The sequence below is a fragment of the Streptomyces sp. NPDC025721 genome, from assembly GCF_055558595.1.
On record NZ_JBVHMF010000003.1, the window covers coordinates 399,041 to 455,203 of the forward strand.

Below are 56,163 nucleotides of genomic sequence, written 5' to 3' on the forward strand. Positions count from 1 at the left end.
GCCCGCGACCACGAGTGGGCGCAGGACGCGGACGACGTGCTGCGGCGGCGGACGACGCTGACCATCCGCGGTCTCGACACGCCGGAGGTACGGGAAGGGGTCGAGCGGGTGCTTCGCCGGGACTAGGGAGTGGGGGCCGCCGTCCCTGCGGGCGGTTCCGCCGCGGCGGCCTCGGCCGTCCCGGCGGGCTGGGTTGTCTCGGCGGGGTTGGCCGTCCCGGCGGGCTGGGCCGCCTCGGCGGTCAGGCGGTCGAGTTCGGCGAACAGGGCGGTCGGGGCGGGGCGGCCGGTCCTGGGCAGCAGGGTCAGCCAGCGGTCGCGGCCCTCGTGCCAGAGGCTCACGGGGTTGGCCTCTGCCACGGCCGCGATCGTACGGGCGGGCAGCTCGGCCTCCGCGGCGCGCGACGGCGTCAGCCAGTGCGCGGTGCTGTCCTCGGCGAGCCGGGCCATCCACAGCACATGGCGGGCCGCGTGCCAGAGCGCGTCCCGCGCGCGCAGGTGCTCGCCGCGCGCGGTGACGTGCAGCGCGAGCACCAGCCAGTTGGCGAACCGGCCGCAAAGGTCGGCGATCTCGTCGGGCGCCGCGGGGAGCACGGGGTGCTCGGGCACCGCTTCGAGCACGGGCGTCAGCAGCCCTTCGCGGTCGACGACCACCATCCGCTCGACGGCGGCGCCGCGCGCGGGCCAGGTGGCGACCGTCGGGATGTCGTCGGTGGTCGCGAAGTGGAATTCGCCGCGCACCGGGCCCGGGAAGAGCACGACATGGCTGCCGAATTCGTTGAGCAGCACCAGATTGGCCGGGGCGATCTCCCGGCACCACTGCTCGGGGTCCACTTCCGCGCGCCGCTCCGGGTCGAAGAAGAGCCAGAATTCGACGTCGCTGTGGGCGTCGCCCTCCCCCGCGGCGAAGGAGCCGTACATCAGTGCCGCGCCGAGGCGTTCGTCGGCGCGGCACATGTCCCGTACCCGGGCGATGAGGTCGTGCTGGATCATGCCGCCCAGTATGGGTCGCGGCCGGACAGGGCGACAGCGGTTTCGAAGTCGGTGGCCCCGGCGGGCGGTGCGACCGGTTCCGCGAAGCCCTTGTACTGCCGGAACATCTCCGCCTGCTCGCGCACGACGGCCAGCAGCAGGGCGCCGGACTTCTCGTCGGCCCTGAACTCCTGCCCGGTGGCCTTGGCGACGTCCCAGCCGTGCAGCAGCAGCTCCATGAAGAGCATTCCGGCGATGTCCTTCGCGGGCATCGCCATGCCGCCCATGTCCAGCTCGCCCTCCCAGGCGGCCGGGTCGGCCCAGGCGTCCGCGGCCCGGTCGAGCTGCCGCGCGTAGGCGGCGGCCCAGCCGGGCTCCGCGGTGAAGTCGCGCTCGCCGAGGTCGGCGGGGTGCGGCTCCTTGCGGGCGCGCAGCTCCATGCCGAGGCCGGTGTACGCGACCCAGTGGTTGATCAGGGTGCGGGTGTCGTAGTCGGGACAGGGCGTGGGGCCGGTGAGCTGGTCGTCGGTGATCCCGGCGGCGACCCGGGCGGCCTCCGCGGCACTGTCGGCGATCTGTGCGTGGAAGTTCATGCCCTCGACGCTAGGCGCGACCGGGGACGGCGGTCTTGAAGAAACGCGACACCCGGCCCGTGTCGCGTGGCCGCGCCGTTGCCGGTGCCCGCGCGTGCCCGCGCCGTTGTCGGTGGCCGCGTTTACAGTGACGGGCATGAGCGGGCACGGGCTGGGGCGCGGGGTGCTGAGGCCGGAGGCGACGGGCGGGCGCGTCGAAGTACGGCGGCAGCAGCCGCGGCCCGCGCTGGCGGCTCTGGTCGACTTCTACTGGAATCCGCGCTGGGACCTGCGGGGGCGGCCGGACCACGAGCAGAAGGTGCTCGCCCACCCCAATGTCCATCTGGTCTTCGAGGCCCCTGAGCCACTGGTGTACGGGGTGCAGCGGGGGGTGTTCAGCCGTGTGCTGCATGGGCGCGACCAGGTGTACGGGGTGAAATTCCGGCCGGGCGCCTTCCGGCCGTTCATCGACGGGCCGGTGGCGGAGCTGGCCGACCGCGCGGTGCCCGCGGCCGGTCTGCTGGGCGGCCCGGCCGGGGCCGTCGAGGCGCTGAGCCGGGAGATCCTGGCACTGGACGACCTGGCGGCGATGACGGCGCTGGCCGAGGAGTATCTGCTGGAGCTGCTGCCCGGCACCCGGCAGGACCCGGTGGTGGCCGAGGTGGCGGACCTGGTCGAGAGAATCGAGAGGGGTGTCCCCCCGGCCGATGAGCGCGGGAGGATCACCGCCGGCCCGCAGCTCTTCCGGGTGGACGAGCTGGCCCGCGAGCTGGACCTGCCCGTACGGCGGCTCCAGCGGCTCTTCGCGGAGTACGTGGGGGCGAGTCCCAAGTGGGTGCTGCGCCGGGCCCGGCTGCACGAGGCCGCGGCCCGCGCGGACGGCGGCGCCGACATCGACTGGGCCGCGCTCGCCGCCGACCTGGGCTATGCCGACCAGGCGCACCTGACCCGTGACTTCACCGCGGCGGTCGGCGCGCCGCCGAGCCGGTACGCGAGCCGCTGAGCCCGTACGGGGGGGCGGTTCGGCCGGTACGCGGGCGGCTGTGCCCGGTTCCGGCCGTTGTTAGGCGTTCCGGCGCGCCGGGCCCATAATGGGGCCTCATACATCGGAGGTCTGGCGGCGGCGGGACCTGAACAGGGGAGGCGCTGATGGCGGTCACCGACGAGGCCATCGAGAGGATCAAGGAGATGATCGTCTCCGGGGCGCTGCGTCCGGGCGACCGGCTCCCCAAGGAGAGCGAACTCGCGGCCGAGCTGGGGCTGTCCCGCAACTCCCTGCGTGAGGCCGTCCGCGCCCTCTCGCTGATCCGCATCCTCGACGTCCGCCAGGGCGACGGCACCTACGTCACCAGCCTCGACCCGCAGCTCCTGCTCGAAGCCCTCAGCTTCGTCGTGGACTTCCACCGCGACGACACCGTGCTCGAATTCCTCGCGGTCCGCCGCATCCTGGAACCCGCCGCCACCGCGATGGCCGCCGTCCGCATCTCCGTCGAGGAGCTGGACGCCCTCGAAGGCAGGCTGGACGCGCTCGGCCCGCAGCCGTCCGTCGAGGAACTGGTCGCCTCCGACCTGGAGTTCCACCGCGGCATCGTCCAGGGCTCGGGCAACTCCGTGCTCTGCTCGCTGCTCGACGGTCTGTCAGGACCCACCACCCGCGCGCGCGTCTGGCGCGGCATCACCCAGGTCGACGCCGTCAGCCGCACGCTGCACGAGCACCGGGCCATTCTCACCGCCCTGCGCGACCGCGACGCCGAGGCTGCCCGTTCGTGGGCGACGGTGCATGTCGCCAGCGTGGAGCAGTGGCTTCGCTCAACGCTTTAGCCCTCCGGGCGGGGTGGGGAGGGCGCGAACCCTGTGCGTTCGCCCTCCGCGGGTTCTCGCTTTCCGCCCCTAGAACTCGGCCTGCCGCCCCGGCGAACGAACCGTCCGGGGCCGCGCCCCCGGGAGCAGGCGCTGCACTGGCTCAGGGGCCCGACGGGGGCAGGTTCAGGGCGTAGAGGCGAGCGGCGTTGCGGCCGAGGACGGCGTCGCGGGCGGCGGGGGTGAGAGGGGAGAGGGCGGCCTCGGCGAGGGCGACGACGGAGGAGTAATCGGCGGCGAGGGTGCACACGGGCCAGTCGGAGCCGAAGAGGAGCCGGTCGGACCCGAAGGCGGCCAGGAGATGGCGGGTGTAGGGCAGCACGTCGGCGACGCGCCACCGGCGCCAGTCGGCCTCCGTGACGAGCCCGGAAAGCTTGCACGAGACGTTCGGCAGCGCCGACAGCTCGGTCATGGAGGCGGCCCACGGCTCCCAGCCTCCGCCGCCGACCGGCGGCTTGGCCCCGTGGTCGAGGACGAACCGCACCTCGGGCAGCGCCCGCACCGTGTCGATGGCGACGGGGAGCTGGTCGACGGTGACGAGCAGGTCGTAGACGAGCCCCGCGGCGCCGACGGCGGCGAGGCCGGACCTGACGTCGGCGCGCGCCAGCCATCCGGGGTCGGCCTCGTCCTGGACCTGGTGCCGTATGCCGACCAGCGGTCCGAGGGCGGCCAACGCGCCCAGGGTGCCGGGGAGTTCGGGCGAGGTGAGGTCGGCCCAGCCGACGACCCCGGCGACCCGGCCGCCGGAGTCGCGGGCGAGGGCGAGGAGTTCGCGGGTCTCGTCGAGCGAGGAGCTGGACTGGACGAGCACGGTGGCGTCGATCCCGTGCGCGTCCAGCAGCGGAAGGAGTTCCGCGAGGCGGAACGTCCGGGCGATGGGGTCGAGTTCAGCCCCGGTCAGCCACGGCTGGGGGCGCCGTTCGAGGTCCCACAGATGGTGGTGGGCGTCGATCCGCATCGGGTCAGGCCCCCTCGGCGGGAGCCCTGAGCGGCAGCGGCGCGTCCTTGTCCAGCAGCCCGCGGGCGACCAGAGCGTGCCAGAGCGCGTCCGGGATGTCGTACGAGAACAGCTCCGCGTTGTCGCGCACCTCGGCGGCGTTGGCGGCGCCCACCACGGCCGAGACCACCGAGGGGTGCGCGAAGGGGTAGCGCAGCGCGGCGGCGCGCAGCGGGACGTCGAACTCGGCGCAGACGGCGGCGATGTGCTGGGCGCGGGCCAGGATCTCCGGTGGCGCTTCGACGTAGTTGTAGTGTGCGCCGGGTCGCGGGTCGGCCAGCAGGCCCGAGTTGTAGACGCCCCCCACGACGACCTTCGTACCGCGCCGTTCGCAGGCCGGCAGCAGGTCGTCCAGCGCGGTGCGTTCCAGCAGCGTCCAGCGGCCCGCGCACAGCACGACGTCGACATCGAGGTCCGCGACGAGGCGGGCGAGGATGTCGCTGTAGTTCATGCCGAAGCCGATGGCCTTGACCACGCCCTGATCGCGCAGGTCGGCCAGGGCGGCGAAGCCGGTGTCGTAGATCTCCGGCAGGTGGTCCTCGGGGTCGTGCAGATAGACGATGTCGACGGCGTCCACGCCGAGCCGTTCCAGGGAACCCTCCAGCGTGGCGCGGATGCCGTCGGCGGTGTAGTCCCACTCCCGCGCGCGGGCCGGGGAGTCGGTGAAGCCCTGGCCGTCCGGGGCCTCGCCCGGCCGCAGGTCGCGCAGCCTGCGGCCGACCTTGGTGGAGAGCACGTACGTGGAGCGGTCCCGTCCGGCCAGCGCCCGGCCGAGCCGTTCCTCGGAGCGGCCGAGACCGTAGTGCGGCGCCGTGTCGAGGTACACGGGCCCCGCGGCCCCCGTCTCGAAGGCGGCGGCCACGGTGGCCTCGGCCTCCTCCTCGGTGACGGCGCGGTAGAGGTTGCCCAGCGGCGCGCAGCCGAGGCCGAGCCGGGGCAGTACCGGTACGGGCATGGTGACGTTCTCTCCCTCGGGTATCCGGTCAGTCCTGCTTCTCGCCGCTCGCGAAGCGGGAGATGATCAGCGCGACGATGATGATCGCACCGTAGAGGAACTTGTCCCACAGCGGCGGCACACCGCCCAGCGTCGTGACGTTCACGACGAGTTGGAGCGCGACGACACCGGTCAGGGCGCCGAAGAGGGTGCCCTTGCCGCCGTTGAGGCTGACGCCGCCGATCACGGTGGCGGCGAAGACCTGGAAGATCCAGCCGTTGCCCTGGGTCGAGGAGATCGCGCCGTAGTGGCCGACGTAGAGCACACCGGCGAAGGCGGCGAGCAGGCCCGCGACGGCGAGGACGACCCAGGTGATGAGGTCGACCCGGATACCGGCCGCGCGGGCCGCCTCCTTGTTGCCGCCGATCGCGTAGAGCGCCCGGCCGTGCCGCAGATAGCCGAGCGCCAGGCCGCCGAGGACGAAGAGCACCAGGCAGATCCAGACCGCGGCCGGGGCGCCGAGCCAGGACGCGCCGCCGAGGTAGGAGAAGGACGCGGGCACCTCGACGATGGACTTGCCCTGGGATATGCCGTCCTGGAGGCCGCGGAGCATGGTCAGCATGCCGAGGGTGGCGATGAAGCCGTTGACCCGCAGTTTCAGGATCAGGAATCCGTTGAAGCCGCCGATGAGCACGCCCACCAGCAGGCAGAGCGGGATCGAGGACCAGCCGGGCAGCAGTCCGATGCCGTGGTAGGTGGCGGAGCCGGTGCTCGGCATCACCAGCCACATGGCGATCACGGGGGCCACGCCGATGGTGGACTCCAGCGACAGGTCCATCCGGCCGGAGATCAGGATCATCGCCTCGCCGAGCACCAACAGGCTCAGCTCGCTGCACTGTTGGAGGACGCCGAGGAGGTTGTCGGAGGTCAGGAAGGTGGGCGACACGATGAAGCCGATGACGCCCAGCAGCAGGATCACCGGCAGCAGGGACAGGTCCCGGTAGCGGGTGAGCTGGATACGCGGCGCCGGCCGCCGGGTCTTGTCCGGTACCGCCACATCGGCGGTCAACTGACTGGTGTCACTCATTCCTCGGCTCCCTCGTCGCCGCCCGAGGGCAGCCCTTCCATGGCCGAGACCAGGTCCCGGTCGCTCCATCCGCTGCCGAACTCGGCGATCACCCGCCCGTGGAAGAGCGCGATCACCCGGTCGCAGACCCGCAGGTCGTCCAGTTCGTCGGAGACGATCACGGCGGCGTCGCCGCGGTCCGCGACGCCTCTGACCACGCCGAGCAGCGCGTCCTTGGACTTCACGTCCACGCCCGCGGTGGGCCGGACGGCCACCAGCACGCGCGGGTCGCGGGCCAGGGCGCGGGCGATGACGACCTTCTGCTGGTTGCCGCCGGACAGGTCGGCCACCGGCTGGGCCGGTCCCGAGGTCTTGATGTCCAGCGAGCTGATCATGCGCTGTGCGAATTCCCTGGTCCTGGACGGCAGGACCGTGCCGTACGGGCCGAGTTGGTCGGTCACGGTGAGGGTGGCGTTCTCCGCGACGCTGCGGCCGAGCACCAGGCCCTGCCGGTGCCGGTCCTCGGGTACGTAGCCGATCCCGGCGCCGAGCGCGTGCGGGACGCTGCCGGGGCGTACGGCCTTGCCGGCGACCAGGGTCCGGCCGCCGGTGGCCTTGCGCAGCCCGACCAGGGTCTCGCCGAGCGCAGTGTTGCCACTGGCGGTGGCCCCGGCCAGGCCCAGCACCTCGCCGGGGCGTACGGCGAAGTCGATGCTGTCGAAGGCGCCGTCGAGCACGAGCCCTTCGGCGCGCAGGACGGCGTCACCGGTGTCCGCGGCGCCCTTGGAGACCGGCACCGACCGCGAGGTGGACAGCGCCTTGGACGCCGACTCGTCGGCCGACCCCCGTGCGTGCCAGGCCAGTTCGGTCTGCGCCGCCTCACCGGTCATCGCCTCGACCAGTTCCGCCTTGCTCAACTCGGCGACGGGCGCGGTCACGACATGGCGGGCGTCACGGTAGACCGTGACGGTGCTGCACAGGTCGTAGACCTCCTGGAGGTGGTGCGAGATGAACAGGAAGGCCACGCCCTGCTGTTGGAGGCCGCGCAGCTTGGTGAAGAGCCGCTCGATGCCCGCCGCGTCGAGCTGCGCGGTGGGCTCGTCCAGGATGATGAAGCGCGCGCCGAAGGACAGGGCCCGCGCGATCTCCACGAACTGCCCCTGCTCGACGGTGAGATCACCGGCGCGCGCGGTCGGGTCGACGTCGACCCCGTACTCGGCGAGCAGGTCGCGGGCCCGGCCGCGCAGCGCGGACCAGCGGATCCGGCCGCGGCCGAATCTGTTCAGGAACAGATTCTCCGCGACGGTCAGATCGGGGACGACCATCGACTTCTGGTAGACGCAGGCCACTTTGGACTGCCAGGCGGCGGTGTCGCCGGGCGCGGGGGCGGGCTTCCCGAGGAAGGAGACCCGCCCGGCGTCCGGGGCGTGCAGCCCGGTCAGCACGGAGACCAGGGTGGACTTGCCCGCCCCGTTGCGGCCGACGAGCGCGTGCGAGTCGCCGGCCGCGACGGTGATGCCCACCCGGTCCAGGGCCACGGTGGCCCCGAACCGTTTGACGATGCCCTCCGCGTGGACCGCGGGGGGCGGTACGGCCTCGGCCATGGGTCAGCTCTTCCCGAGCTGGTTGGCCCACAGGCTCGCGTCGTCCACGTTGTCCTTGGTGACCAGCGGGGCGGGGAGCTGGTCCTCAAGGCCGTTGGGGATCTTGATGATCGTGGAGTCGTGGTCGGTCGGGCCCGGCTGGAAGGTCTTCCCGGCCAGTGCCTCCTTGGCGTAGTACAGCGCGTACTTCGCGTACAGGTCGGCGGGCTGGGAGATGGTGGCGTCGATCTGCCCGGCCTTGATGGCCTTGAACTCCTCGGGGATGCCGTCGTTGGAGATGATCGTGATGTGTCCCGGCGTGCCCGGCGGCTTGAGCAGGTTCTTCTGCTGGAGCAGCGCGAGGGTCGGCTGGAGGAAGACCCCGCCGGCCTGCATGTAGATGCCGTTCAGGTCCGGGTCGGCGGCCAGCGTGGTCTGCAGCTTGGCCGAGGCGGTGGCGCCGTCCCAGTTGGTGACCAGCGGGATCACCTTGATGTTCGGGAATTTGCTCTTCATGCAGGCGGCGAACGCCTCCGAGCGGTCGCGGCCGTTGATCGAGGACAGGTCGCCCTCGAACTCCGCGATCTTGCCCTTGCCCTTGAGTTGTTCGCCCAGGTACTCGCACGCCTTCGTGCCGTACGCCTTGTTGTCCGCGCGGACGACCATGTACACCGGGCCCTTGTCGGGGCGGGTGTCGACGCTGATCACCGGGATCTTCTTCTTGGCCATCTGCTCCAGGGTGGAGGCGATGGCGCCGGTGTCCTGCGGGGCCATCACGAGCGCCTTGGCGCCCTCGTTGGCGAAGCTCTGCACGTTCGCGACGAGCTTGCCGATGTCGTTCTGCGAGTTGGTGCGGGGCAGGGCCGAGACGTCACCGGCCTTGACGCCCTTTTCTATGTAGCTGTTGTACGAGTTCCAGAAGTCGCTGTCGGAGCGCGGCAGGTCGATGCCGACCTTGCCGGAGCTGCCCGCCTTGCTGTCGCTTCCCCGGTTGCAACCGGCGAGCGCGGTGACCGCGAGCAGTGCGGCACAGGCGGCCACGGTCGTTCTGCGCAGTCTCATCGTCGAGCCCTGCCCTTCGAATTGTGTGTCGGCTCTGCGGAGGATGTGGTGCGGGGGCGGTGCCTGAGGTGCGGAGGAGCTGAGGTACGGAGGAGCTGAGGTACGGAGGAGCTGAGGTACGGAGGAGCTGACGTGCGGAGGAGCTGACGTGCGGAGGAGCTGACGTGCTTGGGGACAACTGCCGTGCGCGGAAGCCGGGGTGGCGGCTCAGCTTCCGGCGGGGCGCAGGCGCAGTCCCTGCATTCCGCCGTCGACGGCGAGCGCGGTTCCGGTCACGCTCGCCGCGGCGGGACTCGCCAGGTAGACGATGGCCGCGGCGACCTCGTCGGCGGACACCAGCCGTCCCAGGGGCTGGCGTGCGTCGAGTGCCGCGCGCTCGGCGGCCGGGTCCTCGGCCTGGTCGAGGAGGCGGCCGATCCAGGGGGTGTCGGCGGTTCCGGGGTTCACGCAGTTGACCCGTACGCCCTCGCGTACGTGGTCGGCGGCCATCGCCAGGGTGAGGGCGAGCACCGCGCCCTTGCTCGCGCTGTACAGCGCCCGCTGCGGCAGTCCCGCGGTCGCGGCGATCGAGCAGGTGTGGGTGATGGAGGCGCTGCCCGGCCGGGCGGCGGCGGCCTCGCGCAGGTGCGGCAGGGCGGCGCGGGCGGTCCGCATCATGCCCAGGACGTTGATGTCCAGCACGCGCTGCCACTCGTCGTCCGGGTTGTCCTCGACGGTGCCGATGGCGCCGATCCCGGCGTTGCTCACCACGATGTGCAGGCTGCCGAGTTCGGCGACGGCCGCGCCGACCGCGGCCCGTACGTCCTCGTCCGAGGTGACGTCGGCGGTGACGGGGACGGTGCCGCTCGGCGCGCCCGCGGTGTCGCGGTCGAGTACGGCGACGCGCGCGCCGCGGGCGGTCAGCAGCGCCGCGGTGGCGGCGCCGATCCCGGAGGCGCCGCCGGTGACGAGGGCGGTGAGGCCCGCGAGGTCCTGGGCGGCGGAGGCGGCACGCGTCGGATCGGCGCTGGTGCTCATCGGGTCAGCTCCTGTCGGGCCTGTCGCGCCTGCCACACCGGGCCGTCCGGGTAGCGGTAGTCGGCGAGCGACTCCGGGACCATACGGGCGGAGAAGCCGGGCGCGGCAGGGGCGCGGTATCGGCCGTGGTCCATCACCACGGGATCGGTGAAGTGTTCGTGCAGGTGCGGGACGTACTCGATCACCCGGTTGTCCCAGGTGCCGGAGACGGCGACGTAGTCGAACATCGACAGGTGCTGGACCAGTTCGCACAGGCCCACGCCGCCGGCGTGCGGGCAGACCGGGACGCCGAATTTGGCGGCGAGCAGCAGGATCGCGATGTTCTCGTTGACCCCGGCGACGCGGGCCGCGTCGATCTGGACGAAGTCCACCGCGCCGGCCTGGAGGAGCTGCTTGAACACCACGCGGTTGGCGACGTGTTCGCCGGTCGCGACCGGCACCGGCTGGCCCGCGCGGATCGCGGCGTGCGCGAGGACGTCGTCGGGGCTGGTCGGCTCCTCGATCCAGTACGGGTCGAAGGGCGCCAGCGCCCGCATCCAGTCCACGGCGTCGGAGACGTCCCAGCGCTGGTTGGCGTCGACCGCGATCCTGATGTCGGGGCCGACCGCGTCGCGGGCCAGCCGCATCCGGCGCAGGTCGTCGTCCAGGTCGCCGCCGACCTTGAGCTTGATCTGCTGGAAGCCCGCGGCGACGGCCTCCTTCGACAGCCGGGTCAACTTGTCGTCGGAGTAGCCGATCCAGCCGGGTTCCGTGGTGTAGGCGGGGTAGCCGCGACGGCGCAGTTCCGCGGCGCGCTCGGCGCGGCCCGGCTCGGCGCGCCGCAGGATCTCCAGCGCCTCGTCGCGGGTCATGGCGTCGCTGAGGTAGCGGAAGTCGACCATGTCCACGAGCTGTTCCGGGCTCATCCCGGCCAGCAGTTCCCAGACCGGCAGTCCGGCCCGGCGGGCGGCCAGGTCCCAGGCGGCGTTGACCACCGCCCCGGCGGCCATGTGCATCACGCCCTTCTCCGGGCCGAGCCAGCGCAGTTGGGAGTCGTGGGTGAGCAGCCGGTAGAAGCCGCCAAGATCACCCGTGACACTGTCCACCGAGCGGCCGACCACGTAGGGTCGCAGTGTCCTGATCGCCGCGGCGACGACGTCGTTGCCGCGCCCGATCGTGAAGCAGAGACCGTAGCCCGCCAGGCCGCCGGGCGAGTCCGTACGGAGCATGACGTAGGCGGCGGAGTAGTCGGGGTCGGGATTCATGGCGTCCGAGCCGTCGAGCTGCTCCGAGGTCGGAAAGCGGATGTCGTACACGTCGACCTCGGTAATGGTCGGACTCATGCACACCCCCGTCGTGAGACATCGGATCTTTTCTTGATGATCCGATGTATAGCGGCGCGCGGGGCCGGAAGTCCAGGGGCGGGGCCAAACTTTGTGGGCAACAGATCGGATGTCTCACCTGGTGGCGCTGCCGGTGACTCATCGGGGGCCGCGCTGGGGATCATCCAGCTACGAGAACCACGGCACCGGCCTCGGTACGCCGTAGGCTGGTGCCGCACGTGCAGGAACAGCAGCCGGTACGGGGACGGCACCGCTCCCCTCCGGTCGGAAGGAGGCGCTGGGTGATCGAGCTCGAGGGGGTACCCGAGCTGATCGACCCGGTCATGGTGGCCGCGTTCGAGGGCTGGAACGACGCCGGGGACGCCGCCTCGACCGCGGTCGGGCACATGGACCGGGAGTTCAAGGGCGAGGTCTTCGCGGCGCTCGACGCCGAGGACTACTACGACTTCCAGGTGAACCGCCCCACGGTCTGGATGGACGCCGGGGTACGGCGGGTCGTATGGCCCACGACCCGGCTCTCGGTCGTCAGGATCACGACGCCCAAGCCCCGCGACCTGGTGCTGGTCCGCGGGATCGAGCCCAGCATGCGCTGGCGCTCGTTCTGCAACGAGATCCTGGGCTTCGCCCACGAGCTGGGCGTCGAGATGGTCGTGGTGCTGGGCGCGCTGCTCGGCGACACCCCGCACACCCGGCCGGTCCCGGTCACCGGGGTGACCTCGGACCCCGACCTGGCGACGACGCTCAATCTGGAGGAGTCGCGCTACGAGGGGCCGACCGGCATCGTCGGCATCCTCCAGGAGGCGTGCACGCACGCGGGCATCCCCGCGGTGAGCCTGTGGGCGGCGGTGCCGCACTATGTGTCGCAGCCGCCCAACCCCAAGGCCACCCTGGCGCTGCTCAACCGCCTCGAGGACCTGCTCGACCTGCGCATCCCGCAGGGCGAGCTGCCCGAGGACGCGCGCGCCTGGCAGGTCGGCGTGGACCAGCTCGCCGCCGAGGACAGCGAGGTCGCGGAGTACGTCCAGACGCTGGAGGAGGCGCGGGACACCGCGGAGCTGCCCGAGGCGTCGGGTGAGGCCATCGCCAAGGAGTTCGAGCGCTATCTGCGCCGCCGCGACCCGCAGGCCGGGGAGTACGCGAGCGAGGGTGACGGCGGGGTGCCGCAGTTCCGGGACCGTGCGCAGTCGCCGCGGCTGGACCCGGACAGCGGCGCGGGCGCGGGCACGGACACCGATACGGACGACGGCGCCGACAAGGACGCCGCAGCCGAGGCCGACAAGAAGGCCGACCACAAGGCCGCAGCCGACGCCGACGCCGACACGGAGACCGAGGCCGAGGCCGCCAAGGACGGGGAAGGCGACCTGGACGCCCCAAACGGCGACGGGGACGGCCGCGAGGAGTAGACCGCGCGACGGACGGGAGTGAGGGGGCGCGCCGCGCGCACCCCCTCACCCCCAACCGGTCACGCGCAGTGGAACCGCGCCCCCGCCCAGTCCCCGTGGTCACCGCTGAGTGACGTCGCCGCCGGGGTGATCTTCAGATGGACGTGCCGGGCCCCGGTCACCGGTACCGACACCGGCACGGTGGCGGACGCCCCGGTGAGCACGGGCGAGGTCCACAGCGTGACGCCGTCCGCGACGACGGAGAAGGTCACCGAGCCGTAGCCGTCGATCTCGTCGTCGATGCCCACGTCCGCGGTGAACACCGAGCACCGGCCGCCGAGGTACACCTCGACGTCGGAGGCCGCGTGCGCCCCGATGCCCTTGGCGTACGTCGTCCCGTCCAGGGTCAGCGTGTGCCCGTCGGCCGCGCCCGACTCGCCGTTGCTGCGGTCGCGTTCCGGCGGCCCCCAGCCGTTGGTCGAGGTCAGCCAGGTCAGATCCCCGGCATACGTGTCGGCCGTCGGCGGCGTGGGCATCGCCGCGACCGCGAACGGCTGGACGGCGACCCGGCCGGGCGCCGACGACAGGTAGTCGGCCCGCGCGGTGAGCACGGCCTGTCCCGCCGTGACCCCGGCGGGCGGTGTCACCGAGAAGCGCAGCCGCTTGGTGTTCCCCGCGGTCAGCACGGGCACGGTCTGCGGCGCCGACACCTTCCAGCCGTCCGGCGCCCGGAGCGAGACCTTGGCGCCGACCACCGGCAGCTTGCCCGCGGTCAGGTCCACGGCGACGTCGGAGGCGACCCCGGCGCCGGTCTCCTGGCCCGCGGGCGCGGAGACCACCGCGGCCGAGCCCGGCACGCGTCCGCCGAGCGCGCTGGAGCCCGCCAGCCGCAGCCGGAACGCCTGCGCGGTGGACCGGGTCGCGGTCTTCACCCGGACCACTCCCCCGCGGTCGGCGGGGTCGTACCACCAGCCCTGCGTCGCCTTGTCGAAGGCGGCCTCGGTGCCCAGCCGGGGCAGCACCTTGCTGTCGAGCAGCACCGCGCCGGGCGCGTCACCGGTGTGCAGGGTGAACGCGTACGGCCGGGCGGTCTGCTTGCCCCGGAAGTCGCCGACGCTCGCGCCGACGTCCACCGTCACCTCGCCCGCGCCGGACTTCGGCGCGGTGACCGTGACCTTCTGCCGCGCGTACTTCCCCGCGCGGCTCTGCCGGGTCACGCCGTCGTCCTCGTAGAGGGTGAAGGACGAGGTGCCCTGCGGGTAGACGTCCCAGGCCACCGGGGAGTCGGCCGTACGGTCCCGGTACGACCTGATGCCGGGCCACATCGGCACGGCGGCACCGGCCTTGACGAACAGCGGCAGGGTGCCCAGCGGCGCGCTGTAGCCGTCGACCGTGGTCGGCCCCTGGTAGATCCGGCCGGTCCAGTAGTCGGTCCAGGTGCCCTTGGGCAGGTAGATGCCGTCACGCACCGCGGAGTCCTCGTAGACCGGCGCGACCAGGAAGTCCTGCCCGGACAGGAACTCGTACTTCGCCGCGCCGGTCGCCGCCACCGGGTCGTCCGGGTACTCCAGCGCCAGCGGGCGCACCGCGCCGACACCGGTCCTGTTCGCCTCGGCCGCGTAGCTGTACATGTACGGCAGCAGCGACTCCTTGAGCTTGAGGTACTGGCGGTTGATCGAGGTGAACGGCTCCCCGTACTGGTAGGGCTGCTTGTCGTTGGCGGCCCAGCCGTCCATCGTCATGACGGCGGGCAGGAAGGACTTCCACTCCAGGTCGCGGGTGTACGTGTCGGGGCTGCCGCCGAAGATGCCGTCGATGTCGCCCGAGGTGTAGGCCAGGCCCGACATCGTGGCGCCCGCGTAGGTCGGGATCTGCCAGCGGATGTAGTCCCAGGTGCCGTACTGGTCGCCGGACCACTGCACGCCGCAGCGCTGCGCGCCCGCCCAGCTCTCCGGCGCCCAGGTGAAGCCGCGGGCGTCGCTGTTGTCCTCGATGCCCTGGTAGGCGTCCTTGCAGCCGTCCAGCGCGTGCTTGTAGCCGTCGCCGACCCAGGCGACGTCGAGCTTGGCGACCCGCTGGCCCGCCTTGACCTGGTCGGCGAGCTTGTCCAGGCCGTCCTCGGTCCACAGGCCGAGCTTCATGTCCTGCTTCGCCAGGCCCGCCGACGTCTCCGGCAGGTTCTCGTACCCGCAGCCGTAGCCGTCGTTGACGAGCATCCAGCCGTTGGGCATGTCGTTGGCGGTGTAGTCGGCGGCCACGTCGAGCGCGTCGAGGGTGTGGCGTTCGCCGCGGTTGGCGTTGTGCAGGTAGCAGTCGGAGTCGCCCGGCTCCAGGCCGTAGACCGGGGGCAGGAAGGGCTTGCCGGTCAGCTTGGTGTAGTCGCCGATCACCCGCTTGGCGTCGCCCGCGAAGTAGTAGGCGTCGAAGCGCTGTTCCTCGGCGCTCGCGGTCACCGGCTCGCCGAAGGTGTAGGTGTTGGGCGCGTAGGTGTTGCGGAAGACGCCGTATCCGGCCGTGGAGAGGTAGAACGGCACGGAGTTGGGGTGCCCGCCGTCGTTCCAGTTGCCGTCCACGCCGACCTGGAGGGTCTGGCCGCGGTGCGAGGTGTTGCCGCGGCCGTTCTGCATGCCGCCGCCGTAGAACTGCTCGGCCGCGCCGCGGTCGAGGGTCTGGGTGGTGCTGTCCTTGGTCCAGCTCAGCGGCTTCGTCTCGGACCAGACCCGGGTGCCGTCGGCCCGGTAGAGGGCGAAGCGCAGCGGCGCCTTGTAGGCCCGCAGCGTGACGGCCGAGGTGCTCAACTCGTAGGCGTCGCCCGCGTCCTTCCAGCGCGTGGCGGGCGGCGCGCCCTGCGGCAGGACGATGTCGTCGCCGGTCGGATCGGTGAAGGCTCCGTCCGGGGCCAGTTCGATACGGAAGGTGTCGGCCGACACGAAGCTGACCCGGGCCAGGGCCTGACCCGCGTGCAGCCGGTAGACGGCGCCGGCGTGGTCGAAGCCGGTCACGTCCCCCACGGAGGTCTCGGCGGTCGCGGTGGGCGCGGCGGCCTGCGCGCCGCCGGGTCCCGTGAAGGCCATGAGCAGACCGAGCACGGCTGCACCGACCAGCGCCACTCTAGTGCGCACTCTTGTTTGCATGAAGCGTGTTTAGCGCAAAATCGAGCATCGGACCATGGGCAGAACGGAAGCGGAACGGAAACCGCCCTCGGACTCCGGATGAGTCCAAGGGCGGTCACGGGTGGGGCGGTTGGGGTGTGCGGGCTACAGCGCGACTCCGAGCAGCGCGTCCACCGTGCGCGACACCAGGCCGGGCGCGCCGGTCTCGGTGCCGCCCTCGGACTCCTGCGCGGCGGCCCAGCGGTCCACGGCGGCCAGGGCGCGCGGCGCGTCGAGGTCGTCGGCCAGCGCCTCGCGGATCTCTTCGAGCAGCGCGTCGGCGGACGGCCCGTCCGGCCGGGAGACGGCGGCCCGCCAGCGCGCGAGCCGCTCGACCGCCTCGGCGAGCACGGAGTCGGTCCACTCCCAGTCGGCGCGGTAGTGGTGGGCGAGCAGCCCGAGCCGGATCGCCGCCGGGTCGACGCCGTCGCGGCGCAGCGTGGAGACGAAGACCAGATTCCCCTTGGACTTCGACATCTTCTCGCCGTGCAGCGCGACCATCCCCGCGTGCACGTACGCCTTCGCGTACGGGTACTCGCCGGTGAGCGCCTGGGCGTGCGAGGCGCCCATCTCGTGGTGCGGGAAGGCCAGGTCGGAGCCGCCGCCCTGGACGTCGAATCCCATGCCGAGGTGGTCGAGCGCGATGGCCACGCACTCGATGTGCCAGCCGGGGCGGCCGGGGCCGAGCGAGCCGCCGTCCCAGCTCGGCTCGCCCTCGCGGGCGCCCATCCACAGCATCGGGTCCAGCGGGTTCTTCTTGCCCGGCCGGTCCGGGTCGCCGCCGCGCTCGGCGGAGAGCGCGCGCATCGTGGCGGCGTCGAGCCCGGAGACCTTGCCGAAGTCGGGGTCGGCGGCGATCGAGAAGTACGTGTCGACGCCGAGTTCGTACGCCGCGCCCGCGTCCCGCAGCCGCTCGATCAGCGGGACGATGCCCGGAATGGCCTCGACCGCGCCGATGTAGTGGGCGGGCGGCAGCATCCGCAGCGCGGTCATGTCCTCGCGGAACAGCGCGGTCTCCCGCTCGGCCAGCTCGACCCAGTCGACGTCGGTCGCGTTGGCCCGCTCCAGCAGCGGATCGTCGATGTCCGTGACGTTCTGGACGTACTCCACCTGGCGCTTCGTGTCGAGCCACACGCGCTGCACGAGGTCGAACGCGTTGTACGTGGCCGCGTGCCCCAGGTGAGTGGCGTCGTAGGGGGTGATCCCGCAGACGTAGATCCGGGCCACCGGGCCCGGATCGATCGTCAGCGGCCCACCGGTCGCGGTGTCGTGGAGACGGAGTGCGCGTCCAGTGCCGGGAAGGGCGGGGACGTCGGAAGCGGGCCAGGCATGCATGTCATGAGATTAACCGTGCAGACGACTGGCAAACGAACCGGAGCTGGGGCAATGCCGGACGAGGCGGCTCGGGCGCGCTGCCGGAACGCTCTCCCGGACGGCCCGGAGCGCCCCGCTTCAGACCGGCGGCCAGGGGATCGACGGCCACTCGCCGCCGGGCTCGGGATGCACTCCCGACCGCAGCAGCCGCTCGGTCCTGGCCCGTACGGCGGCCGTCTCCGCGGGGGTGATCAGCTCGGCGAGCCGGTCGCCGAGAGCCCCCGACAGCTCCGCCTGGAGCTTGCGCAGTACGGCCACGGCCTCGTCCGGCAGCGGCTCGCCCGCCCAGCCCCACAGCAGGGTGCGCAGCTTGTCCTCGGTGTGGAACGTCACTCCGTGGTCGATGCCGTAGAGCCGCCCGTTGGCGGTCTGGAGCAGGTGGCCGCCCTTGCGGTCGGCGTTGTTGATGACGGCGTCCAGCACGGCCAGGCGGCGCAGGCGTATGTCGTCGGCGTGCACCAGCAGGGCGGTGCGGCCGTTCTCCAGCCGGGCCTCGACGACGGGCTTCCAGCCGGGGGCGGGCTCGGTGTCCTCGGTCAGCCCGAAGAGCTCCGGCTGCGCGGGGTCGGTGTCGGTGTCGGAGTTGGGGTCGGCGTCGGCGTCCGGGGCCTCGTCGGGGTCGGCTTCCGTATCCGTATCCGTACCCGAATCCGTGTCCGCGGTCAGGTCCGGCGGGTCGATCCAGAGCTGGACCATGCCCTCGCCGTACGGTCCGTCGCGCAGCACGGTGGGCGGCACCAGGCCCCAGCCGGTCGCCTCGGAGACCAGGTACGCGGCCACCTCGCGCTGGGCCAGGGTGCCGTCGGGGAAGTCCCACAGCGGGCGTTCCCCGGCCACCGGCTTGTACACGCAGGCGAGCGCGCGGCCCTCGTACTCGGTCTCGCAGAACAGCACGGCGTTGGAGGCGTCGCGCACCTGGCCGCGCACGGTCAGCTCGCCGTGGACGAGGGCCTCGGTGCCGGGGCTCAGGCCGACCTCCGGTACCCGTTCTGACGCGGGCATACGTGTCCTTCCGGGTCCAGGGGGAGGCTGCACAGCGGGCACGGCGGGCGCCCCGCGGAGACCACGTCGAGCGCGCGCTTGGCGAAGGAGCGGGCCTGGGCGCCGGTCAGCAGGACGCGCAGCAGCGGCGGGCCGTTCTCGTCGTCCTGGAGCAGCTCTTCCTCGGCCGCCTCCAGGTCGTCCTCGTCCTCACCGGACAGCTCGACCAGCGCCTGCGCCTCGATGACCATCCGCTCGTGGGCGCCGTCCCAGGCCAGGGCCATGGTGCCGACCCGGAACTCCTCCTCGACGGGGGCGTCCAGCGGGGCGGAGTCGGCCAGTTCCGCGGGGGCGACGGCGGGCACCGAGGCGTTGCCGCCCGACCTGCGCACCACCTCGTCCAGCAGCTCGTCCACCCGCTCGGCGAGCGCCGCGACCTGCGTCTTCTCCAGCGCCACGCTGGTGGTCCTGCCCGCCGCGGTGGCCTGGAGGAAGAAGGTCCGCTGACCCGGCTGGCCGACTGTCCCGGCCACGAAACGGTCCGGCTGCTCGTAGAAGAAGACCTGACGGGGCACGTCCCGCTCCGTTATCTCGACTGAATCGCTGCTTTGGCGCGATGCGTTCTGGTGGCATTCACTGGTTCCACTGCCGGTCCCCCACCCTACTGCGGAAGCTGATCACAGGGCGCCGGTGGAGCCTCCGACGACCGCGTCGTCCTCGTTGCCCTGCGGCCTGTCGTGCGGCTTGTCCCGCGGCGGGGGCGGGATCAGCGGGGTCAGGTCGCCGGTGTCGCCGAGGCGGAGCAGGAAGGGGCGGTACGGGGTGTAGCGGATGACGGTCACCGAGCAGGGGTCGGTGCTGATCCGCTGGAAGAGGTCCAGGTGCATGCCGAGCGCGTCGGCGGCCAGCGACTTGATGATGTCGCCGTGCGAGCACACCAGGTACAGCGCGTCGGGCCCGTGCTCGGCCTCGATCCTGGCGTTCCAGTCCCGTACGGCGTCCACCGCGCGGGCCTGCATCGCGCGCAGCGACTCGCCGTTCTCACCGGGGAAGACGGCCGCCGAGGGGTGCCGCTGGACGGTCGCCCACATCGGCTCCTCCGCCAGTTCTGCCAGCTTGCGGCCCGTCCAGTCGCCGTAGTGGCACTCGCCGACCCGCTCGTCGGTGTGCAGCGGCAGCTCGGGGCGCGTGTCGAGCAGCGGTCCTACGGTCTCCTGGCAGCGTTGCAGCGGACTGCACACGACGGCGGCGAGCGGCAGTGCGGCGAGTCGGGCGGCGAGCACGGTCGCCTGGGCCCGGCCGGTGTCGTCCAGGGCGACGCCAGGACTCCATCCGGCCAGCACTCCGTCGGCGTTGGCGGTCGACCGGCCGTGCCGGACAAGGATCACGGTGGGCATGTCCGCCACCGTAACCCTTCCGCCGCCGACCCGTTGTGCTGGGTGACGGCCGTGGCGGGGAAGATCCCCCCGAGCCCCCACCACGGCCGCTGAATTCCCTGCGATCCACTGCCCCCGGCCTAGCCCTCGCCGACTTGCCTCATAGGTAAGGTCTAGGGGTCGGGGGGCCCTTCAGTTTTCGGGCAGCAGTCGGGATGGCGAAGCAGGTGGAGATGTTCAGCAAGGCGACGAGGAGCCGTCCGAGCGCGCGCCGGAGTGGTCCGGCCGGCTCTGACTGGTCTCCGTACGGCCGCCTGGAGGACGCCGCCGACGCGTATTTCCTGCACGCGGACGTCGCGCTCGACGCCATCGAGGGTGTGCTGGGCCGCCGCCGCGTGCGCGGCTTCACCCTGGAGCGGGTGGTCGACCTGACCGAGGCGGGCACCTCGGTGTGGCAGGAGGCCGCGGTGTGCGACGGGCGGCGGCTGATCCTGTGGCACAGCGAGGAGTTGGCGGACGACAAGGCGCCGGGCGGCACCGTACTGGACTCGTCGGTGCAGGTGCTGCCGCTGGACTCGATCGGGCACGTCGGGATGCGCACCCTGGTCGGCCGCGACGAGGGCGGGCAGCGGATCGACCGCGGGGTCTATCTGGTGCTGGCCACCGCGATGCCGCACGAGATGAGCGCGGTGCAGGCCGACCCGGATTCGCCGCTGCCGGTCGCCTCCGCCAAATTCCGCCCCGAGGCGTTCCGTTTCAGCAAGTCCCTGGACGACGGCGGCGCCGGGCAGATAGCGCGACTCATCGCCTTCGGGCGGCTGTTGGGGCGGCTGGTACCGAGCTGAGCGCGGCGCTGGGCCGGGCCGTCATGAGGACGGGCTGAGCCGGGCCGTCATGAGGACGGGCGCTGGGCCGCGTCGAGGCGGGCGCCACGCACGGCCCCGCGCGCGTCGAGCGGCACGGGGCCATGACCGGCCCATCGGACCGACATCGGCACGGGGCCGTGGCCGGCCCCCTTCGGGCCGACCCGTCGCCACGTCCTCGCCTTACGCCCCCGCGAGCCCGGCACGCTCCAGCGCCTCGACGCCCGCCCGTACGCCCGCGATCCGCTCGTCCCGCGTGAATCCGGCGGGCGTGATGTTGAGCGTGGTGACCCCGGCGTCGGCGTACTCGCGCAGCCGGTCCGCGATCCGGTCGACCGTGCCGAGCAGGCAGGTGGAGTCGATGAGGTCCTGCGGCACGGCCGCCCCCGCGCCGTTCTTGTCGCCCGCCAGGTACTTGTCCTGGATCTCGGCGGCCTCCTTCTCGTACCCCATGCGCTGCGCGAGCTGGTTGTAGAAGTTCTGCTTGCGGCTGCCCATGCCGCCGACGTACAGCGCGGTGTACGGGCGGAAGATGTCGGCCAGCGCCGGGACGTCCTCGCCGAGGGCGAGCGGCAGGGTCGGGCTGACATCGAAGCCGTCCAGCGTCAGACCGGCCTTCTCGCGCCCGGCCCTGATGTGCCGCAGCGCGGTGTCCTCCAGGTGCGCGGCGGACGGGAAGATCAGCAGGGCGCCGTCGGCGATCTCGCCGGTCTGCTCCAGGTTCTTCGGGCCGATCGCGGCGATGTAGAGCGGGATGTGCTCGCGCTCGGGGTGCACGGTGAGCTTGATCGGCTTGCCGGGGCCGCCGGGCAGCGGCAGCGTCCAGTGCTCGCCCTCGTAGCTCAGCCGCTCGCGGGACATCGCCTTGCGGACGATCTCCACGTACTCGCGGGTGCGGGAGAGCGGCTTGTCGAACTTGACGCCGTACCAGCCCTCGGAGACCTGCGGGCCCGACACGCCGAGACCGAGGCGGAACCGGCCGCCGGACAGCGAGTCCAGGGTCGCGGCGGTCATCGCCGTCATCGCGGGGGCACGCGCCGGGATCTGGAAGATCGCCGAGCCGACGTCGATCCGCTCGGTCTGCGCGGCGACCCAGGAGAGCACGGTGGGGCCGTCGGATCCGTACGCCTCGGCGGCCCAGCACACGTCGTAGCCGAGCCGGTCCGCCTCCTGGGCGACGGCGAGGTTGTCCGCGTCCATCCCGGCGCCCCAGTAGCCGAGGTTGATCCCGAGCCGCATACCGCTCCTCTTTCCGCCGCCGTGTCGTCGCTGTCGCGTCGTCGCTCTCGCGTCCGTCGCTGTCAGGTCTTCGCTGTCATGTCACCGCCGTCGTCCGCCGACATACTGGCGAGTAACGTCGTTGTACCTCCGGACTGTAGCGCCCCGCCGCGGCACGGGGCCCTGTCAGGTACGTCACTGCCGCCCATTCGGCCGGTGCGGGCAGTAATCTCAGCGCCCATGGAGCATAGGCACCTGGGCCGCACCGGGTTGCGCGTGTCCCGACTCGGTCTCGGCACGCTCACCTGGGGACGCAACACCGGCGAACGCGACGCCGCCGACCAGCTCAAGGCGTTCTGGGACGCCGGGGGCAGCCTGGTCGACACGGCGGACGTGTACGCCGACGGCGGCGCCGAGTATCTGCTCGGGCGGCTGATCGAGGATCTCGTGCCGCGGGCCGATCTGGTGATCTCCACCAAGGCGGGCAGCGTGCCGGACCCCGACCGGCGGTTCGACGCCTCGCGCGGACACCTGCTGTCCGCGCTCGACGCGTCCTTGCAGCGGCTGGGCACGGACTACGTCGACCTCTGGCAGGTGCACGCCTTCGACCCCGGTACGCCCACGGAGGAGACGCTCCAGGCGCTGGACATCGCCGTCAGTTCCGGCCGCGCGCGCTACGTCGGCGTCTCCAACTTCTGCGGCTGGCAGCTCGCCAAGGCCGCCGCGTGGCAGCTCGCCGCGCCCGGGCGGACGCCGCTGGCCAGTACGCAGATGGAGTACTCGCTCCTCCAGCGGGGCGTGGAGCGCGAGGTGCTGCCCGCCGCGATCGACCTCGGGGTCGGCCTGCTGCCCTCCTCGCCGCTCGGCCGCGGTGTGCTCACCGGCAAGTACCGCAACGGCACGCCGCCCGAGTCGCGCGGCGGCTCCGACGACATGGCCGCCTTCGTCGCCCCCTACCTCGACGAGACCGCCCGGCTCATCGTGGACGCCCTCGCGATAGCGGCCGACGGCCTGGCGGTCTCCCCGCTGCACGTCGCCCTCGCCTGGGTACGCGACCGGCCCGGTGTCGCCGCCCCCATCCTCGGCGCGCGCAACGCGCAGCAGCTCATCGCCTCGTTGTCAGTGGAGGCGCTTACGCTTCCGGAAGAGATCTGCCTGGCGCTCGACGACGTGTCAGCACCCCTGCACCGCTATCCGGACCACGACTGGAGCACGCTCTGAACGGCACGCAAGCCTCCCGCCGGTCCACCACCCCACGGAGGCCGCAGTGACCGAATCCCCCACTCCCCCGCCCCGCGCGGACACCCCGCCGCCGAGCGGCCCCGCCGGAGGCCCGGCGAACCCACCGGCCGCCGCGGACGGCCCGTCCTCCGGGGGCGGCTCGCGGACGGCCCCGCAGGAGCGGCCCACGGGCACGGCGTCCGCCGCGGTGCCGGGGAGCCGTGCCGCCGCCAAGCCGGTCGCCGACGTGGCCGCGCTGGCCGCCGCCGTCCGCTCGATCGAGCGCGGCGACAATCCGGCGGCGCCCGCGCCGCGCGGTGACGCGGCCGAAGCCCGCCGCAAGCGGCGCGAGGCGATGGCGGCGGAGGCCGCCACCATGCAGGCCGCGGAGGCGGCGGAGGTCGGCGCCGGTGCCCCGGCGGGGACGGACGGCGCGGACGGCGCGCCGGAGGCCGACGCGGAGGCGACAGACGACGCCCAGTCGTCCGTGGAGGCGACGGACGGGGGCGGGGACGAGGACGGCGCCGAGGAGCCGTCAGGGGCCGGAACGGAGGCGTCCGAGACGGGAGTTACGGCCCCGGACGCGGGGGCGGACGGACCCGCGTCGGGAGCCACGGGTCCTGCCTCGGGGCCGCGGCCGTCCGCCGGGGCCGACGCGCCCCAGAGCGAAGTCACAGGCCCCGGCACCGCTCCGCAGGCATCGGCCGGGGCCGATGGCCCTCAGGACGGGCGCGAGGGCCACGGCGAGGCGCAGACGGCCTCCGGGGCGGGCGCGGCGGCCGGTGTCGAGGCGCGGCCTCGGGCCGGGGCGGGCGCGGCGTCCGGCGGCGGGGCGGCTTCGGCCGGGGCGCGGGTGCGCGAGGGCGGCTTGCGGAAGGCGGCCGTTGATCCGGCGGCCGTCGCGGCGGCGAAGGCCGCGCTGGAAGAGGGCGGCGCGCCAGGGGAGTTGGCGGAGGCGGCGGTCAGGGCGCTCGGGGAGCGGGCGGGCGAGGCACTGCGGGAGGACCCGTGGCTGGTGCTCGGCCTGCCCGGCGTACGGGTGGAACCGGCGGACACCTTCGCCCGCGCGCTGCTCGGCGCGCAGTGCCGCCCGGACGACGAGCGGCGGGCGAACGCGCTGGTCGGCTGGCTGCTGGAGCGCGCCGCCGAGAAGGGGCACACAGCCCTGCGGTCGGCAGAACTACAGGCGGAGCTGGCGGCCCGCGCCGTACCGGACCCGGCGGCGGCCGTGGCCTCCGCCGTGGCCGACGGCCAGGTGCTCGTCTTCCCCGAGCACCCCGCGACGGCCTCGGAGGCCGCGAACGAGGAGGAGGACGAGGACGGCGCGGCGGACGTACCGCTGCTGATCGGCCTCGACCGGTACGCGCTGGCGGAGGAGAGCCTGGCGGACGGCTGTGTGCGGCTGCTGCGCTCCTTCGAGGGCGACCACGGCACGGACTGGGAGAAGGCCGCAGCGGGCGCGCCGTCGAAGTCGGCGGCGGAGTTGATCAGGGCCGCCGCGGGCAGCGGCCTGGTCGTGCACTCCGGCGGCGAGGCGGCCCGCGAGGAGCCGACCGCCCTGGTGGCCGCGGCGCGCGCGGCGGGCCTGCGGGCGTACGCCGCCGCGTACACGGCGAACGGCAGGCGGCGGCTGGCCGAGGCCCTCGGCGAGGACGCGGCCGTGACGGTCGAGGCACTGCTGGCCGGTACGCAGGGCCCCGGCAGGTCCGGCGACGGTGCCCTCGCCCTGGACCTGCTCGCGGTGCTCGACGCCCAGCAGTTGGGCATCGAGGAGGCCGCCTCGCTGGTGGAGGCGGTGCCGGACGGCGCCCGGCTGGTGTTCAGCGGCGACGAGCACGCGATGTGGTCGGCGGGCCCCGGTCTGGCCTTCGCCGACATGCTGGCCGCCAAGTCCTGCCCGCGGGTCGCCTCCCGCACCCCGGACCCCGGCCCGATCGGCGAGCTGGTCTCGCTCATCGGCATCGGCGAACTCGCCCCGGTCGAGGCCCCGGACAAGGAGGTCGTCGTCGTCCCCGTACGCGACCCGCGCGAGGCCGTGCACCGTACGGTGCAGCTCGTCGCCGACTCCGTACCGCGCGCCATCGGCGTACCGGCGGAGCGGACCCAGGTGATCACGCCGGGGCACGGCGGCGCGGTCGGCACCCGCGTGCTCAACGCGGCGCTCAAAGAACGGCTGAATCCCGGCCCCGGCCGCTTCGCCGGTTTCGACCCCGGCGACCGCGTCGTCCACGTGCCGGTCCCCGGCCGTACGCTGCCCGGCACGGTCGTCGGCGCGGAGCCGGACGGACTGCGGCTGGAGTGCGAGGACGGGCCGGTGCTGGTGCCGCGCGCGGACGTGGCGACGACCGTACGGCACGCCTGGGCGATCACCGGGCACCAGGCGGCCGGGATGCGCTGGCCCGCGGTCGTGGTGGTCGTACCGGGCGACGCGGGGCCGCTGCTCACCCGCTCCTGGGTCTACACGGCGTTCGCCCGCGGCGAGCGGCACCTGTCGGTCGTCCAGGGCGCGGATCAGGGCCTGGCCCAGGCCGTGGCCGGTCCCCAGGCCGCGCCGCGCACGACCCGGCTGGTGACCGTGCTGCGGGAGCTGGCCGCCGACTGACGGGCGGCGCGGGCCCCGTACGGCTCAGCCGCCGCCCACCGGCCCGGCGGCCCCGTACGGCTCAACCGCCGCCCACCGGCCCGGCGCGCCCGTACGGTCCCGTCCCGCCGCCCACCGGCTCCGGACGCGCCTGGGGGCGGACAGCGCCCGCTGTCCGCCCCCTCCTGGCGCTCGGGCGACCCGCTCAGTCCGGGTCGAGCACGCTCAGCTCGTCGTCGAAGACGGCGCTCACGTCGAAGCGGCAGATGACGAGCTGCGGGTCGGCCTGCTCGAAGGGCGCGTCCAGCCACTCCCCCGGTTCCGCGGCCTCCGGCACGGCCGACACCCACACCGTGGAGTCGCCCTCCTCCAGGCCGAACTCCTTGTGGCGCTGGGCGATCTCGTCCGGCTCGTACTCGCCGAAGATCACCCCGACCGCCGCGTTCACCGTGGCGTCCGCCGCGCCGTCGCCGTCATCGGCCCTTCTGGCCTGCGCGAACAGCCGGGTGGGCTCAACGATCGTGTAGTCGCGGCGGATCAGCACACTGATGGCCTCCGGGTCCTCGGGACCGGTGTACTCCGGCAGTGAGTCGCCCGCGGGCACCTCGAAGGGAGTCACCTCGTCGTAGGTGTCGTACAGCAACTCGTCATACGACTCGGCGGCCGAAGCCAGCGACTCGAACGCCGCGTAGACGGCGGGATCGTCTTCGCCCGTACGGTTCTCGATCGCCTCGAGGTGGCGGTCCAGCGCGGCCTTGACCGCCTCGACAGCGGCTCGGACCTCGGCAACGGTGGGCTGCACGTCATCAGACATGAGGCAGACGCTATCCGCACCGGGGCGTTGCCCGCACAATAGATGCGATGCCGGAATACGAATTCAGAGAGATGTACGTCGCACGCGGGGTCTCCCGCAAGGACGCGACACGACTGCTCACGGACGAGGCCGAGTACGGGCACTGGGAACTGGACCGGGTGCGCCTCTACCCCGACGGCAGCCGCAGGGTGCGGTTGCGCCGCCGGATCATCCGCCAGGTGCGGGCCACATGGTGAGACGCGCGACGGTGGGACGCGGGGTCCGCCGCAGACACGGCCCGGCCCCGGAGCGCGGCATACGCGCTTCCGGGGCCGGTTCCGACGGTTCGGACCACAGGGGTTCCGAACGCCTTCGGACTACTTGTTGACGCAGTAGTTGCCGAAGGCCGGGTTGAGCAGACCGATCACGGAGACCGTGTTGCCGCACAGGTTCACCGGCACGTGCACGGGGATCTGGATCAGGTTGCCGGACAGCACACCGGGCGACTGCACAGCGGCGCCCTGGGCGCCGGAGTCGGCGACAGCCATGCCCGCACCCGCGAGCACGAGACCGCCGGTGACAGCCGCAGCGGCTACGACCTTCTTGATCATTTTCTTCCTCCTGATTGACAAGTGCGGTCCCAGCCGCGGACCACACACGTCGTAACGAAGCCGGAGGAATAGAGCTACGAAAGCACTGGATCATTCACTCGTCCCAGCGATCCGGGCCGCCCGTACTCGTACGGGCGGCCGAACCGTCAGCAGTTCTCGATGAAACGATCGAGCACCCGGACCCCGAACCGCAGGCCGTCCACCGGCACCCGCTCGTCAACACCGTGGAACATCCCGGCGAAGTCCAGCTCCGGCGGGAGCTGGAGCGGCGCGAAGCCGAAGCAGCGGATGCCCAGGTCGTCGAAGGACTTCGCGTCGGTGCCGCCGGAGAGCATGTACGGCACGGCGCGCGCGATCGGGTCCTCCGCCTTGAGGGCGAGCTGCATGGCGTCCACCAGGGAGCCGTCGAAGTCCGTCTCCAGCGCCTTGTCGGAGTGCACCGACTCGCGCTTGACGCGCGGGCCGAGGATCCGGTCGAGGTCGGCCAGGAACTCCTCCTCGTAGCCCGGCAGGAAGCGGCCGTCGACGTGGGCGGTGGCCTGGCCGGGGATCACGTTCACCTTGTAGCCCGCGCCGAGCATCGTCGGGGCCGCGGTGTTCCGCAGGGTCGTGCCGATCATCTTGGCGACGCCGCCGAGCTTGGCGAGCGTCGTCTCCATGTCCTCCGGGTCCAGCTCCACCCCGAAGGCGTCCGACAGCTCGTCGAGGAAGCCGCGGACGGACTTGGTGACGCGGACCGGGAACTCGTGCCTGCCGAGGCGCCCGACGGCCTCGCACAGCTCGGTGATCGCGTTGTCGTTGTTGGTCATCGAGCCGTGCCCCGCGGTGCCGTCCACCGTGAGCCGCATCCAGTGCATGCCCTTCTGGGCGGTCTCGATCAGGTACAGCCGCAGGTTCTCGTTGACGGTGAAGGAGAAGCCGCCGACCTCGCCGATCGCCTCCGTCACGCCCTCGAAGAGGTCGGGGTGCTTGTCGACCAGGTGCCGGGCGCCGTACACACCGCCCGCCTCCTCGTCCGCGACGAAGGCGAGCACGATGTCGCGCGGCGGCTTGCGCCCGCTGCGCAGCCGGTCGCGTACGACCGCCAGCGTCATCGCGTCCATGTCCTTCATGTCGACCGCGCCCCGGCCCCACACGCAGCCGTCGGCGATCTCGCCGGAGAACGGGTGGTGCGTCCAGTCGTCCGCGTTGGCCGGGACCACGTCGGTGTGCCCGTGGATCAGCAGCGCGGGCCGCGAGCGGTCCTCGCCCTCGATCCGCGCCACCGTGGACGCCCGGCCCTGGTGCGACTCGAAGATCCGCGGTTCGAGGCCCACCTCGGCGAGCTTCTCCGCGACGTACTCCGCCGCCGCCCGCTCTCCCGGCCCCGAGTGGTCGCCGTAGTTGCTGGTGTCGATCCGGATCAGCTCACTGCACAGGTCGACGACCTCGTCCTCGCCCGTGACCGTCCCGTTCTCCGCCCTGCCCGGCCCCGACTCGCTCACGCTGTCTCCTCGCTCGTTGCCTGCCGCGTCCGCCCACCACCCGGGCGACCGCGGCCGATGCCTCCCCCCATCCTCCCCCGACACCCCCACCCCGCCCAAGGCTCCCCTCCGGGCCCTCACCCCGGGCCCCGCGCACAGCCCCTTCATCGGCCCCCTCGGCCCGCTCCGCGCCCGTGATCGACGTGACCGGATCTTTGCTATGGTTTACCTCGTCGCCACGGCCCATAGGCCGAGGTGACACACCCCGTCCGGGTGGCGGAATGGCAGACGCGCTAGCTTGAGGTGCTAGTGCCCTTTATCGGGCGTGGGGGTTCAAGTCCCCCCTCGGACACATCTTCTCTCTTTACAGGGCCGCCTTCGGGCGGCCCTTTTCGGTGTCCGGCGCGCGGGCTCCTGCGGTGTCCGGCGCGCGGCGGCGCCGTGGGGGTGGAGGGCCGGGCGGGGAGTCATCTCCACCCTTGGTTCCACCCATGGGTCCAGGTGCTTCGTGCCTGGTCGCAGCAGTCTTGGGGGCATGACATCGACCGAGTGGATCACCGACATCGCTCTTCTCCTCGTCGTCTTCCGGCAACTGCGGGAAGGCCGACTCGACCTCAAGACCTTCCTGATCCCGCTGGGCATCGTGGCCTTCGTCGCGAACTCGTACCTGGACACCATTCCCACCGCGGGCAACGACCTGGTGCTCATCGGAGTGCTGATGAGCGTGGGCGCCGCGCTCGGCGTCGCCGGCGGCATCTACACCCGCGTCCGGACCGTCGACGAGCACGTCCTGATCAAGGCCGGCGCCGTGTCGGCGATCTTGTGGGTCGTCGGCATGGGGGCGCGGATGGGCTTCCAGTTGTGGACCGAGCACGCGGGCGGCGCCCACCAGGTCGCCCAATTCAGCGTCGCCCACCACATCACCAGCGATCAGGCGTGGGTCGCGGCGTTCGTACTGATGGCGCTCACCGAAGTCGTGACGCGGCTCGCCACCATCTTCATACGGAGCCGGATGCAGATGACGCCGCGCACCGTGCCCGTCCTCAGCCGCAGGGCCTGACCGTGCGTTATGTTCTCCCCGTGCCCGCGACAGACAGCCCCCCGCCTCCTGGGAAGACCGTGGCCCAGGAGGCGGGGGCGCGGCAGGTGCCGGGACAGGACCCGTGGATGCAGTGGGCGATGACCCTCGGGGTCGTCGTCGCCGGAGTCCTGACGATCCGCCCCCTGGGCTTCAGCGGCCGGGGGCTGGTCGTCGCCGTCCTGCTCGTGATCAACTCGGCGGTGCTGCTGGCCCGGCGCCTGCCCGAGGACAGGATTCCCCAGGGCCTCGTGCTCCCGTGGCTGACGGTCGGCATCGCCGCGGCGGTCGCCCTGATCGGTGTCAGCCGCAGCGGTACGGGCTATCTCTTCGCCTTCTTCCTCGCCGGTCACATCGGATACCGGCTGGAGACCAGACCGGCTCTCGTCCTCGCCGGGATCTGCAGTCTGCTCTGCGGCGGGGTGCTGTACTTCCGTCTCGGTCCCGGGCACGACGAGCTGCCCTGGGTGCTCGGTCTGGCCACCGGCACTCCGGTGCTGGTGGGCATACTCAACCGCAGCCAGCGCCAGGCCGTACAGGCGGTGATCGCGGCGGCCGAGTCGGCGGAGCGCGCCGCGCGGGCCGAGGCGCGGACGGCCGCGCTGACCGAGCGCAGCCGGATCGCCCGGGACGTGCACGATGTGCTGGCGCACTCGCTGGCCGGGATCAACATGCAGTTGGAACTGGCCGACGCGCTGCTCGACACCGGGGACCTGGAGAAGGTCAGGGAGGCCAACGACAAGGCCCACGGTCTGGTGCGGGAGAGCCTCAAACAAGCGCAGTGGACGGTGCACGCGCTGCGCGAGGACTCGCTGCCGCTGCTGGAGAGCCTGACGGCGATGCTGGAGTCGTCGGGGCACCGCGATGTCCTGACCGTCACCGGGACCGCACGTGAGGTCCCGGCCCGGGTGGTCCAGAATCTCCTGCGTATCGCTCAGGAGTCGCTGACCAACGCCGCCCGGCACGCTCCCGGCGGCGATGTCGGTGTGGAGCTGACGTACGCCGCCGCGTCGATCACGCTGGCGGTGCGCAACGGCCCCGCCACGCGCGAGGTGAACGCGGTGGTCGGCAGCGGCATGGGGCTGATCGGAATGCGCGAACGCGTCGCCCTGCTGGGCGGGACGGTGACGGCGGGACCGGTCACGGCCGGTCCCGACCAGGGCGGCTGGAAGGTGGAAGCAGTGATTCCGGTATGACCGAACCGACCGAGAGGCCGCGGCGGCTGAGGGTGGTCGTCGCCGACGACCAGGCCGCCGTACGGGAACCGCTCGCCGCGGTGCTCGGGCTGTCCGAGGACATCGACGTCGTCGCGTCCGCCGCGGACGGGAGCCAGGTGCTGGCGGCTGTCGCCGCCGGGCCGGTGGACGTGGTGCTGATGGACCTGCGCATGCCGGTGATGGACGGGATCGAGGCGACCCGGCGGCTCGGCGAGGAGCACCCGGACGTGGCGGTGGTCGTACTGACCACCTTCGCCGACGACGACTCGATCCTCGGCGCGCTGAGCGCGGGCGCCCGCGGTTATCTGACGAAGAACGCGGGGCGCCAGGACATCATCCGGGCGATCCGTGCCGCCGCCGCGGGGCAGTCGGTGCTCGACCGCGAGGTGCAGAACCGGTTGCTCGCCTCCGTCAGGACCAAGGCCCCGATGGTGGGCCAGGCCCTGCCGGAGGACCTCACACCCCGCGAACGCGAAGTGCTCGCGCTGATCGGCCAGGGCCTGCCCAACCGCGGCATCGCCGAGAAGCTCTTCATCAGCGAGGCCACCGTCAAGACCCACATCAACAACCTCTTCGCCAAAGCCGCGATCCGCGACCGCGCCGACGCCGTCCGCCGCGCCATCGAAGCGGGCCTGACCTGACCCGGGCGGGGAGCCGGGGCTGGTGGGGCGGCGGGTGGGGGGACGGGTGGGGGGACGGGGGGCCACTAGCATGTGGGCATGTGGGCGTATGTACCGGCGGTGTTGTTCTTTCTGGGGTTCTGTGTCGGAGTGCTGCGGGAGCGGCGTCGGTTCAGCAATGCGATTCTGCTCGGGCTTTCACCCGTCTTCGCGCTGGGTGCGTGGCTGTTTGACATAGGCAGGGAACACCCGACGTTGGGCAATGATCTCGGGGTGGCGCTGCTGACGCTCATGGCGGTGGGCGTGGTCGCCATGTCGTGGTTTCTGATTTCCAACGGCGTCGCCATGGTGCGGAAAGAGGGCAGAAGTCCGGCCAATCTGCTGTCCCTGCTGGCCGGGTTCGCGCTGCTGGCGCTCATAGCGCTGTTGATCACCGCGGTGGTGATGCACACCCGCGCGCTGCTCGTGGTCGCGGGGACGGCCACCGTCCTCGCGGGGTATGTCGTCTTCCTCTTCCTCTGTTTCATCGTCTACGGGTCGCTCTACGGATGGTTGACCGTCCGCCGCAAGACCGACTACGTCGTGGTTCTCGGCTCGGGGCTCATCGGCGGCACCAAGGTGCCGCCCCTGCTGGCCAGCCGCCTCGACCGGGCCCGTACGGTGCACCAAAGGCTCTCCTCGCGCGGCAGGCGGCCGGTGCTGCTCACCTCCGGCGGACAGGGCCCGGACGAGAAGCTGCCGGAGTCGCACGCGATGGCCGACTACCTTGTGGCGCAGGGTTTTCCGGCGGATCTGATCGAACGCGAGGACCGGTCGACGACCACCGAGGAGAATCTGCGCTTCAGCAAGTCCATCATGGAGCGGAACAAGGCGGACTACCGCTGCGTCGTCGTCACGAACAATTACCATGTCCTGCGCGCCGCGGTGACCGCGCGGCGGCTGGGCGTCAGAGGACATGTCGTGGGGGCGCCGACCGCCGCGTATTTCTGGCCGAGTGCGACCATTCGCGAATTCGTCGCGATGCTCATGACGTATTGGCGCACCAATCTCACCATCTGCCTCCTCGTTTTCGCGGGAGGCTTCTTCATCTGGTGGCTGAGCTGACTGCCGGACGGGCCCCGCGTCCGCGACGGCCGCTCGCCGGGCGGCTCGTCACCGCAGATTCAGCCGCTTCATGACCTGAGGGTCGAGGGCGCCCGCGCGGCGCCGGAAGGCCGAGACGGGCACGCGCCGCAGCTCGTTGGTCTCCAGATAGCTCTGCCGGCCCCGGGCGTCGTCGACGGTGCCCGCGGGAAGCGGTACGACTCCGGGCAGCTCCTCGTGGTGCTGAGAGGTGATCTTGGCGACCCGCGCGGTCCCGCCGCGCACCGAGACGACCAGGCAGGGACGGTCCTTCGAGCCGGCCGTGTCCTCGTACGGCACGTCCGCCCACCACACCTCGCCCCTGCGCGGCGCGGCGCCGCCGCCGGACGCGCCGCCCGACCGCCGTACGGGGGCTTCTCCGCTACGCCGCACGCGTCCGGCCGCCACCACGGCGGCCACCAGCGCCACGACGACCACGGCGCCCAGGACGACCCACATCGGCGTGCTCATCGGCTTCTCCTCTTCCTGTACGGGTGTGCGGACGAATGTACGGACGGCAGGACCGTGCGACACCTGCCCCGGTCGTGCGCCGCGACAGCGGTGAGTAGTGGCATGCTTGCGCTGTGGACACAGCGAAACTTGAACTGGCAGCGCACCGCTACGCCGAGGCCGAGGACGCCCTCCAGGCGGCGGCGATCGACCTCAAGGCCGAGAGCGCGGCGGTCCTCGCCAAGGGCGGCGACGAGCACGAGGTGGCGGACGCCGTCGGCCGCCCGCCCGAGGAGATCCGCGAGCTGTGAGCCGCGCGGTCCGCCTTCCGGCGCCGCTCAGACCTCGCGCCACCGCGCGTTGGCCCAGGAGAACAGCCCGAAGGCGATCAGGCCGACCGCGATGAGCACCAGCAGCCACGGGCCGACCGGCGTGTCGGCGAACGAGCGCAGCGTGTCGTCCATGCCCTTGGACTTGCCCGCCTGGTGCTTGACCGCCGCGGCCACGGCGAATCCGCCGGCCGTGCCGAACAGCACGCCTCGCGCGGTGCCGCCGAACATGCCGAGGAAGTCCACGGCCTGGCGCTGGCGCCGCGACATCTGGCCCATCTTCAGGTGCTTGTGGAACTTGCGCATGAGGGCACGGACCGCGATCCACACACCGACGCAGAAGACGGCGACACCGGCGACGGCGACGATCCACTGGCCGCCCGGCCAGTCGAGCACCTTGGCCGTCACGTCGTCGGTCCTCTTGTCGGTCGACCCGCTGCCGCTGCTCTTCTCACCGGCCGCGTAGGCGAGCACGGAGTACGAGACGAAGGCGTAGAAGACGCAGCGGCCCGCGGCCATCGCGCGCTTGGTGGGCTTGTCGCCGTCGGGTCCCGCCTGTCCGAAGGCCGCTTCCGACAGCCGCCACAGGGCCATTCCGGCCAGGGCTATGCCCAGCAGCCACAACAGGACGTCCCCGAACGGCTTGTGCGCGATCTCGGCGAGCGCGCCGCCGCGGTCGGCCTGTTGGCCTCCGGCGTCGGAGAAGGCGATGCGCACCGCCAGTGCGCCCACCAGGATGTAGATCACCCCTCGGGCCGCGAACCCCGCGCGGCCCGCGACGGCGACCGCCTTGCTGTCGGCCGCGCGTCTGGCGTTGTGACGGCCCGTCGATGCTGCTGCTTGCGTCTTCACACAGGCCGACTTCCCCGATCGGCGGAGTTGAGGCACCCGCTATGGAACGACGTCCTTCGCGTCCCCCGAACCGTCCTGCGCGGGTAGCCCGACGCCGGGCGGCGGCGTACCGGATGCCGTATCCGTCGCCGTACCGGTGGGCGAGGGCACGGTCGGCGGGTCGAACCTCACCTCGACGTGCTGGAAGCCCTTGAAGACCTCCGTGGCGGCGTACGAGGTGTACACCTCGCGGTCCGCGCGGCTGAGCACCACATTGTCGGTGAACGGGGTGAGCAGGCTGCGCGGCCAGAGCCGCCGGGCCCGCACCGCCGCCACCTCAGCGGTGAGGACGAAGATCAGCGCGCCCAGGTAGATCCACGTGATCAGGCCGAGGACGATCCCGAACAGCCCGTACGTGGCGGTCGCCCCGCGCAGCTCGTGCCGGACGTAGTACGTGCCCGCCCACTGCACGAACTGCCAGGCCAGCGCGGCGGCCAGCGCCGTACCCGCCGAGGAGCGCAGCCGTACGGTGCCGACCGTGAAGTAGCGGTACGCGAACAGGAGCAGGCCGGTGTTGACGGCCGTGGACAGTACGGTCGCCGCGATCCGCAGCAGCACGACGGGGTGGACGCCGAACGCGCGGGCGTCCGACGCGAGCGAGGTCAGCGCGGTGGTGGCGGCCAGGCCCACGCCGAAGACCCCTACCACCAGCAGGCTGCGCAGCCGGGAGCGCAGCGGGTTCGGCCGGTCGTGGCGCGGCACGGCCCAGATCTTCAGCAGAGTGTTCTGCGCGGCCTGGGCGACACCGAGCGCGCCGTACAGGCCGCCGATCACACCGGTGACGACCGCGAGCGTGTTGCCGTGGAACGACCGGATGTTCTCGCCGATCTGATCGCCGATCACCGGGAACTGGTGCAGGGCCGAGTCGACGACCTGCTTCTGGAAGTGCGCGTCGTTGTGCAGCAGGAAGCCGAGCACCGACACCAGGAGCAGCAGCACGGGGAAGACCGACAGGAAGGCGTAGTAGGCGATCAGCGCCGTGAGGTAGCCGCCCTGGTCCTCGCCGAATTTGTACACCACCGCCAGCGGCAGCCCGATCCAGGTGTGCTCGCGCTGATAGGCGTCGAATCTTCGGACCATGCCCACGATCGCCACCACTTCGTCGTCGTCGGGCCTGCCGCCGCACGTCACGCGGCTTGGTCCCTGTCACGGCGGTTTCCCCGTGAGCGCCGGTACAGACCACGGGTCAGGAGGCGGGCCGTGGAGGTGACCTTCGTCTCCTGCGGGTGACCGGTCCCTGACCTCCTGCGGCCCCCGCCCGCGGTCTCCGGTGCGCTGTGCGGTCACAGCCAGCCGCGCTCGCGGGCGAGGCGCGCCGCGACATGGCGATTCTCGGCGCCGACCTTGGTGGCGGCGGACGACAGGTGGTTGCGTACGGTGCCGACCGAGAGCATCGCGCGGGCGGCGATGTCGGCGACGGGCGCCCCCTCCTCGGCCATGGCGAGCAGTTCCGCCTCGCGGGGCGTCAGCGGGGAGTCGCCCGCGGTGATGGCGTCGGCGGCCAGCTCCTGGTCGACATAGCGTCCGCCGTCGTGCACGGTACGGATGATGCGGGCGAGCTGCTGCGCGGAGACGGTCTTGGGTACGAAGCCGCGCACCCCCGCGCTCAGCGCGCGCTTGAGGGCCCCGGCCCCGGCGTGGCTGGTCACGATCATCGTCGCGCAGTCGGGGAGTTCGGCGCGCAGGTGTTCCGCGACGCTGATTCCGTCGCCGCGCGGCATCTGGAGGTCGAGGACGGCGACGTCCGGCCGGTGGGCCCGTGCCATGGCGAGGGCCTCGTCGCCGGAGCCCGCCTCGGCGGCGACGAGGATGTCGTCCTCCAGGGCGAGCAGCGAGGCGAGCGCTCCGCGGATGAGGTGCTCGTCGTCGGCGAGCAGGACCCTGATCATGGTGTTTCCTCCCACGGGATGGTCACGGTCAGGCGGAAGACGCCGGCGGAGCGTTCGCTGGTCGTGAGTGTGCCCTGGAGCTGCGTCAGACGCTCTTCGAGTCCGGCGAGACCGCTTCCGCCGGGTGTGGTCCCGTCCGCGGAGGCCGCGTCCGCCGTGCGGCTGCCCGCCGTGGTGGCGGGCCCGTGGCCGCCTCCCGCGCTCCCCGCGCGGTGGCCGCGCCCGCCCCGGTGGTCGCTGCCGTCGTTCTCCACGACCAGCGTGACAGCGCCCTCGCCGGTGTCGCGCAGGGACACCTCGCAGCGGGTGGCGTGCTGGGCGTGGCGCAGCACATTGGTGACGGCCTCGCGGATGACCCAGCCGAGCGCGGTCTGGATGTCGTCCGGGAGGCGGGCGGCGGGACCGTCGCTGATACGGCAGGGAATCCCGGCGGCCTTCAGGACCTCGCGGGCCCCCGCGAGTTCGGTGTGCAGGTCCGCGGTGCGGTATCCGCGCACGACGGAACGGATCTCGCGCTGGCTGTCCTGCGCGATGCGCTGCACCTCGTACATCAGGTCGACGGCCTCGGGGCTGCCGCGTTCCGCGAGCTTCGCCGCCAGTTCGCTCTTCAGGGCCACCACGGCGAGGTTGCGTCCGAGGATGTCGTGCAGGTCGCGGCCGAAGCGCAGGCGTTCCTCGGCCACGGCCAAGCGGGCCTGGGTCCCGCGGGCCGCGGCCAGCTCCTCGATCAGGAGCACGCTCCAGCCGGAGGCCCGCAGGGCGAGGGCCATGAACGGGACGAGGAACAGGGTCCCGCCGACGACCACCGCCAGCGACTCCCCGCGCAGTCCGGTCGCGAAGACGGCGACCAGCGAGCCCAGCGTGACGGTCGAGACCAGGGCCGTACCCGCCCGCAGGGACAGCGCCAGCATGGGCGGGCCCGCGTAGAACATCATCAGCCACAGCACGTACGGCGCGAGGTCCTTCCCCTCGACGCGGTCCTTCGCCTGCAACACGCAGCCGACCGCGACGGCGGCGACCGTGACGGCGGTGTAGAGGGCGGCCAGCAGGTACGGCCGGGGCGCCAGGCCGATGTAGGCGCGGAGTCCGGCGCGGGAGAGCAGTGCCTGGACGACGACGTGGGCAGCGCCCAGGACAGCGACCGCGATCCAGAGCGGGCCCACGTCGTTCGTGACGACCCACAGCGTCCACAGGCCCGCCTCGAACAGGGCGAAGCAGGAGAGGGAGTTCAGGGTGTAGCGACGGTAGCGGTCCGTGCCGTGCCGGTGGCCGAGCCACTCCACCCAGCTCTGCACGCTCGCCAGCCCGGCCGTTCCCGTGGGTCCCGTCGTGGTCCCTGTGGTTCCCGCAGTCACCGTCGCCCCTTCGTCCCTTCGTCCTTCGAGTCCTTCGGTCCTTCGAATCCTTGAGTCCTACGAGTCCTACGTGTCCTACGTGTCCGGCGCCGTGCGCGCCCGGCCTTCCCGTCGGCCGCGCGGACGCCCAGCGCCGAGGCTCGGCGCTCAATGCCGATGCCCGGCGCTCAGTGCCGAGGCTCCCAACGGAACCACTTCCGCACGCCGAGCACGGCCACGCCGATCCACACCAGCGCCGTGAGAGTGAGCCGGAGCTGGTCCGTCCCGTCCACATTCCCCGTCCAGCCGCCGCGCAACAGGTCCATGACCGGGGTGAACGGCAGGAACGCGCCGATGCGCGCCACCGTGTCCGGCAGGGTGTCGCGGGGCAGGAACATCCCGGAACCGGCCATGCTCACCAGCATGAACGGCAGAAAGGTCAGTTGGGCGCTCTCAGCCGTCTGGGTGAAGGCGGCGGTGAGCGCGGCGCCCACGACCAGCAGCACGATACCGAGGAGCAGGCCGAGGACCAGCAGGTGAGGTGCCTCGGGGGCGGGCATGTCGAGCAGGACGGCGAGTCCGACGCCGAGCAGCAGGGACTGCACGACCGCCATCAGGACCGCGGGCAGCGCGCCGCCGGTCAGGATCTCGGCGTCGCGGACCTCTCCCGAGCGGAGCCGCTTGAGGACAAGGCCCTCGCGGCGGGTGACGTACACGCCGACCATGTTGGTGTAGATCGCGAAGAACAGCGCCATGCCGAGGGCGCCCGGCACCAGCACGGTGGCGACGGACAGGCCGGTGCCGCCCAGGTCCAGGCTCTTCACGGCGCTGCGCATCGACACGGCGATGACACCGGGCAGGACGAGGGCCGTCATGAGGGCGGCCTTGCTGCGGACCAGCAGGATCAGTTCGGCGCGGCCGAGCGCGGCCAGGCGTTCGGTGCTCTTACGGGACCGGCGCGCGGTGTCCGTGGGTGCCGTGGTCGTCGTGGTCGCGGAGGTCATCGCGTCGTCTCCTGGCGGTCGTCGGCCCGGTGGGTGGCCCGGTGGTCGGCTCGGCGGTCGGATCGCTGCTCTGTGCGGTCGCCGCCACGGTGCTCGTCCGGATGCTCGTCCCGGTGGTCGAGCTCTTTGGCGATGTCCATGAACGCCTCTTCCAGTGACGCGGAACGGACGTCGAGGCCGGTCAGTTCGACGCCCTGGTCACGGGCCCAGCACAGCAGCTCGGTGGTGGTGTGCTGGAGGTCGCGGGTCTCCAGGCGCATCTTCTGCCCGGTGACCTCGTGTGCGGTGACGCCGATCGACCGCAGCGGCGGCAGGTCGGCGGGGAAGCGGCCCCAGGGCAGTTCGAAGGTGATCCGCGCGGGCCGCTCGGCGACCACGTCCGCGACGCGTCCGGTGCTGGCGATCCGGCCCGCGTGCATGATGGCCAGCCGGTCCGCCAACTGCTCCGCCTCTTCGAGGTAGTGCGTGGTGAGCAGCACCGTGGTGCCCTGCCGCTTCAGCTCTCCGATCAGCTCCCAGGTGTCGTGCCGGGACTGGGCGTCGAGACCGGTGGTGGGCTCGTCGAGGAAGAGCACCTCCGGCCGTCCGAGCAGCGCGAGCGTGAGGTCGAGGCGGCGCCGCTCGCCGCCGGAGAGCTGCTTGACCCGCACCCCGCGCCGCTGCTCCAGCCGCGTCAGCTCCAGGGCCTCCGCCACGGGCCGGGCGCCGCTGGTGCAGCCCGCCCACATGTCGACGGTCTCCGCGACGGTCAGCTCGGTGGGGAAGCCGCCCTCCTGGAGCATCACTCCGATACGGGGCCGCACCGCGGCACGCTCGCGGTAGGGGTCGGCGCCCAGCACCCGTACGGTTCCCGCGCTGGCGGGCGCCTGCCCCTCCAGGATCTCCAGCGTCGAGGTCTTGCCCGCGCCGTTCGTCCCCAGCAGAGCGAACAGCTCGCCCCGCCCCACGCTGATGTCGACGCCGCGTACGGCCTCGAAGCCGCTGTAGCTCCGCCGCAAGCCGGTGGTTTCGATGACTGTGTCCATGTCTCAAGGCTGTCCGCCCGTCGGCGCTTCGGGCCGTGTGGTCTGTCATGACTGTTCATGACGAATGTCATGGGCGGGGACCGCCCCGGACCGGGCGGGGCCGCCGCGCCGTAAATCGCTCCGGGTGTCGTCCCCGCCCGTGCGAGGATGCCGCCATGCGGTCACGGCTGCCCCTCGGGGAGAAGTTGCGGGACGAGTTGGGGACGCCCCGGCGGGGCCGCCGGCTGGGGAGCAGTCCGCGCTCGCGGGTGTGGCGGGCCGAGCTGGCCGGAACTCCCGTGGTGGTCAAGCAACTTGTCGACGCGCCCGAAGCCGACGAGAGGTACGCCCGCGAGGTGGCCGCGCTGCGGCTCGCGGGCCGGGTCGATCCGCCGGTCGTGCCGACGCTGCTGGGCACCGACGCGCGGGAGCGGGTGCTGGTGCTGGAGTACGTGGAGCACCGGCCGCCGCGCGAGGAGTGGATCGTCGACTACGCCGGAGCACTGGCCCGGCTCCACGCGGCGACCAACGGCGATGCGGACGACGGGGACGACGGCGACGGCAGCGACGGCAGCGACGGCAGCGACGGCTCGGACGTACTCCCCGCCTGGTCGGGCCCGGCGCACACGGACGTCGACTCCTTCCTCGCCCTCGCCCAGGCCCTCGGCGTCGCCGTACCGCCCGCCGTACGCGGCGAGTTGGACGACCTCGTGGACCGTACGTCACGGGCGCGGGGCCGCGCTCTGCTGCACGGCGACCCGTGCCCCGGCAACGACATGCACACCGACGACGGCGTCAGATTCATCGACTTCGAGCAGGCCGCGTTGGGCGACGGAATCGTCGAACTCGCCTATCTGCGCGTCGGTTTCCCGACCTGCTGGTGCGTCACCGCCCCCGCACCCCCGCTGCTGGAAGCGGCGGAGGCCGCGTATCGCGACGCCTGGCGCCGGGCGACGGGCACGGACGTCCCGGGTGATCTCACCGACGCCTGCGCCGGTTGGCTGCTGCGCGGTGACGCGCTGGTGCAGCGGGCCGAGCGCGGGACCACCGACCGCCTGGCCCTGATTCCCCACCAGGACTGGGAGTGGGGCACGGTGACGGCCCGTCAGCGACTGGTCCACCGGCTCGGCGTCGTCGGCCGCGTGACCGCCCAAGAGGGCCGCCTGCCGGCTCTCGGCCGTCTGGCCCCCGCGATGCGCGAAGCGATGCTCACCCGCTGGCCCGCCCTTCAACCGCCGCCCGCCCGCAGGCCGTAGAGCAACGGCTCGCGCGCCGCCGGGACGCCGACGGGCCCGCCCGGCGCCGGTCGCTGCGCACGGCGACCGACTTCGCCGTGCCGACGAGGGCCCCCGCTCCCTCGTCGCCGTTATCGGTCCGGCCGTGGGGTCAGGCTGTCGCGGAGGGCTCCGGGGCGTCCTGGGGGAGGGTGACGGCCAGGGCCGCGAGGACGCCGCCGTCGACCGGGATGTCCGTGCCGGTGACGAATCCGGCGCGGGTGCCGGCCAGGAAGGCGATCACCTCGGCGACCTCGCGGGGCTGGGCTATGCGCCCTATCGGGTGGCTGCGGCCCCACTCCCCGAGCAGTCGCCGCACCCCTTCGTCGCTGCCGTCGCTGAACCGTGCCGCCGAGTGGCGCAGCATCGGGGTGTCGACGGAGCCGGGGCAGACCGCGTTGACCCGTACTCCGAAGGGGGCCTCGTCCACGGCCATCGAACGGACCAGCGCGTTCAGCGCGCCCTTCGCCGCCGCGTAGGCGGCCACGTTGGACTGCGCGGCGCGCGACTGCACGGACGAGACCACGACGACGGAGCCGCCGGAGGCGCTGCGCCGCAGGTGGGGCAGGGCGGCGCGGGCGGTCAGGAACACTCCCTTGACGTTGACGGCGAACACCTCGTCCCAGGTCTTCTCGTCGGTGTCGGCGACCGTCCCGTAGCGCTGGATGCCCGCGGAGGTCACCAGCACGTCGAGGCCGCCGTACTCGCTCACGGTCCGCGCCACCGCCGCGGCGACCGCGTCGGGGTCCGAGACGTCCGCGACGACGGGCAGTGCTCGGCCGCCCGCCTCCGCGATGGCCGCGGCCGTCTTCTCCGTGTCGTCGGCGTCCACACCGCAGACGGCGACAGCGGCGCCCGACGCGGCCAGCAGTTCCGCGGCGGCGCGGCCGATACCGCTCGATCCGCCCGTGACCAGCGCGACGCGACCGGCGTGTTCCTCACTCATACGTTCCTCTCCAGTCCCACGGTGTTCGCCAACCGGAGCGCCTGCGCGGCCGGATGACCGAAAACTGTTGCCGTCCGAGCTTGCTGCCGACGGCATGCCCTTGTCGTCAGCCCAACGGCATAGTGCAGAAATTGGCGCCGACGCGGAAGTTGCGGTCGGCCGCCGGGTCGAAGTCCGCGGGACCGAAGGACCCGCACTCCAGGAGCGCGGCCAGGTGGTCCTCGGCGTCGTCCCGCGGGTGGTAGCCGATGGCCTCCCCTTCCGCGAGGGACCACCACCGGCGGGTGTTGCGGGAGATGCCCCACAGCATCCGGAATCCGGCGGGCTCCGCGCGCAGACACGCCTCCACCAGCCGGGCCGCGTCGTCCGGCGACAGCCAGGCGGCCAGGTCCTCAGGAGCGAGCGGGCGCGGCCGGAAGGCGCCGATCCGCAGACAGGTGACGTCGATGCCGAAGCGGCTCCGGTAGAGCGCGCCGAGCGCCTCCACCGCGGCCTTCCCCGCGCCGTAGAACGTGTCGGGGCGCGGTGCGATGTCCGCGGGCAGTTCGGCGCGCTCAGCGGCGGGGGCCCCTGCGGCAGCGCCCTCCTCCCGTACGGGTAGGGCGTCGTCCCGCGTACGGAATCCCGCCGCGTGGATGCTGGAGGCGAGCACCACCCGCGGCACGCCCTGGCGGCGCACGGCCTCCAGTACCCGCTGCGTGCCGTCGATGTTGATCTCCCGAATGCGCTCCCAGGGCGCTTCCCCGGCCAGTCCCCCGAGGTGGAGCACGGCGTCGACACCCTGGCAGGCGGCGTCGATCGCGTCCGGGTCGGTGAACGAGGCGCGTACGGTCTCCACGGCCTCGCCCGACGCCGGCGGCTCGATCTCGGCGATGTCCAGGAGCCGGAGCGTGCGTCCCGGCCGCGCCATGCGCGGGCGCAGCGCCCGGCCGACGCGGCCCGCGGCCCCGGTGATCAGGATGCGCTGCGCCGTCACCATGTCCGCTCCAACGGGTCCATATCGTGCGGGAGTTGGGCGGGCGGGCGCTGTTCGTCGTAGGGCCGCGGGGTCGCGCAGGCGGGGGCGTACGGCGGCTGGTTGTAGGCGTGGTGGCAGCGGAAGGCGACGTCGACCGGCGGATTCCAGTGCCGCCAACTGCCGGGGTCGGTGTCGACGGGGGGCGACATGGGGCCGGTACCGTTTCCGTTCTCGGCGGCCACCGCGTACTCCAGGACGGGCGCCTGCCCCGGCCTCCCGCCGCCGCGAGCACCGTCCGACCCGCGCGGATCGCCGGTCGCCGGTACGACACCGGGCACGCGGTCGACGTACGCGAAGGCCGTGCCCGCGAAGACCTCGCGGAAGCCGGCCTCGCCCTTGCGCCGCCGATACAGCCGGTACCGTCCGGCGCCCAGCACCTCGCCCCAACTGACGCTCACCGCACCGTCGTTGAGTCTGACCTTCAGGCCGTCCGGCGGCTCCGGCGCCCGGCCGGACGCGTAGACCGGGTATTCGGCGCCGGGAGGGCCCTGCCGGTCGGTGTTCCGCGCGGCGACCCTGACGTGGTACTTCACGCCGTCGGACAGTCCGCTCAGGAGTCCGGGGCTGTCGGCGGCGGCGACGGCCGGTGCCCAGGTCAGACCGCCGTCCGTGCTGAGTTCGAGCAGGTAGGAGTCGGCCGCGGCGACGGCGGTGAAGTGCACGACGGCGCCGCCGGGGACGGTCTCGGTACGGATCACCCGCGGCGGCGCCGGTTCCGGGCGGCGCGCGGTCAACTCCCATGCGTGGCGGCCCCGTGGGAGCGCCAGCCGCACGGTGTCGTGCGTCCGGCCGAGCGGGCGCAGCGGTGCGCCGTCCACGGAGAAGTCCGCCGCGGCGTCGAGCCCGGCGGGCAGGCGCAGGGTGATCCCGGTGTCCGTCTGCGCGTCGTACGTGCCGCGCAGCTCCGTGGGGTGGAGGTAGCCGAGGCTGATGCCCAGGTCACGGTCGTCGGTGGTCAGCAGGACGTCCGCCGTGCCGATGGCGCTGCCGTGAAAGAGCGTCAGTTCGCGGCGTCCGCTGTCGAAGAGCCGGATCGTGCCCGCCGTTCCCGTGAACCGCAGCCCGTCCTCGGCGAATTCGACGGCGGCCGGTTCGCAGGGCCTCGCGGACTGGTGCCGGAAGACGAGGTCGAGGCTGTGCGGGGTGCGGATCCTGGCGCCCCAGGGCGTGTCGGCGGCCGGGTCGACCACGAGGTCGTCGCGGTGGCTGACGACCGCGAGCGTGTTGCCGTTTGCCCCGTCGGCGCGGCCTTCGAGGCGTACGCCGTGCGTGACGTCGGTGGCGAAGGCGCCTCCGAGCGCGCCGGCCTCCCGCACCACGCCGCCCCGGCCCGCCGCGCCGCCTTCTCCCACCGTGCCGTCCTCGCGCACCCCGCGCACGAGGTGGATGAACGGCATCCGCTCGGGCAGGTGGGGGTAGCTGTTGGCGTCGTGCCCGGTGGCCTCGGTGAGCACTGACCAGGTCCACACCATGCGCTGGTTGGGCGCGAAGGAGTCGTAGGTGACCAGGTAGTCGGTGCCGACGAGCAGCACGCTGCGGCCGAGGTACAGGTCGCCGACCGGGCCGTCGGGATCGGGGACGATCTCCGCGTACTGCGCGCCGCCGAGGTCGTACATCGGCCGGTCGAGGGTGTGGCAGCCGATACCGCGGAAGGCGCCGTCCTTCCAGACCGCACAGGAGGTCGCGAAGGTCGCGTCGGGCACGCGGCGGTCCCCGGCGTCCTCGGGGCCGTGGCCGCTGTAGGAGGCGCCCGCCGCGTAGTAGTAGAGGTGGCCGCTCCCGTTGTCGTCGGCGATGCCCCAGCGGTAGTTGGGGCCGCGGTCCACCTGCTGGAGGAAGACGGCGACCTCGCCCGGCCGGTCGACGTCGGCGCGCAGGGTGATCCCGTATCCGGTGTATTTGGCGCTGCGCAGGCGGGGGTTGGTGCCGGGGTTGCCGTCGGTGCGCACGGTGACGCGCCAGGGGTCGGGTGCGTCGTGCGGGCTGTCCAGGCGTCGGGCGGCGGGGTCGCTGCCCCACAGCAGGTGTTCGGCGACCAGGGGCCGGTAGCGGTGCAGGGTCTCGCCGAGCAGCCGCATCTCGATGGGAGGGCGGCGCGGCCAGTAGGCGTGCGCTCCTTGCGCGGGGTGCAGCCGCCGCAGCTCGCCGGTGCCGGTGACGTCGACCGGCGCGGTCAGCGCGTTGACCAACCAGTCGCCGAGGGCGGCGAGTTCGGGGGTGGCGGCCCGGTTGCGGCCGTCGGCCTCCCGCGCCAGGTGGTTGCCCTGGCCGAGGGGCCGCAGATACGCCCACACGTACGTGGCCAGGCTCTCGGTCCACCGGCCGGGCCGTGCGCGGCGGGAGGGCAGCGCCGGGCGGGTGTGGAACACACCGGTCAGCTCGGCGAACCGCTCGAACTGGTCCAGCCACTCCCCCGCCGCCTCGTGCTCGGGGAAGAGCCAGGCCAGGCAGGCCAGCGCCGCCTTGCCGTCGGCCATGAAGTTGGGGTGCCCGCCCGCCATCCGCAGCAGCGGGCCGATCTCCTCGCCCGCCGAGACGTATCCGGTCAGCAGGAGCAGGGCGTCCACGCGTTCGCGCTCGGCGGCGTCGAGCTGTCCGGCGAACCGGTCGTAGCCGTCCAGCAGCCGGTCGTAGAGCGGGCGTTGGCCGATGTTGAGGTAGCCCGCGACGTCGTTGACCCCGTGGGCGATCAGCCGGGGTCCCTCGGGGCCGGTCAGCAGGGCGTCGGCGAATTCCCGCGCGCTGCCGAACTCGCCTTCCCCGCACAGTGGTTCCGGCCGCTTGCCGGTGTAGGTGAGCGTCCAGTCCTTGACCCGGTCGAGGCTGAGCGTGCCCTGCCAGTGCTGGAGATGGCGTACGTACGTGGACTGGTAGGCCGTCGACCGCTGCGCGCGCAGCACCTCCAGGTCGCGCTCGTGGTCGTAGAAGGCGATACCGGTGCTGCGGGTGCCGGTGCGCAGCGGCCAGGTCCAGCGCAGGACGCCGTCGTGGCGGAAGTGGACGCGGAGGGTGTCCGCCGACGCCCAGGCGGAGTACGTACGGTCGTCCCACCGGGTGTGGTCGCGGACGAACACGCCCATGGCGTCGCGCTGTTCTGCGTCCCAGAAGGCGGCGTGCGGCCGGATGTCCCACGCGAAGCTCGGGGCGTAGGGGCCGACGGTGAAGGCCATGTCGGTCTCGGGGTGCTCCCTGCCACCCGGCCCGGAGAAGGACGGGTCCTCGCCGCAGTCGCCGACGACGACGGGCTCGTCGATGCCGAGCCAGTGGTACAGCTCGGGCGAACCGGGGTCGGCGTGGTCGGCGGCGGACTGCGAGAACGGCCAGGCGGAGGAGAACCGGTGGGTGGGCGTGCAGCCCTCCCAGTACAGCTCCCAGGCCATGGCCGTCGTCGTCGCAGTAGTGGTGGTCGCCGTTTCGTCCAACGACACCATCTCCTCGTACAGTTCGAGGAAGTCGCAGTCCCGCAGCACCCGGACGGTCGCGGTGTAGCGGGCGCCGCCGGTGAAGACGTACGTGAGGACGTGGGTCGCGAACAGCGGTCCGGCCTCGGTCAGTTGCACGTCGAGGTGGTCCAGCCGCTCGGCGCCGCAGCGCAGTACGGACCTGCCGACCCAGCCGTGCCCGCGGTCGAGCTGCCGGACCGGCCCCGGTATGTCCCCGGCGGCGAACCGGCCGGCGGACGGCAGCCGGACCCGCAGGGCTCCGCCGTCGACCACGATGCCGTCGCCGTCCTCGGTGACCTCGACCGGCCCCGTGCCCCGCGCCGGCGGCAGCGTCTCGTCCGCGCGCAGGGTGAACTCATGGCGGGCGCCGGGCGCGAGGTCGGCGAAGAAGCAGACGGTGGCTGACGTCAGGAACGCGTCGTCGCCCTCCGAGTCCGTGGTCGTCTCGGCGAGTTGGAAGGGCACCGGCGCGTCGGACGCGTCGAGCAGCCGCAGTCGCCCGGCGCGTATCGAGGGCGTCGCCCACCGCACCGGGTAGTGCAGCAGGGTCCGGGGCCAGGCGAAGTCGGGGTGGTCGAGGGGGTCGCTGAGCGCGAACCTCACCTCGTCCCCGTCCGCCGGCCAGTGCGTGACGGCGGACGTCACGATCCCCCTCCCACTTCGGCGCCCCCGGCGCCCGACGAGCCGGGCGCGACACCCTGCGTGCCGAACGCCGCGCCGCCCGCGACACCTTCGACGAGGTAGCGCTGGAGCAGGATGAACAGCAGCATGATGGGCGCCGCGACGATGAAGGTGCCCGCGGCGATCAGCGGCCAGTTCTGCGAGTACTCGCCGAAGAACGAGTACAGCCCCCGGGTGACCGGCCACAGCGCGGAGTCCGACAGCATCACCAGGGGCAGGATCAGGTTGTTCCAGGCGTGCACGAAGCCGAAGATCGCGAACGTGGCCAGGGCCGGTTTCATCTGCGGAATGATGATGGTGAAGATGAACCGGATATAGCCGCAGCCGTCGAGCGCCGCCGCCTCGTCGATCTCGCGCGGGATGCCCTTGATGTAGCCGACGAAGAAGAAGAACCCGGCGCCGGACAGGCTGGTCAGGATCAGGTAGCCGGCCATGCTGTTGTACAGGCCCAGCGTCCTGGCCTCGATGAACAGCGGGATCAGGCCGCCGGGCAGGAAGCCGGAGAAGATGAAGAAGGTGTACAGCCCGTTGGAGTACTTGAAGTAGCCGCGGGAGATGGGGAAGGCCAGGAAGACGCCGAGGATCAGCGTGACGACGTCGGGGATGACCGCGTAGACAAGGCTGTTGATCATCTGCCGTCCGAAGTGCCCCTGGTTCCAGGCCGCCGAGAAGCTCTCGGTGGTCCACGGATGCGGCATCCCGGTGGGGTTCTGGAGGAATCCGGTGTACGTCTTGAACGCCTGGAGCAGGACGTAGACCAGCGGCAGGGCGAACAGACCGGCCGCGATGGCGAAGCACAGCAGGTTCAGCCCCGCCGCCTTGGTCGTCCTGGCGGACATCAGCCGCTGGAGCCGGGTGGGGGCCGCGGGGGTCCTCGGCGCTGACGACGGCGACGCGCCGGCCGCCCGGGCGGTCGTCACAGCGAGACCTCCCGCCTGCGCAGGCCGTACAGCAGGACGCCGCCGATCGCGACGGTCAGCACGAACTGGATCATCGCCAGCATCGAGCCGTAGCCGAGTTGGCTGTCACTGCCGAACGCGGACTGGAACATGTACAACCCCAGGGTCTTGGTGCCGAAGTTGCCCGCGGTGAGCACCATGATCAGCGCGTACTCGCCCAGCGTGGCCATGGCGGTGAGGAAGACGTTCACGGTGGTGGCCGGGGCCAGCAGCGGCCACGTCACATGCCGGAACACCCGGAACCGCCCCGCGCCGTCCATCGCCGCGGCCTCGTACACCGAGCGCGGGATGTTCCGCAGTCCCGCGATGTAGATGAGCATCGAGTAGCCGGAGAACATCCAGACGTTCACCATCATCACCAGCCACAGCGCCAGTGAACTCGACCCGAGGAAGGCGGAGTCGACACCGAACAGGCCGTGCACGACCTTCTCCACCGGCCCCGAGTACGGGTCGAGCATGAGGGAGAAGACCGCGCCGACCACGGTGACGGAGAAGATCTGGGGCATGAAGATCAGCGCGCGGTAGAAGGTCAGGGAGCGGCCCGGCCGGTTGAGCAGCAGGGCCAGTCCCAGCCCGATCGCGTTCTGGAGCACGGTCACGCCGATGACATAGATCAGCGTGACCCGTACGGCGCTCCACAGTTGGGTGGACAGCGACGTGAACGCCGCGTCGTAGTTGCACAGTCCGCAGAAGTTGAGCGGCGTGCCCGGGAGCCCGGAGTACCTGGTGAAGGAGTATCCGATGGTGGCCAGGGACGGGTAGAGCCCGAACAGCAGCCAGCCCGCTCCCGGAATCGCGATGCTGGCCCAGGGAATGAACCGCCGCGTCCGTTGGGTTCCGAAGGGACAGCGTGCCACGCCGCGCCTCCTTTCTCATGGTGCCTGGGAGGCGGTGGTCAGTTGCCGACCGACTTGCGGTACGCGCTCGCCGAGCGGCTGAGGATCGTGTCGGCGCTGTCGCCGCCGATCGGCGTCATCTTGGAGAAGTCGGGACCGCCCGCGTCCACGGGCGCGCCCGCGGGCACCCACGGGTTGCTGAGCTGCTGGAAGGCGTCGTCCATGTGGGCGTTCTGCCAGTCCATCCACGGCAGTCCGGTGTTCTTCAGCGCGGGCTGGGTGGAGATGGAGCCGGTCTTGGTCAGCCACTCCTTGTAGTTCTCCGGGTCGGAGAACATCGTCAGCCACTCCATGGCCAGGTCCTTGTGCTTGGCGGTCGTCGGGACCATCCAGGTCAGGTCGGGCTTGAGCATGAGGCGGTTGGCCGCCGGGGTGTCGGTGCCGGGCATGGTGAAGAACCCGAGGTTGAGCGTGGGGTTGGCCTTCTGGATGAGCGCGCCGTCCCACGAACCGTCCAGCAGGAACGGGTAGTCGTCGGACTTCGCGGCCCAGACGCCGGGCGCGGTGAGCTGGGCGACACCGGCCGCGTTGGGCTCGATGTACTTCATGACCTTCTCGTAGCGGCCTGCCGCGTCCTTGTAGACCTGGTCGGTCCAGGACTGCGTGCCTTTCCAGAACGCGTCGGCCCGCTCGCTCGACACCTTGACGGAGTCCGAGGCCGGGCGGCCCTGCATGAGGGTCTGGTTCACCGAGCCCTGCCACACCCCGCCCTGCATGTTGTCCTTCGCGGCCACGAAGATCGGGGTCTTGCCCGCCTTCTTCAGCGTCTCGCAGTCGTCGAGGAACTCCTGGAAGGTGGTGGGCACGCCCATGTGGTACTTGTCGAGAAGGTCCTTCTTGTACCAGATCGACCCGGCGGCGGCGTACTGCGCGGCCATGACGCCGTAGACCTTCCCGTTCCGCCCGACCGCGGCGGCCTGGGCCGTCGCGTCGTAGTTCTTCATGAACGGCTGCGCCGACAGGTCGGTCATCTGCCCGGCGTCGATCAGCGCGGCGGCGCCCGCGGGCTTGAGGCTGGTGTAGCTGGGCGCGAAGCCCGCCTGGGTGGGCGCGGAAAGGGCCAGTACGTCAACGGACTTGGACTGGAGCAGGCTGTTCCAGAGCTGCTGCCAGGCGCCGTTGTTGTTCGGCGCCTGCTGGAGCTTGACCTTCACGCCCGGATGGGCCTTCTCGAACTTGGCGTTGAGGTCCTGCGTGAACTCGATCGCGCCCGGGTTGGTCCACTCGGCGACGGTCAGGGTGGTCGTGGCGCCGCCGCCGCCGGACGAGGAGGAGCCGCAGCCGGTGAGCGCGGCCGACACGCAGGCGGTCGCCGCCAGCAGCGTGACGAAGGTACGGGGTCGCATGAGGGTGGGGCTCCTTCGTTTCGAGTTCGGTTCGAGTGCGGTGCGGGGTCGGTTCGGGGTCGGTTCGGGGTCGCTTCGAGTGCGGTGCGGGGTCGGTGCCGGGCGGGCGCGCGTCAGGGGCGCTGGAGCGCGCCGTCGGCCCGCCGCGGCGGCTTCCACGCCTGGCCGGGCTCCGCCGCGCCCTTGGGCGGGTACTTCAGCGCCAGCCGCTCGTCGAGGTCGACGCCGAGACCGGGCGCGTCGCTCGGCCACAGGTGGCCGTCGCGGATCTCGGGGCAGCCGGGGAAGACCTCCCGCGCGGCCGGGCCGAACAGATGCTGTTCCTGGATGCCGAAGTTGGGGGCGGCCAGGTCGAGGGCGAGGTTGGCGGCGTGCCCGACCGGCGAGACGTCGCCGGGACCGTGCCAGGCGGTGCGCACGCCGAACATCTCGCAGGCGGCGGCGAGCCGCCACGCCGGGGTGATGCCGCCGATCGCCGACACGTGGACCCGGATGAAGTCGCACAGCCGCTCCATGACGACCGGGCGGTACTCGGCCGGGTTGGTGAACAGCTCGCCGATCGCGATCGGGGTCACCGAGCGTCCGCGCAGGACGCGCAGCCACTCGATGTCCTCGGGCGCGACCGGGTCCTCCAGATAGAACAGGTCGTACGGTTCCAGGTCCGCCGCGATCCGTACGGCGTCGGTGGGGTGCACCCGCTCGTGCACGTCGTGGATCAGCTCGACCTCGGAGCCCGCGTGCTCCCGCAGGTGCTCGAAGAGGCCGCGCACCGTGCGCCGATAGGCCGCCGGGTCCCAGGCGTTGGGGGTCAGCGCCTTGGCGGCGCCGGCCGTGGCCGCGGCGGCCGGCGCCCCGTAGGTGCCCGCGCCGGGCACGGCGACCTGGCAGCGGACGTGCCCGTACCCCTCGGCCATCAGGGCCAGCACCTCGTCGGTGACCTCCGCCGCGTCACGTCCCGCGGCGTGCGCGTACACCGGGACCGCGGTGCGGCAGCGCCCGCCGAGGAGCTGCCACACCGGAAGTCCCGCCTGCTTGCCCTTGATGTCCCACAGGGCCATGTCCACGCCGGACAGCGCGTTGTTGAGCACGGGCCCCGACCGCCAGTAGCCGCTGACGTGCAGGGTCGACGCGATGTCCGTGATGTCCGCCGGATCGCGGCCGATGAGCTGCGGCGCCAGATACTCGTCGACCGCCGTGGCGACCGCCTTCGCCCGCTGCGTGAAGGTCGCGCAGCCGAGTCCGTACAGGCCGGGCTCGCTGGTGTCGACCCGCACCACGACGAGCGTGGTGCCCGCGGGAGCGGTCAGGATCGTCCTGACCCCGGTGATACGGACGCCGGACGGCTGCGCCCACGGCGGCTCTGCGGGCACGGACTCCTTGACGGGTCCGGCGGAATCGGCGGCGTGGTCGGTCACGGGAGGGTGCTCCTGGTTCTGTGCGAAGAGGCGTTAAGGGGTGCGCGGGACGGTCAACTGCCGATGCCCCAGCGGGTGTCCACGCGACCGCCGGTGAACTGGGCGCCGGTGCCCCAGAACGGCGCGAAGTTGTAGCAGCCGGACGTGGGCGGCTCCGCGGCGGTCGTCCAGTACGTGGCGCCGTGACCGCCGGTTCCCGCGTCCGTCACCTGGAAGGCGAAGGACATCGGGGTGACGGCGCCGGGCTGCGCGCTCTTCACCGCGGCGGCCACCTCGGGGAGTTGGCTCCAGGCGAGCGCGACCTCGTACCTGGTCACCTTGTTGACGTCGTCCCGCGACACCAGCACCCGGCCCTCGGTGCCGCCGTCCGCCTTCGCGTCCATCGGGCCCAGCGGCGTCGGGAGCGTCGCGTTGGTCGGGTAGTACGTCTGGTAGTTGGTGCCGGGCGCGAGCTGCCGGTGCAGTTCGGGGACGCCTCCGGTGGCGAGCGTGACGACGTACAGGTGGGAGAGCGACCGCAGGCACTTCTCGTAGTGCGCGTCCCCGACCAGCAGATCCTCGGTCTTGTGCGCGACCGCGTCGAAGCCGAGCTGGATGCTGTCCGCCTTGAACGGGAAGAGGTACTCGTTCGCCGCGAAGGGCACGTTGGAGAGCTGGACGTCGTCCTCGATCAGCGCCCTGAAGTACAGGAAGCCGTCGTCCCAGGCGGCCTGGAGGCTGTACGTCTTGGTGTCACCGGCCGCGCCGGTGCTGGTCATCGTCACCGGGACGACGTCGTTCCACTGGCTGGAGCTTCCGCCGACGGTGATCTGACGGAACGGCAGATACGCGAGCTGCACCTTCCGCGTCCCGGTCTGGTGCACCTGGGCCGAGCCGCGCGGCACCGTGATGTCGTAGCCGATCTCGTACTGGTTCGCGGAGTTGGCCGTGAACGACGTCACGGGGAAGGTCAGCGTCTTCGACTGGCCGGGCTTGAGGCTGATCCACGGCGAGACCGACAGCGACACCTGCCAGCCGGACGGCGGGGTGATGACGACCTTCGCGTTCTGCGTCTGCGGCGAGACGTTCTCCACCAGGACGTCGATGGTGCTGCTCGCGCCCAGCGGCCTGGTGAAGGACGGGACCTCGACCTTCAGCGGGGTGTCGTAGTCGAAGGCGGCACCCGTGGTCAGCACCGACTTCAGCGCCTCAGGACTCAGATCGCTGTCGAAGTACAGGACTTCCCACGGCTTGACCTGGAGCGTGACGGACGACGAGGCTCCGTCGGCGAGCCGGCGGCCGAGGTAGTCGTAGACCCGCACGCCCTGCGCGCCGTTGAGGGTGACGGTGCCGTTGTACCCGGCGCTCTGGTCCTCCATCGTGCCGTCGTAGAGCTGGTCGGCGTAGACGGCGGCCCGGCCCTTGCCGTCGGCGCCGCGGAACAGGAAGCCCCACGTCGACTTGGCGTTCGGGTACAACTCCTCTTCCAGCGTGGCGTCTTCGAGCAGGCTCGTCATGGTCGCGTAGGCGACGACGGCGGGCTTGGGGGACTTCGTGGCGATGTCGTAGATGTTGAACTCGACGCCGGAGTAGGTCTTGTCGTAGGACAGCGAGAACCAGAAGATCCGGATCGGCGAGTCCTCCTCGGCGCCCGCGAGCATGTGCAGCAGGTACGTCGGCGCCACCGTGCGGGCCACGCCGTACCCGGCCTGTCCGGCCGGCAGATGGCTGAAGTTGGCGTCGGCGTTGCCCAGTTCGGTCTGCCACTGCCCGGCGCGGCCCTGGGTGCGCGACCAGAGGCGGTCCATCTTGACCTGCGTCTTGGTCATCGCGTACTGCGTGGCGTCGGGGTAGCCGTAGGCGTGGTTCACCGAGCCGTCGATGTAGCCGGTGTCCTTGGAGCCCCGCGCGTACACGATGTCGCGGTTGTACGTGACCGAGCCGCCGCCGATCAGATTCACGTCGGGGAACTCGGGCTTCACCCGGTCCCAGATCAGCTTGCACATGTCGCGGTAGTCTTGGGCGTCACCGGTCATCCACGCCCAGCCGTGCACCCAGGGCTCGTTCCACACCTCCCAGTTGGGGACCAGGTCCTGGAGCGGCGCGATGCAGTGGTAGACCATCTCGGCGTGCGCGACCAGGTCCTTGGGCCGGTTCTGGTAGGTCTTCACCGGCTTGCCGTCCGGGCCGGGCTGCACATTCCACGACATGTTGTAGTTGATGCCGGCGAGGGCCTCGATGCCGTGGGCGTGCCAGTCGGCGATCTCGGCCCGCGCCGCGTCGATCTGCGGCTGCTGCCAGAAGACGCCGGGGGACGGGCAGACGGTGTCCGGCTGCACGGCGTCGATGCCCCGGCACCACTTGACGCCGATGCGTTGGGCGATCTGCCGGGTGATGGCGGGAGTCGACTCCGAGCGGATGCCCAGCCCGAACGCCGAGTTCGGCCTGCGGCCCGCCACGGTCGGCCGGATTACGCCCAACCCGAGCGTCTGCCCGAGCAGTTGGGCACCGGAGGCGTTGGTGACGGTGGCCGTGACGGCGTAGTGGTCGGGATCGTACGAGCCCAGCGGGATCGTGGTGGTGGTCTGCGTACCGGCCGGGGCGGTGAACGCGGTGGTGCCGCTGTTCAGCGGCGCCCCGGCGCGGGCGGCGACCGACCAGGTGACCGAACCGCTCAGCGCCGTCGTGGGGTTGAAGACCACGAGCAGGTCGGGGGCGGCCTTCGCTGTACCGGTCACCGGGTAGAGGCCGGTCGGGTCGGAGAATCCGAAGGCGACCACGGGCAGCGCGGCGGCTGCCGCCGTGCCCTCGGGCGCCGCGGCGCGGGCGCTCGGCGCCAGACCCCAGTCCATGGCGCTCGCGGCGGCGGCGCCCGCGACGGCGGCTGCTCCGTAGCCCACGACCTTGCGCCGGGAGACCTCCGCGGGGGTGGCCGTCGCCGAGGTCGGCGTCGCCGGGGTGGTGCGGTCGGATCTGGCGTGGCTGTCTGTCACGGTCGGTCCTCTCCAGGGTTCAGCGCGGGGATTGGTCGGGTGCCACCGGCCGGATGACGCACAGGCCGGAGGGCGGGACGGCGATCGGGGTGAGTCCGGGGCCGAGCGTGCGCGGGCCCGAGGCGGCGGGTCTGCCGCAGGCGTCGAAGACGTCCAGCCGGACGCGGACGCCGGTCCCGGCGACGCCAGGAGCGTCGATGTCCAGGCCCGACCCGCCTGCCACGCCCGCCACGCCCGGCCGCTCGACGCCGGGGTCCCCGACGTCCAGGACCACGCGCGGCCCGGCGGTGGAGTTCACCAGGGCGACCTCGGTGAACTCCGCCAACTGGAGCGGGACGACGTGGTGTTCGGCGTAGCAGGCGATGACGGCGCGCCGGCCCAGGGCCGCCGTCACCGTCTGGTGGAGCTGGTCGGGACGTCCGGCGCGGATCTCGCCCCGGTCGAGGACATCGGCGTACGTCCGCCGGACGCCGAGCCAGAAGGCGGTCATCGCGCGGTGCTCCGCGCTCTGTCCGGCCAGCGCGACGGAGATCTGCGGTGCCGAGAACAGCGCGGAGTGCAGCTGTCGGGCCGCCGCCTCCGCCGGGGCGGCCGGGTCCCACATCAGCATGTCCGAGTGGACCGCCGCCGATCCGGCGAGCACGCCGGTGTCCAGCGTGCGGACCCGGTTGGCGGTGGCGTCCGCCGGGCAGTCGGCGGCCCGGAGCATGTTGCCGAAGCGCCGCATGCCGGGGCCGGTGTAGGGCTGTCGCAGCTCGATCAGCAGCTCGTCGCCGCGCAGTTCACGCAGCCGCTCGCGCAGTTCGGTGAGCAACAGCCGTATGCCCAGGCCCACATCGGCGACGTCCGCGACGGCGAGGTCGGCGGGCGCCTCCGCGGTGACGCCTCGGCAGGTGTCCTTACCGGTGCCGGTGCCGGTGCCTCCGCCGGTGTCAGGTCCGGCGGCGGTGGCGACACCGGTACCGGCGTCTGTGGAGGCACCACGGCCCGCACCGGTGTCGTCATCGCGGCCGGTCCTGACGTTCTCATCTGCGGCGCTCTCTTCGGCAGTCGGCCGGTCGGCCCCATGGACCTCGACCGCGTGAACCTCGGCCGCATGGACCTCGGCCGCGTGGACCTCGGCCGCGTGGTCCCCGCCCGCGAGTTCCTCAGCCGCGTACTCCTCCGCCGCGTACGCCATCGCGAAGTCCAGGAAGTCGATCTTGAGCCCGTCCAGGCCGTAGCGCCGGACGAGGTCGACGCAGGAGTCGACGGCGAAGCGCCGGGCGGCCGGGCGGCGCGGGTCGAGGACCCGGCAGCCGAGCCGCGTCACCTCGTGCGGCGCGACCCGCGCCAACTCCTCGTACGCCGGGGTGCGTTCGCCGACCAGCAGGGGTGCGATCCAGGCCACGTACCGCAGGTCCAGGCCCTGCACGGTCCTCACATGCGCGGCGAAGTCGGGGAATTTGGCCGGGTCCGGGGTCCACGCGCCACTGCCGGAGTAGCCGGGACCGTCCGCGTGGAGCTGCCAGCCGTCGTCCAACAGCAGCACCCCGCAGCCCATTTCGGCGGCGAGCACGGCTTCGGCCTCGACGCGCGCCGCCGTCAGCTCGCGGTGCATCGAGTACCAGGTCGAGTACGCGGGGGCGCGGGCCGCGTCGGGTACGGGCAGCGGCGCGGCGTCCGCGAGACCGCCGGTCACCTCCCGAACGGCCTCGGCCCACGGGCGGCCCGGGGCCTGGACGCGAATCCGACAGGTCTCCCCCGCCGCGAGGTCCATCGAGAGCCACACCCCGAAGCGGGCCGACTCCTCGCCGACACCGAATCTGACCCGCGTGGTGGCCGCGATCCGGTCGGACGCGAAGGCCAGCAGCGCGCGGCCCGCCGTGTCGTACAG

The 56,163-nt window shown here is 72.3% G+C and carries 48 protein-coding genes and 1 tRNA gene (2 of these 49 only partly in view); 15 read left to right on the plus strand and 34 right to left on the minus strand.

The window, feature by feature from the left end; genetic code table 11:
* A protein-coding gene (locus ACZ4EF_RS07900; RefSeq protein ID WP_355333038.1) for a glycerol-3-phosphate dehydrogenase/oxidase crosses the window boundary here: on the plus strand, window positions 1-126 show its end. The gene continues 1,482 nt to the left of window position 1, outside the view; 126 of the gene's 1,608 nt are visible here — the last part of the coding sequence; its start codon lies off the left edge, out of view; the stop codon is at window positions 124-126.
* Here the strand turns inward: ACZ4EF_RS07900 and ACZ4EF_RS07905 are convergent.
* Window positions 123-992: a hypothetical protein gene (locus ACZ4EF_RS07905; protein ID WP_467503328.1), complete on the minus strand. Its 870-nt coding sequence runs from the start codon at window positions 990-992 to the stop codon at window positions 123-125. The genes ACZ4EF_RS07900 and ACZ4EF_RS07905 overlap by 4 nt on opposite strands.
* Window positions 989-1,564 carry a TIGR03086 family metal-binding protein gene (locus tag ACZ4EF_RS07910; RefSeq protein WP_391161069.1) on the minus strand — a complete coding sequence of 192 codons (576 nt, stop codon included), beginning with the start codon at window positions 1,562-1,564 and terminating at the stop codon, window positions 989-991. The genes ACZ4EF_RS07905 and ACZ4EF_RS07910 overlap by 4 nt, the downstream gene beginning before the upstream one ends.
* 136 nt (window positions 1,565-1,700) lie before the next feature.
* On the opposite strand from ACZ4EF_RS07910, the gene ACZ4EF_RS07915 reads away from it, so the two are divergent.
* Window positions 1,701-2,546: an AraC family transcriptional regulator gene (locus ACZ4EF_RS07915; protein WP_467503331.1), complete on the plus strand. Its 846-nt coding sequence runs from the start codon at window positions 1,701-1,703 to the stop codon at window positions 2,544-2,546.
* 146 nt (window positions 2,547-2,692) lie between these two features.
* Complete coding sequence (locus ACZ4EF_RS07920) at window positions 2,693-3,364, plus strand: FadR/GntR family transcriptional regulator (protein WP_467503333.1); 672 nt, start codon at window positions 2,693-2,695, stop codon at window positions 3,362-3,364.
* Window positions 3,365-3,506: 142 nt separating this feature from the next.
* On the opposite strand, the gene ACZ4EF_RS07925 is transcribed toward ACZ4EF_RS07920, so the two are convergent.
* The 7 genes from ACZ4EF_RS07925 to ACZ4EF_RS07955 all read right to left on the minus strand — a co-directional run bounded on the left by ACZ4EF_RS07925 (window position 3,507) and on the right by ACZ4EF_RS07955 (window position 11,384).
* Window positions 3,507-4,361, minus strand: coding sequence for an amidohydrolase family protein (locus tag ACZ4EF_RS07925; RefSeq protein WP_467503335.1), 855 nt, complete (start codon window positions 4,359-4,361; stop codon window positions 3,507-3,509).
* Between the two features lie 4 nt (window positions 4,362-4,365).
* Window positions 4,366-5,355: an aldo/keto reductase gene (locus ACZ4EF_RS07930; protein WP_355333050.1), complete on the minus strand. Its 990-nt coding sequence runs from the start codon at window positions 5,353-5,355 to the stop codon at window positions 4,366-4,368.
* Window positions 5,356-5,383: 28 nt separating this feature from the next.
* Window positions 5,384-6,421 carry an ABC transporter permease gene (locus ACZ4EF_RS07935; RefSeq protein ID WP_188282963.1) on the minus strand — a complete coding sequence of 346 codons (1,038 nt, stop codon included), beginning with the start codon at window positions 6,419-6,421 and terminating at the stop codon, window positions 5,384-5,386.
* Window positions 6,418-8,004 (minus strand): sugar ABC transporter ATP-binding protein, encoded by a 1,587-nt coding sequence (locus ACZ4EF_RS07940; RefSeq protein ID WP_467503338.1) that lies wholly within the window; start codon window positions 8,002-8,004, stop codon window positions 6,418-6,420. The genes ACZ4EF_RS07935 and ACZ4EF_RS07940 overlap by 4 nt, the downstream gene beginning before the upstream one ends.
* 3 nt (window positions 8,005-8,007) lie before the next feature.
* Window positions 8,008-9,045 carry a sugar ABC transporter substrate-binding protein gene (locus ACZ4EF_RS07945; RefSeq protein WP_355333054.1) on the minus strand — a complete coding sequence of 346 codons (1,038 nt, stop codon included), beginning with the start codon at window positions 9,043-9,045 and terminating at the stop codon, window positions 8,008-8,010.
* Window positions 9,046-9,252: 207 nt separating this feature from the next.
* Window positions 9,253-10,062, minus strand: a complete 810-nt coding sequence (locus ACZ4EF_RS07950) for an SDR family NAD(P)-dependent oxidoreductase (protein WP_402713051.1) — start codon at window positions 10,060-10,062, stop codon at window positions 9,253-9,255.
* Window positions 10,059-11,384 carry an L-fuconate dehydratase gene (locus tag ACZ4EF_RS07955; protein WP_355333059.1) on the minus strand — a complete coding sequence of 442 codons (1,326 nt, stop codon included), beginning with the start codon at window positions 11,382-11,384 and terminating at the stop codon, window positions 10,059-10,061. Before ACZ4EF_RS07955 ends, ACZ4EF_RS07950 begins: the two co-directional genes overlap by 4 nt.
* A gap of 281 nt (window positions 11,385-11,665) precedes the next feature.
* Here ACZ4EF_RS07955 and ACZ4EF_RS07960 point away from each other — a divergent pair, with 281 nt between their 5' ends.
* Complete coding sequence (locus tag ACZ4EF_RS07960) at window positions 11,666-12,787, plus strand: PAC2 family protein (RefSeq protein ID WP_355333061.1); 1,122 nt, start codon at window positions 11,666-11,668, stop codon at window positions 12,785-12,787.
* Window positions 12,788-12,846: 59 nt separating this feature from the next.
* Here ACZ4EF_RS07960 and ACZ4EF_RS07965 read toward each other — a convergent pair whose 3' ends face one another.
* The 5 genes from ACZ4EF_RS07965 to ACZ4EF_RS07985 form a co-directional block, all read right to left on the minus strand.
* The gene (locus ACZ4EF_RS07965; RefSeq protein ID WP_467503340.1) at window positions 12,847-15,900 is read right to left on the minus strand and encodes an NPCBM/NEW2 domain-containing protein; all 3,054 of its coding nucleotides are present in this window, start codon (window positions 15,898-15,900) and stop codon (window positions 12,847-12,849) included.
* Window positions 15,901-16,023: 123 nt separating this feature from the next.
* A complete protein-coding gene (gene mshC, locus ACZ4EF_RS07970) occupies window positions 16,024-17,253 on the minus strand; it encodes a cysteine--1-D-myo-inosityl 2-amino-2-deoxy-alpha-D-glucopyranoside ligase (protein ID WP_467503342.1) in 1,230 nt (409 codons plus the stop codon).
* A gap of 117 nt (window positions 17,254-17,370) precedes the next feature.
* A complete protein-coding gene (locus ACZ4EF_RS07975; protein WP_467503344.1) occupies window positions 17,371-18,294 on the minus strand; it encodes an SCO1664 family protein in 924 nt (307 codons plus the stop codon).
* On the minus strand, window positions 18,258-18,848 hold the full coding sequence (locus tag ACZ4EF_RS07980; protein ID WP_355333071.1) for a DUF3090 domain-containing protein: 591 nt from the start codon (window positions 18,846-18,848) through the stop codon (window positions 18,258-18,260). Before ACZ4EF_RS07980 ends, ACZ4EF_RS07975 begins: the two co-directional genes overlap by 37 nt.
* 102 nt (window positions 18,849-18,950) lie before the next feature.
* Complete coding sequence (locus tag ACZ4EF_RS07985; protein ID WP_467348852.1) at window positions 18,951-19,670, minus strand: histidine phosphatase family protein; 720 nt, start codon at window positions 19,668-19,670, stop codon at window positions 18,951-18,953.
* A 194-nt stretch (window positions 19,671-19,864) separates the two neighbouring features.
* Between ACZ4EF_RS07985 and ACZ4EF_RS07990 the strand changes: the two genes are divergently transcribed.
* Entirely contained in the window at window positions 19,865-20,494 is a 630-nt protein-coding gene (locus tag ACZ4EF_RS07990) for a hypothetical protein (protein WP_355333075.1), read from the plus strand.
* A 201-nt stretch (window positions 20,495-20,695) separates the two neighbouring features.
* Here ACZ4EF_RS07990 and ACZ4EF_RS07995 read toward each other — a convergent pair whose 3' ends face one another.
* Window positions 20,696-21,751 carry an LLM class F420-dependent oxidoreductase gene (locus ACZ4EF_RS07995; RefSeq protein ID WP_355333077.1) on the minus strand — a complete coding sequence of 352 codons (1,056 nt, stop codon included), beginning with the start codon at window positions 21,749-21,751 and terminating at the stop codon, window positions 20,696-20,698.
* A gap of 219 nt (window positions 21,752-21,970) precedes the next feature.
* Here ACZ4EF_RS07995 and ACZ4EF_RS08000 point away from each other — a divergent pair, with 219 nt between their 5' ends.
* Both ACZ4EF_RS08000 and ACZ4EF_RS08005 read left to right on the plus strand, forming a co-directional pair.
* A complete protein-coding gene (locus ACZ4EF_RS08000) occupies window positions 21,971-22,951 on the plus strand; it encodes an aldo/keto reductase (protein ID WP_355333079.1) in 981 nt (326 codons plus the stop codon).
* A gap of 376 nt (window positions 22,952-23,327) precedes the next feature.
* Window positions 23,328-25,553, plus strand: a complete 2,226-nt coding sequence (locus tag ACZ4EF_RS08005; RefSeq protein WP_467503397.1) for a helix-hairpin-helix domain-containing protein — start codon at window positions 23,328-23,330, stop codon at window positions 25,551-25,553.
* A gap of 184 nt (window positions 25,554-25,737) precedes the next feature.
* Here ACZ4EF_RS08005 and ACZ4EF_RS08010 read toward each other — a convergent pair whose 3' ends face one another.
* On the minus strand, window positions 25,738-26,346 hold the full coding sequence (locus tag ACZ4EF_RS08010) for a hypothetical protein (protein WP_391161087.1): 609 nt from the start codon (window positions 26,344-26,346) through the stop codon (window positions 25,738-25,740).
* A gap of 47 nt (window positions 26,347-26,393) precedes the next feature.
* Here ACZ4EF_RS08010 and ACZ4EF_RS08015 point away from each other — a divergent pair, with 47 nt between their 5' ends.
* Complete coding sequence (locus ACZ4EF_RS08015; protein ID WP_188283518.1) at window positions 26,394-26,582, plus strand: DUF5703 family protein; 189 nt, start codon at window positions 26,394-26,396, stop codon at window positions 26,580-26,582.
* 120 nt (window positions 26,583-26,702) lie between these two features.
* Here the strand turns inward: ACZ4EF_RS08015 and chpH are convergent, their stop codons facing one another.
* Both chpH and ACZ4EF_RS08025 read right to left on the minus strand, forming a co-directional pair.
* Window positions 26,703-26,936 carry a chaplin ChpH gene (chpH, locus tag ACZ4EF_RS08020; protein ID WP_355333084.1) on the minus strand — a complete coding sequence of 78 codons (234 nt, stop codon included), beginning with the start codon at window positions 26,934-26,936 and terminating at the stop codon, window positions 26,703-26,705.
* Between the two features lie 146 nt (window positions 26,937-27,082).
* The gene (locus ACZ4EF_RS08025; RefSeq protein WP_355333086.1) at window positions 27,083-28,420 is read right to left on the minus strand and encodes a M20/M25/M40 family metallo-hydrolase; all 1,338 of its coding nucleotides are present in this window, start codon (window positions 28,418-28,420) and stop codon (window positions 27,083-27,085) included.
* Window positions 28,421-28,666: 246 nt separating this feature from the next.
* Here ACZ4EF_RS08025 and ACZ4EF_RS08030 point away from each other — a divergent pair.
* The 5 genes from ACZ4EF_RS08030 to ACZ4EF_RS08050 all read left to right on the plus strand — a co-directional run bounded on the left by ACZ4EF_RS08030 (window position 28,667) and on the right by ACZ4EF_RS08050 (window position 32,418).
* Window positions 28,667-28,751, plus strand: a tRNA-Leu gene (locus ACZ4EF_RS08030).
* Between the two features lie 183 nt (window positions 28,752-28,934).
* On the plus strand, window positions 28,935-29,459 hold the full coding sequence (locus ACZ4EF_RS08035; RefSeq protein ID WP_467503348.1) for a hypothetical protein: 525 nt from the start codon (window positions 28,935-28,937) through the stop codon (window positions 29,457-29,459).
* Window positions 29,460-29,566: 107 nt separating this feature from the next.
* Window positions 29,567-30,673 carry a histidine kinase gene (locus ACZ4EF_RS08040; protein ID WP_391048654.1) on the plus strand — a complete coding sequence of 369 codons (1,107 nt, stop codon included), beginning with the start codon at window positions 29,567-29,569 and terminating at the stop codon, window positions 30,671-30,673.
* A complete protein-coding gene (locus ACZ4EF_RS08045; protein ID WP_355333091.1) occupies window positions 30,670-31,335 on the plus strand; it encodes a response regulator transcription factor in 666 nt (221 codons plus the stop codon). The genes ACZ4EF_RS08040 and ACZ4EF_RS08045 overlap by 4 nt, the downstream gene beginning before the upstream one ends.
* 78 nt (window positions 31,336-31,413) lie before the next feature.
* Window positions 31,414-32,418 carry a YdcF family protein gene (locus ACZ4EF_RS08050; RefSeq protein ID WP_355333093.1) on the plus strand — a complete coding sequence of 335 codons (1,005 nt, stop codon included), beginning with the start codon at window positions 31,414-31,416 and terminating at the stop codon, window positions 32,416-32,418.
* Between the two features lie 48 nt (window positions 32,419-32,466).
* On the opposite strand, the gene ACZ4EF_RS08055 is transcribed toward ACZ4EF_RS08050, so the two are convergent.
* Complete coding sequence (locus ACZ4EF_RS08055) at window positions 32,467-32,907, minus strand: type II toxin-antitoxin system PemK/MazF family toxin (protein ID WP_467503350.1); 441 nt, start codon at window positions 32,905-32,907, stop codon at window positions 32,467-32,469.
* Window positions 32,908-33,020: 113 nt separating this feature from the next.
* Between ACZ4EF_RS08055 and ACZ4EF_RS08060 the strand changes: the two genes are divergently transcribed.
* Window positions 33,021-33,197: a hypothetical protein gene (locus ACZ4EF_RS08060; protein ID WP_355333097.1), complete on the plus strand. Its 177-nt coding sequence runs from the start codon at window positions 33,021-33,023 to the stop codon at window positions 33,195-33,197.
* A 27-nt stretch (window positions 33,198-33,224) separates the two neighbouring features.
* On the opposite strand, the gene ACZ4EF_RS08065 is transcribed toward ACZ4EF_RS08060, so the two are convergent.
* The 6 genes from ACZ4EF_RS08065 to ACZ4EF_RS08090 all read right to left on the minus strand — a co-directional run bounded on the left by ACZ4EF_RS08065 (window position 33,225) and on the right by ACZ4EF_RS08090 (window position 39,358).
* The gene (locus ACZ4EF_RS08065; protein ID WP_467503352.1) at window positions 33,225-34,067 is read right to left on the minus strand and encodes a DUF1206 domain-containing protein; all 843 of its coding nucleotides are present in this window, start codon (window positions 34,065-34,067) and stop codon (window positions 33,225-33,227) included.
* Window positions 34,068-34,106: 39 nt separating this feature from the next.
* Entirely contained in the window at window positions 34,107-35,237 is a 1,131-nt protein-coding gene (locus ACZ4EF_RS08070; RefSeq protein ID WP_355333102.1) for a YihY/virulence factor BrkB family protein, read from the minus strand.
* A gap of 152 nt (window positions 35,238-35,389) precedes the next feature.
* Window positions 35,390-35,995 carry a response regulator transcription factor gene (locus ACZ4EF_RS08075; protein ID WP_355333104.1) on the minus strand — a complete coding sequence of 202 codons (606 nt, stop codon included), beginning with the start codon at window positions 35,993-35,995 and terminating at the stop codon, window positions 35,390-35,392.
* A complete protein-coding gene (locus tag ACZ4EF_RS08080; protein WP_467503354.1) occupies window positions 35,992-37,350 on the minus strand; it encodes a sensor histidine kinase in 1,359 nt (452 codons plus the stop codon). The genes ACZ4EF_RS08075 and ACZ4EF_RS08080 overlap by 4 nt, the downstream gene beginning before the upstream one ends.
* Before the next feature lie 167 nt (window positions 37,351-37,517).
* Window positions 37,518-38,333, minus strand: coding sequence for an ABC transporter permease (locus ACZ4EF_RS08085; protein ID WP_355333109.1), 816 nt, complete (start codon window positions 38,331-38,333; stop codon window positions 37,518-37,520).
* Window positions 38,330-39,358, minus strand: a complete 1,029-nt coding sequence (locus ACZ4EF_RS08090) for an ABC transporter ATP-binding protein (RefSeq protein ID WP_467503356.1) — start codon at window positions 39,356-39,358, stop codon at window positions 38,330-38,332. Before ACZ4EF_RS08090 ends, ACZ4EF_RS08085 begins: the two co-directional genes overlap by 4 nt.
* Window positions 39,359-39,513: 155 nt before the next feature.
* Between ACZ4EF_RS08090 and ACZ4EF_RS08095 the strand changes: the two genes are divergently transcribed.
* Window positions 39,514-40,593, plus strand: coding sequence for a phosphotransferase family protein (locus ACZ4EF_RS08095; RefSeq protein WP_467503358.1), 1,080 nt, complete (start codon window positions 39,514-39,516; stop codon window positions 40,591-40,593).
* A gap of 130 nt (window positions 40,594-40,723) precedes the next feature.
* Here the strand turns inward: ACZ4EF_RS08095 and ACZ4EF_RS08100 are convergent, their stop codons facing one another.
* From ACZ4EF_RS08100 to ACZ4EF_RS08140, 9 genes are all read right to left on the minus strand, one after another.
* On the minus strand, window positions 40,724-41,557 hold the full coding sequence (locus ACZ4EF_RS08100; RefSeq protein ID WP_355333115.1) for an SDR family NAD(P)-dependent oxidoreductase: 834 nt from the start codon (window positions 41,555-41,557) through the stop codon (window positions 40,724-40,726).
* A gap of 106 nt (window positions 41,558-41,663) precedes the next feature.
* Window positions 41,664-42,536 (minus strand): NAD-dependent epimerase/dehydratase family protein, encoded by an 873-nt coding sequence (locus tag ACZ4EF_RS08105; RefSeq protein ID WP_467503360.1) that lies wholly within the window; start codon window positions 42,534-42,536, stop codon window positions 41,664-41,666.
* Window positions 42,530-46,663 (minus strand): hypothetical protein, encoded by a 4,134-nt coding sequence (locus tag ACZ4EF_RS08110; RefSeq protein ID WP_467503362.1) that lies wholly within the window; start codon window positions 46,661-46,663, stop codon window positions 42,530-42,532. Before ACZ4EF_RS08110 ends, ACZ4EF_RS08105 begins: the two co-directional genes overlap by 7 nt.
* Window positions 46,660-47,619 (minus strand): carbohydrate ABC transporter permease, encoded by a 960-nt coding sequence (locus ACZ4EF_RS08115; protein ID WP_391161104.1) that lies wholly within the window; start codon window positions 47,617-47,619, stop codon window positions 46,660-46,662. The genes ACZ4EF_RS08110 and ACZ4EF_RS08115 overlap by 4 nt, the downstream gene beginning before the upstream one ends.
* Window positions 47,616-48,515 (minus strand): carbohydrate ABC transporter permease, encoded by a 900-nt coding sequence (locus ACZ4EF_RS08120; protein WP_355333125.1) that lies wholly within the window; start codon window positions 48,513-48,515, stop codon window positions 47,616-47,618. The genes ACZ4EF_RS08115 and ACZ4EF_RS08120 overlap by 4 nt, the downstream gene beginning before the upstream one ends.
* Before the next feature lie 38 nt (window positions 48,516-48,553).
* Window positions 48,554-49,900: an ABC transporter substrate-binding protein gene (locus tag ACZ4EF_RS08125; protein WP_355333127.1), complete on the minus strand. Its 1,347-nt coding sequence runs from the start codon at window positions 49,898-49,900 to the stop codon at window positions 48,554-48,556.
* Window positions 49,901-50,013: 113 nt separating this feature from the next.
* On the minus strand, window positions 50,014-51,315 hold the full coding sequence (locus tag ACZ4EF_RS08130; RefSeq protein ID WP_401306658.1) for an enolase C-terminal domain-like protein: 1,302 nt from the start codon (window positions 51,313-51,315) through the stop codon (window positions 50,014-50,016).
* Between the two features lie 53 nt (window positions 51,316-51,368).
* On the minus strand, window positions 51,369-54,287 hold the full coding sequence (locus ACZ4EF_RS08135) for a hypothetical protein (RefSeq protein ID WP_467503364.1): 2,919 nt from the start codon (window positions 54,285-54,287) through the stop codon (window positions 51,369-51,371).
* Between the two features lie 19 nt (window positions 54,288-54,306).
* Window positions 54,307-56,163: the 3' portion of an alpha-galactosidase gene (locus ACZ4EF_RS08140; protein WP_467503366.1), read on the minus strand. 342 nt of this gene lie beyond the right edge of the window; only the last 1,857 of its 2,199 coding nucleotides appear in the window; the start codon falls outside the window, past its right edge; it ends in the stop codon at window positions 54,307-54,309.

Bases quoted from the DNA above. Each gene is read 5' to 3' on its own strand.
- ACZ4EF_RS07955 (WP_355333059.1), bottom strand. From the start codon at position 11,384: ATGAGTCCGACCATTACCGAGGTCGACGTGTACGACATCCGCTTTCCG.
- ACZ4EF_RS08105 (WP_467503360.1), bottom strand. From the start codon at position 42,536: ATGGTGACGGCGCAGCGCATCCTGATCACCGGGGCCGCGGGCCGCGTC.
- ACZ4EF_RS07985 (WP_467348852.1), bottom strand. From the start codon at position 19,670: ATGCCCACCGTGATCCTTGTCCGGCACGGCCGGTCGACCGCCAACGCC.
- ACZ4EF_RS08095 (WP_467503358.1), top strand. From the start codon at position 39,514: ATGCGGTCACGGCTGCCCCTCGGGGAGAAGTTGCGGGACGAGTTGGGG.
- ACZ4EF_RS07945 (WP_355333054.1), bottom strand. From the start codon at position 9,045: ATGAGACTGCGCAGAACGACCGTGGCCGCCTGTGCCGCACTGCTCGCG.
- ACZ4EF_RS08045 (WP_355333091.1), top strand. From the start codon at position 30,670: ATGACCGAACCGACCGAGAGGCCGCGGCGGCTGAGGGTGGTCGTCGCC.
- ACZ4EF_RS07930 (WP_355333050.1), bottom strand. From the start codon at position 5,355: ATGCCCGTACCGGTACTGCCCCGGCTCGGCCTCGGCTGCGCGCCGCTG.
- ACZ4EF_RS08035 (WP_467503348.1), top strand. From the start codon at position 28,935: ATGACATCGACCGAGTGGATCACCGACATCGCTCTTCTCCTCGTCGTC.
- ACZ4EF_RS07940 (WP_467503338.1), bottom strand. From the start codon at position 8,004: ATGGCCGAGGCCGTACCGCCCCCCGCGGTCCACGCGGAGGGCATCGTC.
- ACZ4EF_RS07910 (WP_391161069.1), bottom strand. From the start codon at position 1,564: ATGAACTTCCACGCACAGATCGCCGACAGTGCCGCGGAGGCCGCCCGG.
- ACZ4EF_RS08050 (WP_355333093.1), top strand. From the start codon at position 31,414: ATGTGGGCGTATGTACCGGCGGTGTTGTTCTTTCTGGGGTTCTGTGTC.
- ACZ4EF_RS08100 (WP_355333115.1), bottom strand. From the start codon at position 41,557: ATGAGTGAGGAACACGCCGGTCGCGTCGCGCTGGTCACGGGCGGATCG.
- ACZ4EF_RS08085 (WP_355333109.1), bottom strand. From the start codon at position 38,333: ATGACCTCCGCGACCACGACGACCACGGCACCCACGGACACCGCGCGC.
- ACZ4EF_RS07920 (WP_467503333.1), top strand. From the start codon at position 2,693: ATGGCGGTCACCGACGAGGCCATCGAGAGGATCAAGGAGATGATCGTC.
- mshC (WP_467503342.1), bottom strand. From the start codon at position 17,253: ATGCATGCCTGGCCCGCTTCCGACGTCCCCGCCCTTCCCGGCACTGGA.
- ACZ4EF_RS08015 (WP_188283518.1), top strand. From the start codon at position 26,394: ATGCCGGAATACGAATTCAGAGAGATGTACGTCGCACGCGGGGTCTCC.
- ACZ4EF_RS08010 (WP_391161087.1), bottom strand. From the start codon at position 26,346: ATGTCTGATGACGTGCAGCCCACCGTTGCCGAGGTCCGAGCCGCTGTC.
- ACZ4EF_RS08005 (WP_467503397.1), top strand. From the start codon at position 23,328: ATGCAGGCCGCGGAGGCGGCGGAGGTCGGCGCCGGTGCCCCGGCGGGG.
- ACZ4EF_RS07975 (WP_467503344.1), bottom strand. From the start codon at position 18,294: ATGCCCGCGTCAGAACGGGTACCGGAGGTCGGCCTGAGCCCCGGCACC.
- ACZ4EF_RS07925 (WP_467503335.1), bottom strand. From the start codon at position 4,361: ATGCGGATCGACGCCCACCACCATCTGTGGGACCTCGAACGGCGCCCC.
- ACZ4EF_RS07950 (WP_402713051.1), bottom strand. From the start codon at position 10,062: ATGAGCACCAGCGCCGATCCGACGCGTGCCGCCTCCGCCGCCCAGGAC.
- chpH (WP_355333084.1), bottom strand. From the start codon at position 26,936: ATGATCAAGAAGGTCGTAGCCGCTGCGGCTGTCACCGGCGGTCTCGTG.
- ACZ4EF_RS07990 (WP_355333075.1), top strand. From the start codon at position 19,865: ATGGCGAAGCAGGTGGAGATGTTCAGCAAGGCGACGAGGAGCCGTCCG.
- ACZ4EF_RS07935 (WP_188282963.1), bottom strand. From the start codon at position 6,421: ATGAGTGACACCAGTCAGTTGACCGCCGATGTGGCGGTACCGGACAAG.
- ACZ4EF_RS08055 (WP_467503350.1), bottom strand. From the start codon at position 32,907: ATGAGCACGCCGATGTGGGTCGTCCTGGGCGCCGTGGTCGTCGTGGCG.
- ACZ4EF_RS08000 (WP_355333079.1), top strand. From the start codon at position 21,971: ATGGAGCATAGGCACCTGGGCCGCACCGGGTTGCGCGTGTCCCGACTC.
- ACZ4EF_RS07995 (WP_355333077.1), bottom strand. From the start codon at position 21,751: ATGCGGCTCGGGATCAACCTCGGCTACTGGGGCGCCGGGATGGACGCG.
- ACZ4EF_RS08075 (WP_355333104.1), bottom strand. From the start codon at position 35,995: ATGATCAGGGTCCTGCTCGCCGACGACGAGCACCTCATCCGCGGAGCG.
- ACZ4EF_RS08090 (WP_467503356.1), bottom strand. From the start codon at position 39,358: ATGGACACAGTCATCGAAACCACCGGCTTGCGGCGGAGCTACAGCGGC.
- ACZ4EF_RS07905 (WP_467503328.1), bottom strand. From the start codon at position 992: ATGATCCAGCACGACCTCATCGCCCGGGTACGGGACATGTGCCGCGCC.
- ACZ4EF_RS07915 (WP_467503331.1), top strand. From the start codon at position 1,701: ATGAGCGGGCACGGGCTGGGGCGCGGGGTGCTGAGGCCGGAGGCGACG.
- ACZ4EF_RS07965 (WP_467503340.1), bottom strand. From the start codon at position 15,900: ATGCAAACAAGAGTGCGCACTAGAGTGGCGCTGGTCGGTGCAGCCGTG.
- ACZ4EF_RS08040 (WP_391048654.1), top strand. From the start codon at position 29,567: ATGCAGTGGGCGATGACCCTCGGGGTCGTCGTCGCCGGAGTCCTGACG.
- ACZ4EF_RS08125 (WP_355333127.1), bottom strand. From the start codon at position 49,900: ATGCGACCCCGTACCTTCGTCACGCTGCTGGCGGCGACCGCCTGCGTG.